50 protein-coding genes, 1 tRNA gene and 3 pseudogenes (2 of these 54 cut by a window edge) are annotated in these 55,401 nt (G+C 71.3%); 28 read left to right on the forward strand and 26 right to left on the reverse strand.

What is annotated here, in order from left to right; translation table 11 throughout:
• On the reverse strand, positions 1–1,858 hold the 5' portion of the coding sequence (locus tag QM788_RS00280; protein ID WP_415659492.1) for an NADP-dependent malic enzyme. 440 nt of this gene lie to the left of the window's left edge; only the first 1,858 of its 2,298 coding nucleotides appear in the window; the start codon lies at positions 1,856–1,858; its stop codon lies off the left edge, out of view.
• A 62-nt stretch (positions 1,859–1,920) separates the two neighbouring features.
• On the opposite strand from QM788_RS00280, the gene thiL reads away from it, so the two are divergent.
• Genes thiL through QM788_RS00295 form a run of 3 tightly spaced genes read left to right on the forward strand, consistent with a single transcriptional unit; the run spans position 1,921 to position 3,884 of the window.
• The gene (thiL, locus tag QM788_RS00285) at positions 1,921–2,859 is read left to right on the forward strand and encodes a thiamine-phosphate kinase (RefSeq protein ID WP_415659493.1); all 939 of its coding nucleotides are present in this window, start codon (positions 1,921–1,923) and stop codon (positions 2,857–2,859) included.
• Positions 2,856–3,383 (forward strand): phosphatidylglycerophosphatase A, encoded by a 528-nt coding sequence (locus QM788_RS00290; RefSeq protein ID WP_415659494.1) that lies wholly within the window; start codon positions 2,856–2,858, stop codon positions 3,381–3,383. Before thiL ends, QM788_RS00290 begins: the two co-directional genes overlap by 4 nt.
• A 3-nt stretch (positions 3,384–3,386) precedes the next feature.
• Positions 3,387–3,884 carry a CinA family protein gene (locus QM788_RS00295; RefSeq protein WP_415659495.1) on the forward strand — a complete coding sequence of 166 codons (498 nt, stop codon included), beginning with the start codon at positions 3,387–3,389 and terminating at the stop codon, positions 3,882–3,884.
• Here QM788_RS00295 and holA read toward each other — a convergent pair.
• The 7 genes from holA to QM788_RS00330 form a co-directional block, all read right to left on the reverse strand.
• Positions 3,881–4,954: a DNA polymerase III subunit delta gene (gene holA, locus QM788_RS00300; protein WP_415659496.1), complete on the reverse strand. Its 1,074-nt coding sequence runs from the start codon at positions 4,952–4,954 to the stop codon at positions 3,881–3,883. The genes QM788_RS00295 and holA overlap by 4 nt on opposite strands.
• The gene (lptE, locus tag QM788_RS00305; protein ID WP_415659497.1) at positions 4,954–5,517 is read right to left on the reverse strand and encodes an LPS assembly lipoprotein LptE; all 564 of its coding nucleotides are present in this window, start codon (positions 5,515–5,517) and stop codon (positions 4,954–4,956) included. Before lptE ends, holA begins: the two co-directional genes overlap by 1 nt.
• A 5-nt stretch (positions 5,518–5,522) precedes the next feature.
• Complete coding sequence (gene leuS, locus QM788_RS00310; RefSeq protein WP_415659498.1) at positions 5,523–8,153, reverse strand: leucine--tRNA ligase; 2,631 nt, start codon at positions 8,151–8,153, stop codon at positions 5,523–5,525.
• A 22-nt stretch (positions 8,154–8,175) separates the two neighbouring features.
• Positions 8,176–8,559 carry an ExbD/TolR family protein gene (locus tag QM788_RS00315; RefSeq protein WP_415659499.1) on the reverse strand — a complete coding sequence of 128 codons (384 nt, stop codon included), beginning with the start codon at positions 8,557–8,559 and terminating at the stop codon, positions 8,176–8,178.
• A 123-nt stretch (positions 8,560–8,682) separates the two neighbouring features.
• Positions 8,683–9,327 carry a MotA/TolQ/ExbB proton channel family protein gene (locus QM788_RS00320; RefSeq protein WP_415659500.1) on the reverse strand — a complete coding sequence of 215 codons (645 nt, stop codon included), beginning with the start codon at positions 9,325–9,327 and terminating at the stop codon, positions 8,683–8,685.
• A 1-nt stretch (position 9,328) separates the two neighbouring features.
• Positions 9,329–10,081 (reverse strand): 4-hydroxy-tetrahydrodipicolinate reductase, encoded by a 753-nt coding sequence (gene dapB / locus QM788_RS00325; RefSeq protein ID WP_415660288.1) that lies wholly within the window; start codon positions 10,079–10,081, stop codon positions 9,329–9,331.
• Positions 10,081–10,656, reverse strand: coding sequence for an outer membrane protein assembly factor BamE (locus QM788_RS00330; protein WP_415659501.1), 576 nt, complete (start codon positions 10,654–10,656; stop codon positions 10,081–10,083). The genes dapB and QM788_RS00330 overlap by 1 nt, the downstream gene beginning before the upstream one ends.
• Positions 10,657–10,763: 107 nt before the next feature.
• Between QM788_RS00330 and fur the strand changes: the two genes are divergently transcribed.
• Entirely contained in the window at positions 10,764–11,204 is a 441-nt protein-coding gene (fur, locus tag QM788_RS00335; protein WP_415659502.1) for a ferric iron uptake transcriptional regulator, read from the forward strand.
• Here fur and QM788_RS00340 read toward each other — a convergent pair whose 3' ends face one another.
• The 4 genes from QM788_RS00340 to hpf form a co-directional block, all read right to left on the reverse strand.
• Positions 11,205–12,626: a nicotinate phosphoribosyltransferase gene (locus tag QM788_RS00340; RefSeq protein ID WP_415659503.1), complete on the reverse strand. Its 1,422-nt coding sequence runs from the start codon at positions 12,624–12,626 to the stop codon at positions 11,205–11,207.
• Positions 12,623–13,579, reverse strand: coding sequence for an HPr(Ser) kinase/phosphatase (gene hprK / locus QM788_RS00345; RefSeq protein WP_415659504.1), 957 nt, complete (start codon positions 13,577–13,579; stop codon positions 12,623–12,625). Before hprK ends, QM788_RS00340 begins: the two co-directional genes overlap by 4 nt.
• Positions 13,580–13,607: 28 nt before the next feature.
• A complete protein-coding gene (ptsN, locus tag QM788_RS00350) occupies positions 13,608–14,078 on the reverse strand; it encodes a PTS IIA-like nitrogen regulatory protein PtsN (RefSeq protein ID WP_415659505.1) in 471 nt (156 codons plus the stop codon).
• Positions 14,079–14,340: 262 nt separating this feature from the next.
• Positions 14,341–14,682, reverse strand: a complete 342-nt coding sequence (hpf, locus tag QM788_RS00355) for a ribosome hibernation-promoting factor, HPF/YfiA family (protein WP_348009756.1) — start codon at positions 14,680–14,682, stop codon at positions 14,341–14,343.
• A gap of 405 nt (positions 14,683–15,087) precedes the next feature.
• On the opposite strand from hpf, the gene corA reads away from it, so the two are divergent.
• Together corA and QM788_RS00365 are read left to right on the forward strand one after the other, a co-directional pair.
• Positions 15,088–16,077, forward strand: coding sequence for a magnesium/cobalt transporter CorA (corA, locus tag QM788_RS00360; RefSeq protein WP_415659506.1), 990 nt, complete (start codon positions 15,088–15,090; stop codon positions 16,075–16,077).
• Positions 16,078–16,213: 136 nt separating this feature from the next.
• Positions 16,214–17,083, forward strand: coding sequence for a ferritin-like domain-containing protein (locus tag QM788_RS00365; protein ID WP_415659507.1), 870 nt, complete (start codon positions 16,214–16,216; stop codon positions 17,081–17,083).
• A gap of 6 nt (positions 17,084–17,089) precedes the next feature.
• Here QM788_RS00365 and QM788_RS00370 read toward each other — a convergent pair whose 3' ends face one another.
• The 4 genes from QM788_RS00370 to QM788_RS00385 all read right to left on the reverse strand — a co-directional run bounded on the left by QM788_RS00370 (position 17,090) and on the right by QM788_RS00385 (position 20,922).
• Positions 17,090–17,635 (reverse strand): LemA family protein, encoded by a 546-nt coding sequence (locus QM788_RS00370; protein ID WP_415659508.1) that lies wholly within the window; start codon positions 17,633–17,635, stop codon positions 17,090–17,092.
• Complete coding sequence (gene queC / locus QM788_RS00375; RefSeq protein ID WP_415659509.1) at positions 17,632–18,345, reverse strand: 7-cyano-7-deazaguanine synthase QueC; 714 nt, start codon at positions 18,343–18,345, stop codon at positions 17,632–17,634. The genes QM788_RS00370 and queC overlap by 4 nt, the downstream gene beginning before the upstream one ends.
• 102 nt (positions 18,346–18,447) lie before the next feature.
• Positions 18,448–19,707 carry a glutamate-5-semialdehyde dehydrogenase gene (locus QM788_RS00380; RefSeq protein ID WP_415660289.1) on the reverse strand — a complete coding sequence of 420 codons (1,260 nt, stop codon included), beginning with the start codon at positions 19,705–19,707 and terminating at the stop codon, positions 18,448–18,450.
• A 33-nt stretch (positions 19,708–19,740) separates the two neighbouring features.
• Positions 19,741–20,922, reverse strand: coding sequence for an FAD-dependent monooxygenase (locus QM788_RS00385; RefSeq protein ID WP_415659510.1), 1,182 nt, complete (start codon positions 20,920–20,922; stop codon positions 19,741–19,743).
• 74 nt (positions 20,923–20,996) lie between these two features.
• On the opposite strand from QM788_RS00385, the gene QM788_RS00390 reads away from it, so the two are divergent.
• From QM788_RS00390 to QM788_RS00400, 3 genes are all read left to right on the forward strand, one after another.
• Positions 20,997–21,977, forward strand: coding sequence for a potassium channel beta subunit family protein (locus QM788_RS00390; RefSeq protein WP_415659511.1), 981 nt, complete (start codon positions 20,997–20,999; stop codon positions 21,975–21,977).
• A 62-nt stretch (positions 21,978–22,039) separates the two neighbouring features.
• On the forward strand, positions 22,040–25,165 hold the full coding sequence (locus QM788_RS00395) for a diguanylate cyclase (RefSeq protein WP_415659512.1): 3,126 nt from the start codon (positions 22,040–22,042) through the stop codon (positions 25,163–25,165).
• Between the two features lie 34 nt (positions 25,166–25,199).
• Positions 25,200–28,319 (forward strand): two-component regulator propeller domain-containing protein, encoded by a 3,120-nt coding sequence (locus QM788_RS00400; protein WP_415659513.1) that lies wholly within the window; start codon positions 25,200–25,202, stop codon positions 28,317–28,319.
• A gap of 9 nt (positions 28,320–28,328) precedes the next feature.
• On the opposite strand, the gene QM788_RS00405 is transcribed toward QM788_RS00400, so the two are convergent.
• Positions 28,329–28,940: a hemerythrin domain-containing protein gene (locus QM788_RS00405; RefSeq protein ID WP_415659514.1), complete on the reverse strand. Its 612-nt coding sequence runs from the start codon at positions 28,938–28,940 to the stop codon at positions 28,329–28,331.
• Between the two features lie 141 nt (positions 28,941–29,081).
• On the opposite strand from QM788_RS00405, the gene tkt reads away from it, so the two are divergent.
• Entirely contained in the window at positions 29,082–31,067 is a 1,986-nt protein-coding gene (gene tkt / locus QM788_RS00410) for a transketolase (protein ID WP_415659515.1), read from the forward strand.
• A gap of 77 nt (positions 31,068–31,144) precedes the next feature.
• Positions 31,145–32,143, forward strand: coding sequence for a type I glyceraldehyde-3-phosphate dehydrogenase (gap, locus tag QM788_RS00415; RefSeq protein ID WP_415659516.1), 999 nt, complete (start codon positions 31,145–31,147; stop codon positions 32,141–32,143).
• A 58-nt stretch (positions 32,144–32,201) separates the two neighbouring features.
• Here the strand turns inward: gap and QM788_RS00420 are convergent, their stop codons facing one another.
• On the reverse strand, positions 32,202–33,569 hold the full coding sequence (locus tag QM788_RS00420; protein ID WP_415659517.1) for a cation:proton antiporter: 1,368 nt from the start codon (positions 33,567–33,569) through the stop codon (positions 32,202–32,204).
• 200 nt (positions 33,570–33,769) lie between these two features.
• Here QM788_RS00420 and QM788_RS00425 point away from each other — a divergent pair, with 200 nt between their 5' ends.
• Entirely contained in the window at positions 33,770–34,144 is a 375-nt protein-coding gene (locus QM788_RS00425; RefSeq protein ID WP_415659518.1) for an antitoxin Xre/MbcA/ParS toxin-binding domain-containing protein, read from the forward strand.
• Position 34,145: 1 nt separating this feature from the next.
• Positions 34,146–34,868, forward strand: a complete 723-nt coding sequence (locus QM788_RS00430) for an RES family NAD+ phosphorylase (protein WP_415659519.1) — start codon at positions 34,146–34,148, stop codon at positions 34,866–34,868.
• Positions 34,869–34,907: 39 nt separating this feature from the next.
• On the opposite strand, the gene QM788_RS00435 is transcribed toward QM788_RS00430, so the two are convergent.
• Positions 34,908–35,516 carry an OmpA family protein gene (locus tag QM788_RS00435; protein ID WP_415659520.1) on the reverse strand — a complete coding sequence of 203 codons (609 nt, stop codon included), beginning with the start codon at positions 35,514–35,516 and terminating at the stop codon, positions 34,908–34,910.
• A 199-nt stretch (positions 35,517–35,715) separates the two neighbouring features.
• Here QM788_RS00435 and QM788_RS00440 point away from each other — a divergent pair, with 199 nt between their 5' ends.
• From QM788_RS00440 to QM788_RS00450, 3 genes are read left to right on the forward strand one after another with little or no spacing between them, the layout of a single operon-like run.
• Positions 35,716–35,970: a GntR family transcriptional regulator gene (locus QM788_RS00440; protein WP_415660290.1), complete on the forward strand. Its 255-nt coding sequence runs from the start codon at positions 35,716–35,718 to the stop codon at positions 35,968–35,970.
• The gene (locus tag QM788_RS00445; protein ID WP_415659521.1) at positions 35,967–36,836 is read left to right on the forward strand and encodes an ABC transporter ATP-binding protein; all 870 of its coding nucleotides are present in this window, start codon (positions 35,967–35,969) and stop codon (positions 36,834–36,836) included. The genes QM788_RS00440 and QM788_RS00445 overlap by 4 nt, the downstream gene beginning before the upstream one ends.
• A 10-nt stretch (positions 36,837–36,846) precedes the next feature.
• Positions 36,847–37,713 carry a hypothetical protein gene (locus tag QM788_RS00450; protein ID WP_415659522.1) on the forward strand — a complete coding sequence of 289 codons (867 nt, stop codon included), beginning with the start codon at positions 36,847–36,849 and terminating at the stop codon, positions 37,711–37,713.
• Between the two features lie 7 nt (positions 37,714–37,720).
• Here QM788_RS00450 and folE read toward each other — a convergent pair whose 3' ends face one another.
• A complete protein-coding gene (folE, locus tag QM788_RS00455; RefSeq protein WP_415659523.1) occupies positions 37,721–38,422 on the reverse strand; it encodes a GTP cyclohydrolase I in 702 nt (233 codons plus the stop codon).
• Between the two features lie 42 nt (positions 38,423–38,464).
• On the opposite strand from folE, the gene rsmB reads away from it, so the two are divergent.
• The 8 genes from rsmB to QM788_RS00495 all read left to right on the forward strand — a co-directional run bounded on the left by rsmB (position 38,465) and on the right by QM788_RS00495 (position 46,143).
• A complete protein-coding gene (gene rsmB, locus QM788_RS00460; RefSeq protein ID WP_415659524.1) occupies positions 38,465–39,805 on the forward strand; it encodes a 16S rRNA (cytosine(967)-C(5))-methyltransferase RsmB in 1,341 nt (446 codons plus the stop codon).
• 1 nt (position 39,806) lies between these two features.
• On the forward strand, positions 39,807–40,370 hold the full coding sequence (locus QM788_RS00465) for a DUF4390 domain-containing protein (protein WP_415659525.1): 564 nt from the start codon (positions 39,807–39,809) through the stop codon (positions 40,368–40,370).
• Positions 40,367–42,634 (forward strand): ATP-binding protein, encoded by a 2,268-nt coding sequence (locus QM788_RS00470; RefSeq protein WP_415659526.1) that lies wholly within the window; start codon positions 40,367–40,369, stop codon positions 42,632–42,634. Before QM788_RS00465 ends, QM788_RS00470 begins: the two co-directional genes overlap by 4 nt.
• Before the next feature lie 6 nt (positions 42,635–42,640).
• Positions 42,641–43,354 (forward strand): response regulator, encoded by a 714-nt coding sequence (locus QM788_RS00475; protein ID WP_415659527.1) that lies wholly within the window; start codon positions 42,641–42,643, stop codon positions 43,352–43,354.
• A gap of 73 nt (positions 43,355–43,427) precedes the next feature.
• A tRNA-Phe gene (locus QM788_RS00480) sits at positions 43,428–43,503 on the forward strand.
• A 296-nt stretch (positions 43,504–43,799) separates the two neighbouring features.
• On the forward strand, positions 43,800–44,804 hold the full coding sequence (locus QM788_RS00485; protein ID WP_415659528.1) for a transglutaminase family protein: 1,005 nt from the start codon (positions 43,800–43,802) through the stop codon (positions 44,802–44,804).
• Positions 44,801–45,742 carry an RHS repeat-associated core domain-containing protein gene (locus QM788_RS00490; RefSeq protein ID WP_415659529.1) on the forward strand — a complete coding sequence of 314 codons (942 nt, stop codon included), beginning with the start codon at positions 44,801–44,803 and terminating at the stop codon, positions 45,740–45,742. The genes QM788_RS00485 and QM788_RS00490 overlap by 4 nt, the downstream gene beginning before the upstream one ends.
• Positions 45,739–46,143 (forward strand): hypothetical protein, encoded by a 405-nt coding sequence (locus QM788_RS00495; RefSeq protein ID WP_415659530.1) that lies wholly within the window; start codon positions 45,739–45,741, stop codon positions 46,141–46,143. Before QM788_RS00490 ends, QM788_RS00495 begins: the two co-directional genes overlap by 4 nt.
• 516 nt (positions 46,144–46,659) lie before the next feature.
• On the opposite strand, the pseudogene tnpC (QM788_RS00500) reads toward QM788_RS00495, so the two are convergent.
• The 3 genes and pseudogenes from tnpC (QM788_RS00500) to istA form a co-directional block, all read right to left on the reverse strand.
• Positions 46,660–47,244 (reverse strand): annotated as a pseudogene (gene tnpC / locus QM788_RS00500) (IS66 family transposase); the annotation flags it as partial.
• A gap of 85 nt (positions 47,245–47,329) precedes the next feature.
• The gene (istB, locus tag QM788_RS00505; RefSeq protein ID WP_415659531.1) at positions 47,330–48,118 is read right to left on the reverse strand and encodes an IS21-like element helper ATPase IstB; all 789 of its coding nucleotides are present in this window, start codon (positions 48,116–48,118) and stop codon (positions 47,330–47,332) included.
• Between the two features lie 18 nt (positions 48,119–48,136).
• Positions 48,137–49,675, reverse strand: a complete 1,539-nt coding sequence (gene istA, locus QM788_RS00510) for an IS21 family transposase (protein ID WP_415660291.1) — start codon at positions 49,673–49,675, stop codon at positions 48,137–48,139.
• Positions 49,676–49,907: 232 nt separating this feature from the next.
• Between istA and tnpC (QM788_RS00515) the strand changes: the two are divergent.
• The 4 genes and pseudogenes from tnpC (QM788_RS00515) to QM788_RS00530 all read left to right on the forward strand — a co-directional run.
• Positions 49,908–51,110: pseudogene (gene tnpC / locus QM788_RS00515) on the forward strand (IS66 family transposase); the annotation flags it as partial.
• A 121-nt stretch (positions 51,111–51,231) separates the two neighbouring features.
• Complete coding sequence (locus tag QM788_RS00520; protein WP_415659532.1) at positions 51,232–51,609, forward strand: hypothetical protein; 378 nt, start codon at positions 51,232–51,234, stop codon at positions 51,607–51,609.
• Between the two features lie 85 nt (positions 51,610–51,694).
• Positions 51,695–51,883, forward strand: a complete 189-nt coding sequence (locus QM788_RS00525) for a hypothetical protein (RefSeq protein WP_415659533.1) — start codon at positions 51,695–51,697, stop codon at positions 51,881–51,883.
• A gap of 80 nt (positions 51,884–51,963) precedes the next feature.
• On the forward strand, positions 51,964–52,110 hold the full coding sequence (locus QM788_RS00530) for a hypothetical protein (RefSeq protein WP_415659534.1): 147 nt from the start codon (positions 51,964–51,966) through the stop codon (positions 52,108–52,110).
• A gap of 21 nt (positions 52,111–52,131) precedes the next feature.
• On the opposite strand, the pseudogene QM788_RS00535 reads toward QM788_RS00530, so the two are convergent.
• The 3 genes and pseudogenes from QM788_RS00535 to QM788_RS00545 all read right to left on the reverse strand — a co-directional run.
• Positions 52,132–53,288 (reverse strand): annotated as a pseudogene (locus QM788_RS00535) (ISAs1 family transposase).
• Positions 53,289–53,408: 120 nt separating this feature from the next.
• A complete protein-coding gene (locus QM788_RS00540) occupies positions 53,409–54,563 on the reverse strand; it encodes an MFS transporter (RefSeq protein ID WP_415659535.1) in 1,155 nt (384 codons plus the stop codon).
• Between the two features lie 47 nt (positions 54,564–54,610).
• Positions 54,611–55,401: the 3' portion of an efflux transporter outer membrane subunit gene (locus QM788_RS00545; RefSeq protein WP_415659536.1), read on the reverse strand. It continues 601 nt past the right edge of the window; only the last 791 of its 1,392 coding nucleotides appear in the window; its start codon lies off the right edge, out of view; it ends in the stop codon at positions 54,611–54,613.

Below are 55,401 nucleotides of genomic sequence, written 5' to 3' on the forward strand. Positions count from 1 at the left end.
TGGTGATCTCGGCGAGCTGCTCGGCGCTGGGGTCGTAGTTGACGTGGGTGTCCACCAGCATGACCTGGCGACCCGGCAGGATCAGGCCGTTCATGCAGGCATAGGTCTTCACCCCGGCGCGCTTGCCGATGACCTGGTCGATGTAGGCCAGGTGCGTGGCCGTGGTGCCCCAGGTGCCGCACAGCATGCCGTCGACCTCGCCCTTGTGCAGCAGCATGGCGCTGATCAGGGTGAGCCGGCGGCGCATCTCGATCTTGGCCAGCTGCTGGGTGACGCCCTTGCGCTCGGTCATGCGCAGGTAGGTCTGCCAGTAGTCGCGGTAGCGGTCGTCGTGCTCGACGTTGACGACGTCGTAGTCGCGCCCCTGCTGCAGCCGCAGGCCGAAGCGCTCGGCGCGCTCGGCGATGACGGCCGGGCGGCCCACCAGCGTCGGGCGGGCCAGGCCCTCGTCGACGACGACCTGCGCGGCGCGCAGCACGCGCTCTTCCTCGCCCTCCGCGTAGGCGACGCGCTTGTTGGGCGCCCGCTTGGCGGCGGTGAAGATGGGCTTCATCGTGTTGCCCGACGCGTAGACGAAGCTCTGCAGCTTCTCGCGGTAGGCGTCCCAGTCCTGGATGGGGCGGGCGGCGACGCCGGAGTCCATCGCCGCCTTGGCGACGGCCGGGGCGATGCGCATCATCAGCCGCGGGTCGAAGGGCTTGGGGATCAGGTACTCGGGGCCGAAGCTCAGCGTCGCGCCCACGTAGGCGGCGGCCACCACCTCGCTCTGCTCGGCCTGCGCCAGCTCGGCGATGGCGTGGACGGCGGCGATCTCCATCTCGACGTTGATGGTCGTTGCCCCCGAGTCCAGCGCGCCGCGGAAGATGTAGGGGAAGCACAGGACGTTGTTGACCTGGTTGGGGTAGTCCGTGCGGCCGGTGGCCATGATGGCGTCGCCGCGCACGGCCTGCACCTCTTCCGGCAGGATCTCGGGCGTCGGGTTGGCCAGCGCGAAGATCAGCGGCTGCGGCGCCATGGTGGCCGCCATGTCGGCCTTCAGCACGCCGCCGGCGGACAGGCCCAGGAACACGTCGGCGCCCTGGATGACCTCGCGCAGCGTGCGTGCCTCGGTCTTCTGCGCGAACCAGGCCTTGTCCGGGTCCATCAGCTCGGTGCGGCCCTCGTAGACCACGCCGGCCAGGTCGGTCACGAAGATGTTCTCGCGCGGCAGGCCCAGCTTGACGAGCAGGTTCAGGCAGGCGATGGCCGCCGCGCCCGCGCCGGAGGTGACCAACTTGACCTGCTGGATGTCCTTGCCGACGACCTTCAGGCCGTTCAGGAAGGCCGCGCCGACGACGATGGCGGTGCCGTGCTGGTCGTCGTGGAAGACCGGGATCTTCATGCGCTCGCGTAAGCGGCGCTCGACGTAGAAGCAGTCCGGCGCCTTGATGTCTTCCAGGTTGATGCCGCCGAAGGTCGGCTCCAGCGCGGCGATGCAGTCAACGAGCTTGTCGAGGTCGTTCTCGGCCACTTCGAGGTCGAAGACGTCGATGCCGGCGAACTTCTTGAACAGCACGCCCTTGCCTTCCATCACCGGCTTGGACGCCAGCGGGCCGATGTTGCCCAGGCCCAGCACGGCCGTGCCGTTGGAGACCACGGCGACCAGGTTGCCGCGCGAGGTGTAGCGGAAGGCGTTGGCCGGGTCGGCCACGATTTCCTCGCAGGCCGCGGCCACGCCGGGCGAGTAGGCCAGCGCCAGGTCGCGCTGGTTGACGAGGGACTTGGTCGCCGCGATGGCGATCTTGCCGGGTGTCGGGAACTCGTGGTACTCGAGGGCGGCCTGGCGGAGCTGGGCGCGTTTTTCTTCTGGGCTGGGCATGGCGGGGCGAGCGAGGGCCGGCGGGGGTGGAATCATGCCACCGCGCCGCGACAATCGCGCCCATGGGCGAGTTCGATCTGATCCGGCGCTATTTCCAGCGCCCCGCGGGGGATGGCGTCGAGGTGGGCGTGGGCGACGACTGCGCGGTGCTCGCGCCGACGCCGGGTGCGCGCTGGCTGGTGTCCAGCGACATGCTGGTCGAGGGCCGGCACTTCCTGTCCACCGTGGACCCGGCGCGGCTGGGCCACAAGGCGCTGGCCGTCAACCTCAGCGACCTGGCCGCCTGCGGCGCCACGCCGCGTGGCTTCACGCTGGCGCTGGCGCTACCGCGCGTGGACGAGGCCTGGCTGGCCGGCTTCTCGCGCGGGTTGCTGGCGCTGGCGGACGCGCACGGCTGCCCGCTGGTCGGCGGCGACACCACGCAGGGCCCGCTGAACCTCTGCATCACCGTGTTCGGCGAAGCGCCCGCAGGCCAGGCGCTGCTGCGCGGCGGTGCGCGGGCGGGCGACGAGGTCTGGGTGTCCGGCACGCTGGGCGACGCGCGGCTGGCGCTGGAGGTGTTCCGCGGCACGGCGGCGCTGGCCGGCGACGGCTTCGAGGCGGTGCGCGCGGCGATGGAGCGGCCCGCGCCGCGCGTGGCGCTGGGCCAGGCGCTGCGCGGCATCGCGACATCGGCCATCGACGTGTCCGACGGCCTGCTGGGCGACCTGGGCCACATCCTCGCGGCGTCGCGCGTCGGCGCGCGCATCGACGCGGATGCGCTGCCGCGCAGCGCCGTGCTGGCCGCGCAGCCGCTGGCGCTGCAGCGCCAGTGCGGGCTGGCCGGCGGCGACGACTACGAGCTGGTGTTCACCGCGCCGCCCGGCGCACGGCTGCCGGACGTGGGCGTGGCGCTGACGCGCATCGGCACCCTCGAGGCCGAGCCGGGCCTGCGCGTCGTCGATGCGCGGGGCGCGGCCCTCGAGCACGGCCTGCGATCCTTCGACCACTTCAGGGCATGAGCGGCGCCCCCATCCGGCCGACGATGGCCTTCATGCTGCGCCACCCGGCGCGCTGGATCGCGCTGGGCTTCGGCAGCGGCCTGGCGCCCAAGGCGCCGGGCACGGTGGGCACGCTGTGGGCCTGGGCGGCGTTCGCCGTGCTCGCGCCGTGGATGGACGACGCGCGCTGGGCGCTGCTGATCGGCGCCGGCACCCTGCTGGGCTGGTGGGCCTGCACGCGCTGTGCCCAGCACCTGAACGTGCCCGACCCCGGCGCCATCGTCTGGGACGAGGTGCTGGCCTTCTGGCTGGTGCTGTGGCTGATCGCGCCGGCCGGCTTCATGGGCCAGCTGGTCGCGTTCGCGCTGTTCCGCTTCTTCGACGCGGCCAAGCCCGGGCCGGTGGGCTGGGCCGACCGGCTGTTCAAGAGCGAACGCGGCGCGCCCATCGGCTGGCGGCAGGGCCTGGGCATCCTGGTGGATGACTTCGTCGCGGCCGGCTGTACGCTCGCCGTCATCGCGCTGTGGCGCGTGCTGCTGGGGTGAGCCATGTTTGCCGACGACCACGAATTGATCGACCGCATCGCCGTCGCGCTGATCCAGCGCCGTGAGCGCATCGGCACGGCGGAGAGCTGCACCGGCGGCCTGATCGCGGCGGCCTGCACCAGCCTGGCCGGCTCCAGCGCGTGGTTCGAGCGCGGCGTCGTCAGCTACAGCAACGAGGCCAAGGCCGAGCTGCTGGGCGTGCCCAAGGGCCTGATCGCGCTGCACGGCGCCGTCAGCGCCGAGGTGGCCGAGCACATGGCGCGCGGGCTGCTGGCGCATGCGCCCATCGACTGGGCGCTGTCCGTCACCGGCGTGGCCGGCCCGTCGGGCGGCAGCGAGGCCAAGCCGGTGGGCACGGTCTGGCTGGCGCTGGTGCATGCGGGGCGGCCGGCGCGGGTCTGGCGCGAGCACTTCGGCGGCGACCGCCACGCGGTGCGCGCGCAGACGGTGACGGCCGGGCTGACGGCGCTGTGCGAGGCGCTGGAAGACCGGGACAGCTAGCAGCGGGCCGTGAGCGCGGCCCCGGGCTGGCCGGTGGCGGCTGCGGCCAGCAGCAGCGCCAGGCGGCGCAGCGCGGCCCAGGGGTCGCTGGGCCAGTCCGGATGGCGCAGGCCCTTGACGAGGCCGTCGCACACCTGCGCGGCCTGCACCAGCGCGCCGGCCGTGGCCGCGTCCAGCCGCGGTGCGATGCGCTCGAACAGCCGTTCCTTGGCGCCCCAGACGCGCGCCTCGCGCAGCGCCAGCGGCAGCGGCCGGCCGGCGTCCAGCGCGGCGCGCACGCGGGCCAGCGCGCGGGCGTCCTCGGCCAGCGTCCAGTGCACCAGCACGGCGGCCTCGCCCTCGGCCTCCAGGCCGTCGAGCATGCGCAGCAAACGAGCCACGTTGCCGGACAGCACGGCCTCGCTGAGCTTGAACACGTCGAAGCGCGCCACGTCCAGCACGGCGGCCTCGATCTGCGCCAGTGTCAGCGCGCCCGGCGGGTGCAGCAGCGCGAGCTTCTGCAGCTCCTGGTGGGCGGCGAGCAGATTGCCCTCGACGCGGTCGGCGAAGAAGGCCAGCGCGCGCTGCCCGTCCTCGCCCTCGGGCACCGACTGCCCCTGGGCCTTGAGCCGCTGCGCTAGCCAGGCCGGCAGCGCGCGGCGCTCGACGGGCTCGACGCGCACGGACACGCCGGCGCCGTCCAGCGCCGTGAACCAGGCGCTGTTGAGCTGGGTCTTGTCCAGCCGCGGCAGCGTCACGAGGGTCAGCACGTCGTCCGGCGCGGCCTCGGCATAACGCTGCAGCGCCTCGGAGCCGTCCTTGCCGGGCTTGCCGCCGGGGATGCGGATCTCGATGAACTGGCGCTCGGCGAACAGGCTCATCGCCTGCGCGGCGGCGAGCACCGGCGCCCAGTCGAAATAGGCGCCGGCGACGGTGAAGATCTGCCGCTCGCCGAAGCCCTGCGCGCGCGCGGCGGCGCGGACCTGGTCGGCCGCCTCCTGCGCCAGCAGCGGCTCGTCGCCGTGGACGGTGTAGAGGCGGGCCAGGCCCTTGCCCAGGTGGGCGGCCAGGCCTTCCGCGCGCAGCTGCATCAGCCGGGCGCCCTGACGGTGACGGCGGCCAGCCGGCGCATGACCTGCGCGATGGCGTCGGACTGCATCGCGTTGTAGAGGCTGGCGGCCTCCTGCTCCTTGGCCAGCGCCGTGGTCTCGGTGTAGTTCATGTCGCGCGCTAGGCGCAGCTCGACCTTGGGCGCCAGCAGCTCGCCGTCCGCCGTGCGGATCAGGTAATCGAAGCCCAGCCGCAACTGCCATTCGCGCACCTGGCCCACGCTGGTGGAGGCCACCACCGTGCGGTCGCGGTGCTCGTGCAGCGCCTCCAGCACGACCTGCGCGCGCGCCGGGTCGTCCACCAGCTGCACCGGCGTGCGCCGGATCTGGCGCTTCAGGCCGGCCGCCAGCGGCGACTCGGGCGCAAAGCCGGTCAGCGCCAGCGTCTTGAACGCCAGCTCGGGCTCGCGGCGCAGCTCGAAGCCGCAGCCGGCGAGGGCGGCCAGGCCGAGGAGCGCGGCGCGGCGTCCGACACCGCCGGGCCGCCCGAAGGTGCCGGACGTTCCGTCGGGGAGCAGCGGGCGTGAGCGAGCGTGGGGGCCCATGGGCTTCAGACGACCACGTTGACGAGGCGACCCGGCACGATGACGACCTTCTTCGGTGCCTTGCCTTCGGCGAACTTGGCGAACTCCTCGGTCGCCAGCGCCGCCGCCTCGATGGCGACCTTGTCGGCGCCGGCCGGCACCTTGACCGCGCCGCGCAGCTTGCCGTTGACCTGCAGCATCAGCTCGATCTCGTCCTGCACCAGCGCGGCCTCGTCCACCGTGGGCCAGGGCGCGTCGAGCAGGTCGCCGAGTTCGGCCGCGAAGCCGAGGTCCTGCCAGAGCTGGTGCGCGATGTGCGGCGTGGCCGGGTAGAGCACGCGCAGCAGCACCGAGAAGCCGTCACGGATCGCCGCCGCCTGGCCTTCGGCCTTGAAGCCTTCCAGCGCGTTGAGCAGCTTCATCGCACCGGAGACGACGGTGTTGTACTGCATGCGCTCGTAGTCGTAGCTGACCTGCTTGAGCACGTTGTGCACCTCGCGGCGCAGCGCCTTGCCGTCGGCGTTCAGCGCGGCGAAGTCGCTGCCGCCTGCCTTGATGGCCTCGGCATTGCGCGCGCCGAAGTTCCACACGCGCTTCAGGAAGCGGTGCGCGCCCTCGACGGCCGCGTCGTTCCACTCCAGCGTCTGCTCGGGCGGCGACGCGAACATGACGAACAGCCGCGCGGTGTCGGCGCCGTACTGGTCGATCAGCGCCTGCGGGTCCACGCCGTTGTTCTTGGACTTGGACATCGTCGTCATCTCGTATTCGAGCGGCGTGCCGTCCTTCTTCAGCTTGGCACCGGCGATGCCGCCGCGCTCGTCGTGGATGACCTCGACCTCGTGGTCCCAGTAGTAGTCCTTGCCGCCGCCCTCGGGCTTGTGGAAGAACGCGCCCTTCAAGACCATGCCCTGGGTCAGCAGCTTCTCGAAGGGCTCGCTGACCGTCACCAGCTTCAGGTCGCGCATGACCTTGGTCCAGAAGCGCGCGTACAGCAGGTGCAGGATGGCGTGCTCGATGCCGCCGATGTACTGGTTCATCGGCATCCAGTACTGCGTGCCCTCGGCGACCATGGCCTGGTCGTTCTTGGGGTCGCAGTAGCGCATGAAGTACCAGGACGAATCGACGAAGGTGTCCATCGTGTCCGTCTCGCGCTTGGCCGGCTTGCCGCACTTGGGGCAGCCGACGTTCAGGAAGTCGGCGCGCTTGTTCAGCGGGTTGCCGCTGCCGTCGGGGATGCAGTCCTCGGGCAGCACGACGGGCAGGTCTTGCTCGGGCACCGGCACGACGCCGCAATCGTCGCAATGGATGATCGGGATCGGCGTGCCCCAGTAGCGCTGGCGGCTGATGCCCCAGTCGCGCAAGCGCCAGGTGGTCTTCTTCTCGCCCAGTTGCTTGCCGGCGAGCAGTTCGGCCACCTTGTCCACGGCGGCCTTGTGCGGCAGGCCGTCCAGCACGCCGGAGTTCACGCAGACGGCGCGCGCCTTGTCGCCGTACCACTCGGCCCAGGCGTCGGTGGAGAAGCGCTCGCCCTCGGCGGCCACCACCTGCTTGATCTCGATGCCGTACTTCTTGGCAAACGCGAAGTCGCGCTCGTCGTGCGCCGGCACGCCCATCACGGCGCCGTCGCCATAGCTCATCAGCACGTAGTTGCCGACCCAGACCTCGACCTGCGCGCCCGTCAGCGGGTGCGTGACGAACAGGCCCGTGGCCACGCCCTTCTTCTCCTGCGTCGCGAGTTCGGCCTCGGTCGTGCCGCCGGCCTTGCATTCCTCGATGAAGGCGGCGACCTTCGCATCGCCGGCCGCCGCGTGCGTCGCCAGCGGGTGCTCGGGCGCGACGGCGCAGAAGGTCACGCCCATGATGGTGTCGGCGCGCGTCGTGAACACCCACAGCAGGCCGCCTTCGCCACCGATCGAATGCGGGAACGCGAAGCGCACGCCCTGGCTCTTGCCGATCCAGTTCTCCTGCATCAGCCGCACGCGCTCGGGCCAGCCGCTCAGGTAGTCCGGGTCGTCGGGGTTGGCGACGGCCGACAGCAGTTCCTCGGCGTACTGCGTGATCTTCAGGTAATAGCCGGGGATCTCGCGCTTCTCGACCAGCGCGCCGGAGCGCCAGCCGCGGCCGTCGATGACCTGCTCGTTGGCGAGCACGGTCTGGTCCACCGGGTCCCAGTTGACGACCTGGGTGCGGCGCTCGGCGATGCCGGCCTCCAGCATCTTCAGGAACAGCCACTGGTTCCACTTGTAGTAGCTGGGCTGGCAGGTGGCGACCTCGCGGCTCCAGTCGATCGCCAGGCCCATCGCCTGCATCTGGCCCTTCATGTGGGCGATGTTGGAGTAGGTCCACTGCGCGGGCGGCAGCTTGCCCTTCATCGCGGCGTTCTCGGCCGGCAGGCCGAAGGCGTCCCAGCCCATCGGCATCAGGACGTTGTAGCCCTTCATGCGCAGCTGGCGGGCCAGCATGTCGTTGATCGTGTAGTTGCGCACATGGCCCATGTGCAGCTTGCCCGAGGGGTAGGGCAGCATGGAGCAGGCGTAGAAATGCGGCTTGCCCGGGGCTTCAGTGACGCGGTAGGCGTCGCGCTCGGTCCAGTAGGCGCGGGCGGCGGCCTCGATCTCGTTGGGGTTGTAGCTGGGCGCTTCGGTCTTGGCGTTCATGCGCCAAATTATCAGCGCAGCGTCAGGGCGCGGACGCGGCGGCCTGGGCGACGAAGGCGACGCGGTTGAGCCCGGCGGCCTGCACCCAGCCGATCAGCTCGGCGACCTGGCCGTAGGGCACGGCACGGTCGGCGCGCAACTGCACTTCCAGCTGCGCATTCGCGCGGCCGAGTTCGGCGATGCGCGCCTGGAAGGCTTGCGCGTCCAGCTCGTCGTCGCCGAGGTGCAGCTTGCCGTCCGGCGTGATCGCGACGGCGATGAAGCTCGGCGCGTCGCTCGGCGTCGCGGCCTCGCTCTTGGGCAGGTCCAGGCGCAGCGAGGCGGTCATCAGCGGCGCGGTGATCATGAAGATGACCAGCAGCACCAGCATCACGTCGATCAGCGGCGTCATGTTGATGTCGCTCATCGGCCGAGCGGCATCGGGGCGCTCAAGGCGGCCGAAGGCCATCAGCGCCGCCCGGCCGCCCGAAGGCGCTGATGTGCCCCCTCGGGGGGCCGCGAACGCAGTGAGCCTGGGGGCTTCATGGCTTCAGTCGTGGTCCAGCAACTCGCGCAGGTCGTGCGCGAAACCTTCCAGATCGGCCTCGCAGGCCGCGACCAGCTTGCCGAACACGTTGTAGGCCAGCACGGCGGGGATCGCGACCGCGAGGCCGGCGGCCGTCATGACCAGCGCCTCGCCGACCGGGCCGGAGATCTTCTCGATGGTGAGGTTGCCGGCCGCCGAGATGCCGACCAGCGCGTGGTAGATGCCCCAGACGGTGCCGAACAGCCCGACGAAGGGCGCGGTCGCGCCGATGGAGGCGAGCAGCACCTGGCCGAACTGCAGCTTCGCGAGCACCGCGTGCAGCGCGTCGCGCAGCCGGCGCGTCAGGCGGGACTCGCGCCGGCCGGCGGCGTCCAGCGTCGCGCCGCGCGTCTCGGCCGTGGCGGCGTCGAGCAGCGGCAGCAGCAGCGCCTCGGTGTCGAAGGCTTGCAGCGCATCGCGGCCCTCGGCGACGCCGGCCGCCGACCAGAACGCCGGCACCGCGCGCACGAGGCCGCGGCGCGCGCGGCGCAGCAGCCAGGTCTTCCACAGGATCAGCGCCCAGGCGCTGACGGACATGGCCAGCAGCAGCAGCGCGACGGCGCAGCCGATCAGATCGCTCTGGCTCCAGAAATCACTGAAGCCGCCCATCTCAGTGGAACCCCAGCACGTCGTTCATGCCGTAGAGGCCGACACGCGTGCCGGCCAGGAAGCGCGCCGCACGCAGGCTGCCCTGGGCGTAGATCGCGCGGCTGCTGGCCTTGTGGCTGATCTCGATGCGCTCGCCGGTGCCGGCGAACAGCACGGTGTGGTCGCCGATGATGTCGCCGCCGCGCACGGTCGCGAAGCCGATGGTGGACGGGTCGCGCACGCCGGTGACGCCCTCGCGGCCGTAGACGGCGCATTGCTTCAGGTCGCGGCCCAGCGCGTCGGCGACGACCCGGCCCATCTGCAGCGCGGTGCCGCTGGGCGCATCGACCTTGTTGCGGTGGTGGGCCTCGACGATCTCGATGTCGAAGCCCTCGCTCATCGCCCGCGCCGCCAGGTCCAGCAGCTTCAGCACGACGTTGACGCCGACGCTCATGTTCGGCGCGAAGACGATGGCCGTGCGTTCGGCGAACCGCGCGATCTCGGCCTGCTGCGCCGCGTCGAAGCCGGTCGTGCCGACGACGGCCTTGACGCCCAGCTCGGCGCACGCGGCCAGGTGGGCCAGCGTCGCCTCGGGGCGGGTGAAGTCGATCAGCACGTCGGCGCCGCCCAAGCCGGCGCGCACGTCGTCGCCCTTGTCCAGCGCGGCATGCAGCGTGCAGTCGTCGGCGGCCGCGACGGCCTCGAGGAGCATGCGGCCCATGCGCCCGGAGGCGCCGGTGACGGCGACCTTCAAGGGCGCGGCGGCGGCCTGCATCACGAGCCGGCGCCCGTCTTGGCGGGTGCGTCCAGCGGCGGGTACACGCGGCCCGGGGCCGGCCCCTCCGCAGCGGCGGTCGGCGCGGCATCCTCGGCGCGCTTGGGTGGCGGCAGCGCGCCTCGCTCGGCCTCGCTGAGCTCCAGCTTGGGCTGCTTGCTGCCGGGCTTGAAAGTGTTGATGGCGGCGACGAAGTCGTTCTCGGCCGGCAGGTCGTCCGGCACGGTCAGCGTCTTGAGCACCTCGCCGTCGAACTCGGCCACCACCAGGCGCTGCTGCGCCGGGGCGCCCTGGCGGCGGATGGTGAAGACGTAGTCCCAGCGCGACTCGTGGAACACGTCGGTCAGCAGCGGCGAGCCCAGCAGGTCGCGCACCTGCGCCTTGGGCATGCCGGGCTTGACGCGGGCGACCATCTCCTTGGTCAGCACATTGCCCTGGACGACCTCGACGCGGTAGGGCGTCAGCACGCCCAGCACCTTGTCGCCCGACACCTCGGGCAGCCGCGCCCAGGTGGGCAGGTAGGAGCAGCCGCCAAGCAGCGCGAGCAGCGGGAGAGAGGCAAGCAGGGGACGCATGGGCGGCGGGACGGAGTGCGGAGAAGTGCCCGCCGAAGGGAGGCCCCGGCTGGCTATGATGGCGCGGATTCTAACGGGGCCCCTTCCCGGCCCCGGCCCCACGCGCCATGCCCTCTTCCGTCAAAGACCAGACCAGCGACATCAAGAACAGCGGCCTCAAGGCGACGCTGCCGCGCATCAAGATCCTGGAGATCTTCCAGCGCTCGGCGCAGCGCCACATGACGGCCGAGGATGTCTACAAGGCGCTGCTCGGCGAGGGCGCCGACATCGGCCTGGCCACGGTCTACCGCGTGCTGCAGCAGTTCGAGCAGGCCGGCCTGCTGAGCCGCAACCATTTCGAGACCGGCAAGGCGGTCTACGAGCTCAACGAGGGGCACCACCACGACCATCTGGTGTGCCTGAACTGCGGCAAGGTCGAGGAGTTCTACGACGCCGACATCGAGGCCCGCCAGCACGCCATCGCCGGCGAGCGCGGCTTCCGGCTGCAGGAGCACTCGCTGGCGCTGTACGCCACCTGCGTGAAGGCGGACTGCCCGAGCAAGGCCTGATCAGCCCCCGGCGGCCCGGGCGCGGATCGCGGCGAAGCTGTCGTCGACCAGCAGCCGGCCGTCCTCAAAGACGGTGCGCAGCAGCTCCGTCGCGCCTTCGGCCAGCGCCTGCTGGTGCCCGGGCGAGCCGATGCGCACCGTGGCGAAGGCATCGCCCTGGCGCAGCAGCGTCAGCCGGCCGGCCTTGCTGCGCTTGGCCGGGTCCGTCACCGGGGCCTTGAAGACGTCGCGCCACCGGCCCTGCACCTCGGCGGCCGAGGCCTTCATCGCGAAGCCCAGCGAGTCGCGGTGGACCTGCTGCAGCAGCGCGCCGCCCTGGCCGAAGGCGACGTTGTCGGCCGAGTAGCCGGCGCCGGTCAGCGCGGCCAGGATGTGGGCGATGGCCTCGCGCGTGATGCCGTCGCCCTGGATGACGCGCACATGGCGCAGCAGCTTGAAGCCCTTGGCGTTCAGGTCGCTGCCGAAGGCCGCGTCCAGCGCGCGCACGGTGCGCAGCACGACGGTGGTCGGGTCGCCGCTGTCCGGGCGGATGACGACGGTGGCGCCGCTGGCGATGACCTCGTCGCGCAGCGCGCCGCCCCACAGCCGGGTGACGGCGGCGTCGAGGTCATAGGAGTCCGACACCACGGCCAGCACCGCGCCGGGCCGGCCGAACTGCCGCAGCATGTTGCGGTAGGCGGCCAGCTCGCCGTCGCGGCCCCAGCTGGTGATGGTGCTGTGCTCGGCCGCCGGGATGGAGAGGCCGGCCATGGGCTCGCCGTAGTAGGCGCGGGCGCCGAGCAGCGCCGTCATCGTGTCCGTGCCCTGGAAGTTCACGAGGTGGGCCATGCCGCCCAGCATGGCCGATTCCAGCGACGACACGCCGCGAGCGCCGAAGTCGTGCAGCTTGAACGGCAGGCCGGCCGGGTCGCCGGTGCGCGCCAGCGCGTCGGCGATGAGGCGGCGCGTGGCATGGCTGTGCGTGGCCACCGTCGTCGGGTACCAGACGCGCAGCAGCGCGGTCTCCAGATAGCTCGTCAGCCACCAGCAGGCCGGGTCGGTGTTCTCGATGGTGAGCAGCGCATGGCCGACCGGCACGACCATGCCCTCGGGCACCGCGCGGATGCGCACCGGCAGCCGGCCGCCGTGCGCGTCGACGACGTGCCGCCAGCCGTCGCGGTTGAACGGCACGCCGTGGGCGGTGCAGACCTCCTCGCCCAGCGCGACGTCGTCCGCCGTCACGGGCCGGGTGAAGTACTCCTTCAGCAGCGCCTGCAGGCCGAAGAACACCGTGTACGGCAGCGTGCCGCCGCGCGCCTCGATGTAGCTGAAGACGGTGGTGGTGCCCGGCGGGTACTGCAGCCAGTGGCTGGCCTTGTAGCTGTCCGTGTTCAGGACGAGCAGGCGGGCGATGTCGGCGAGGCGGTTCGGCGAGGCGTTCAATCGAGGGTGCCGTTGTCGATGGCGCGCTGGTGGCGCTCGACGAATTCCTTGTACGTGTCGATGCCGCGCAGTTGCAGGATGGTGTTGCGCACGGCCGCCTCCACCAGCACGGCGAGGTTGCGGCCGGCGTCCACGGCGATGACGACCTTGCGCACCGGCAGGCCCAGCACGTCCTCGTGCAGCGGCTCGTAGGGCAGGCGCTCGAAGTCGCGTTCCATCGTCTCCTTGCGCACCAGGTGGACGATGAGCTTGAGCCGCATCTTGCGGCGCACGGCGGTCTCGCCAAAGATGGCCTTGATGTCCAGCAGGCCGATGCCGCGCACCTCCAGCAGGTTCATCAGCAGCTCGGGGCAGCGGCCCTCGATGGCGGTCTGGGCGATGCGGAAGAAGTCCACCGCGTCGTCGGCGACGAGGCCGTGGCCGCGCGAGATCAGCTCCAGGCCCAGCTCGCTCTTGCCGAGGCCGGATTCGCCGGTCAGCAGCACGCCCAGGCCCAGGATGTCCATGAACACGCCGTGGCGCGTCGTGCGGTTGGCGAACAGCTGCGACAGGTAGCCGCGCACCAGGTCGATGACGTGGCCGGCGGACTCGGCGGTGCGGAACAGCGGGATCTCGGCGCGGTCGCACATCGCCACCAGCCGCGGCGGCGGGACGGAGTCGTCGGCCATGATGAGCACCGGCGGCTCCAGCGTGACGATGCGCGAGATGCGGCGGTCCTGGACCTCGGGGCTGGCCTGGCTCAGGTAGGCCACCTCGCGGCGGCCGACGATCTGCACCCGGTAGGGGTGGATGTAGTTCAGGTAGCCCACCAGGTCGGCGGCGCTCTGCGCGTCGCGCACGGCGGCTTCGTCGAAGCGGCGCTCCGGGTGGGCGTGGCCCGCCACCCATTCCCAGCGCAGGGCTTCGCGGTGCTCCTCGAAGAGCCGCTCGGCGCTGATCGAGGTCGGCTTCATCGGGCCCCCCGGCCGGCGAGGCTGCGCATCAGGCGACGGACTTCAGCGGCTCCCAGGCCGCGATCAGCTTGTGCAGCGTCGCGGCGTCGGGGTCGGTCTTGAGCTGTTCGCGCAGCTCGCGGTCGGACAGCATCTCGGCGATCTCGGACAGGATCTCCAGGTGCCGCTGCGTGGCCGCTTCGGGCACCAGCAGGAAGATCAGCAGGCCGACGGGCTCGTCGTCCGGCGCGTCGAAGCCGATGGGCTGGGCCAGGCGCAGCACGGCGGCCAGCGGGTTCTTCAGCCCCTTGACGCGGCCGTGCGGGATGGCCACGCCGTGGCCCAGGCCCGTGGAGCCCAGGCGCTCGCGCGCGAACAGGTTGTCGGTGACCAAGGCCCGGGCCATCTGGTGATGGTTTTCGAACAGCAGGCCGGCGTGCTCGAAGGCGCGCTTCTTGCTGGACGCCTCCACGTTCACCAACACGTTGTCGGCGGGCAGGATGGCGGCGAGACGGTTCATGGGCGGGGGCCGGGCCGTGGGGCGCTCGCTGGAGGAGAGCGCGGCCGCTGCCGGCGGTGGGTCAGTCAGAGCCGCGAATTATGGAACTGCGGGGCCGCTTTGCGGGGGCTGCGTGAGCCTGCGGGCACTGAAATAGCGCGCCGCGCCCCGCCCGAATGCGGGTTTTTGCGGCACCGCAGCAACAGCGCATGCCGGGCATTGCGCATCGCAAAAACAAAGGCGGCCCGCAGGCCGCCTCGTTCTCGGGATGACCCGGCCGCGCTCAGCGGGCGGGCACTTCCAGCCGCTTGGCGGAAGCGTGGTGGTGATCCTGCACCTTGTCCTTGTGGCGGCAGACCTGGCGGTCCAGCTTGTCCATCAGCTGGTCGATGGCGGCGTACAGGTCTTCATGGGACTGTTCGACAAAGATGTCGCGGCCCTTCACGTGCAGCGTGACCTCGGCACGTTGGCGGCGATCCTTCTCCTTTTGCTTCTCCACGGTCAGCAGGACGTTGATGTCAACGACCTGGTCGAAGTGGCGGGTGACGCGGTCCAGCTTGGTGAGCACGTACTCGCGCAGGGCCGGCGTGACTTCGAGGTGATGGCCACTGATCGTCAGATTCATAGAGCCTCCTTTCAGAGGATGGTCAGGGAAAACGGAACCGGAAAACAGGGGGGAAAGGTGAGGGGGAGGGGCGTGTCTACAAGTAGCGGAGGTGGGTGGGAGTGGGGAAATCGACGAGCCCAGTTTGCGCGCGAAGGCGCGGCCTGACAAGGGGACGGTGGTGACGGTTTGTGGTCGGGATGGTCACGTTTTTGTGGCTTCTTTCACGCCGGTTGCCGGTGCAATAATCCTTGGCTATCCCCCGCATGGAGCCCTTCTTGGACAGCGATCACCCTCGGTGACCGTCCACGCCCGCCGCCCGCGCCCATCCTGGCCGCGCCCGCCCGGAGTGAGACGGTCGACCCGCCCCGCCACCCCGGACGGCGCCCCGCCGTCGTCCTGCGCCAGCGCCGCTGGAGACGATGCATGCTGAATGTGTTCACGCTGGACAACGGCCGCCTGAAGGGCGGGCTGTTCCAGGAAGAAATCGAGACCGCCGAGGACCTGGCGCAGTCGCGCCCGGTGTGGGTGGACCTGGAGCGCCCGAGCGCCGAGGAGAAGGGCTGGATCCGCGACCGCTTCGGGCTGACCATCCCCGAGGACATCATCGACGAGGACCTGGAGGAGTCGGCGCGCTTCTACGAGGAGGACAACGGCGAGCTGCACATCCGCTCCGACTTCCTCATCGAAGGCGACGACGCGCCCGACGGCCGGCCGGCGCGCAATGTGCGCGTGGCCTTCATCCTGTTCGACAACGTGCTGTTCTCGATCCACGGCGAGGACCTGCCGGTGTTCCGCCTGCTGCGGCTGCGGGCGCGCCGCATCCCGGCGCTGATCGAGGACGCCAAGGACGTGCTGCTCAAGCTCTACGACGCCGACGCCGAGTACTCGGCCGACGTGCTGGAGGGCATCTACGACAAGCTGGAGGCGGTCAGCGCCCGGGTGCTGAAGAGCAACGTCACCGACGCCGAGGCCGGCGAGGTGCTGGCGGCGATCGCGCGCGAGGAGGACTTGAACGGCCGCATCCGCCGCAACGTGATGGACACGCGCCGCGCGCTCAGCTTCATGATGCGCAGCCGGATGCTCAACGCCGAGCAGTTCGAGGAGTCGCGCCAGATCCTGCGCGACATCGACTCGCTGGACTCGCACACCGCCTTCCTGTTCGACAAGATCAACTTCCTGATGGACGCCACGGTCGGCTTCATCAACATCAACCAGAACAAGATCATCAAGATCTTCTCGGTGGCCAGCGTGGCGCTGCTGCCGCCGACGCTGATCGCGTCCATCTACGGCATGAACTTCAGGCACATGCCGGAGTTGGAGCAGCCCTGGGGCTACCCGTTCGCGCTGGCGCTGATGCTGCTGTCGGTGGCGGCGCCGTTCATCTTCTTCCGCCGCAAGGGCTGGCTGAAATAGCGCGGCCGGCCAGATTCCGCTGACGGGTCGATGACGGCGGCGGCCCGGGGGCTGCATTCGCGGGGGCGCCGCCGGGGGAGGGTGGCAAGGGCCCGACCATGACTTTTAGAATGCCGCCCCTAAACGAGGATCCGACATGCTTTACCCCGAACTGTTCAAGCAACTCGAGGCCGTGCGCTGGAACATGGACCGCGACATCCCTTGGGACAAGTTCGACGCCGCGAAGCTGAGCGACGAGCAGGCCCAGACCATCAAGATGAACGCGATCACCGAGTGGTCGGCGCTGCCGGCCACCGAGATGTTCCTGCGCGACAACCGCGAGGACAGCGATTTCTCGGCGTTCATGAGCGTGTGGTTCTTCGAGGAGCAGAAGCACAGCCTGGTGCTGATGGAATACCTGCGGCGCTTCCGCCCCGACCTCGTGCCCACCGAGGCCGAGCTGCACGAGGTGCGCTTCGACTTCGACCCCGCGCCGGCGCTGGAGACGCTGATGCTGCACTTCTGCGGCGAGATCCGGCTGAACCACTGGTACCGCCGCGCCGCCGAGTGGCACACGGAGCCGGTCATCAAGGCCATCTACGAGACGCTGTCGCGCGACGAGGCCCGCCACGGCGGCGCCTACCTGCGCTACATGAAGCGCGCCATGGCCAAGTTCGGCGACGAGGCCCGCGCTGCGTTCGCCAAGGTGGGCGTGCTGATGGCCAGCGCCCGCCGCACCGCCCAGGCGCTGCACCCGACCAACCTGCACGTCAACGCCAAGCTGTTCCCGCGCGACACCATCCAGAGCCGCCTGCCCGACCCCGAGTGGCTGGAGCGCTGGCTGGACACGCAGATCCAGTTCGACGCCGTGTGGGAGAACAAGGTCGTCGAGCGCATCCTGCACAACATGAGCCTGCTGATGGACCGCAGCTTCGCCACCGTGCAGGAGCTCAACCGCTTCCGCAAGGAAATGGCCGCCCGCATCGTGCAGCCGGCCGACGGCCTGGCGGCGGCCAAGCCGGCCTGACCTCGCTCAGAGCGAGCGCGCCTCGCCGAAGCCGTACAGGTTCGCCAGCACCCGCGTCGGGAACTGGTGCAGCGCCTCGTTGTACTGCGCGACGGCCTGGTTGAAGACCTGGCGCGAGAACGCCCGCTGGCGCTCGACCAGTTTCAGCTCGCTGACCAGCTCGTCCACCGCCGGCTCGCTGCGCAGTTCGGCCTGGTGGTCCAGCAGCGACAGCAGCCGGGTCAGCGCCGCGGCGTGCAGCGCGCCGGCCACGGCCAGGCCGCCCACCGGGTCCGGCGACCAGGGCTTGGCCCGGGAGGCCTGCGCCGCCGTCTGCGACTCGGCCTGCGCGCTGGCCAGCGCGTCGAACGTGGCCTGCTCGCTGGGCAGGCGGGGCGCGATCAGCGCCAGCAGCTTGTCGCAGACCTCGCTGCGCGCCCTCAGGTGGACGTCGAACTGCGCGAAGGCCTCGCCGATGGCGTTGCGCAGCGCCATCAGCCGGTTGTAGGCGCCCACGCCCCAGAAGAACAGCAGCGCCGCCCCGGCGAGGCCCAGCATGCCCCAGGGCGTCATGCCGCACCCGCTCCCGCCCGGTAGGCGGCGAAGCCCCTGGCCCGCAGCGCGCAGGCCGGGCAGTGGCCGCAGCCATGCCCCCACGGCTGCGGCGCGCCGCGCTCGCCGAGGTAGCAGGTGTGGGTGTGCTCGACGATGAGCCGCACCAGCGCCTCCCCGCCCAGCTGCGCGGCCAGCCGCCAGGTGGCGGCCTTGTCGATGAACATCAGCGGCGTCTCCAGCGTCATCGGCGCGTCCAGGCCCAGGCTGAGCGCCACCTGCAGCGCCTTCATCGTGTTGTCGCGGCAGTCCGGGTAGCCGGAGAAGTCCGTCTCGCACATGCCGCCCACCAGCACGCTGGCGCCGCGCCGGTAGGCCAGCGTCGCGGCGAAGGTCAGGAACAGCAGGTTGCGCCCGGGCACGAAGGTGTTGGGCAGGCCGTTGGCCTGCAGCTCGATGGCGCGCTCGCTGGTGAGGGCCGTGTCGCTGATCTGGCCGAGCACGGCCAGGTCCAGCAGGTGGTCGGCACCCAGGCGGCCGGCCCAGTGCGGGAACTGGCGCACGATCTCGGCGCGCACCGTGGTGCGGCAGTCCAGCTCGACGCGGTGGCGCTGGCCGTAGTCGAAGGCCAGCGTCTCCACCTCGGCGAAACGGTCCAGCGCCCAGGCCAGGCAGGTGGTGGAGTCCTGGCCGCCGGAGAAGAGAACCAGCGCTTTGCGGGAGTCGGTCATGGGCGGGATGCTAACGGGCCACCGTGCCGGGGCCGCGGCTGACGAGCCAGGTCCGCGCCGTGGGGGGGGGATGCCAGCGGTGCTCGCCGCTGGCGACGAGGCTCAGCCCCGCACCTCGCCCTGCCCCAGCACCACCCACTTCATCGACGTCAGCCCCTCCAGCCCCACCGGGCCGCGGGCGTGGAACTTGTCGGTGGAAATGCCGATCTCGGCGCCCAGGCCGTACTCGAAGCCGTCGGCGAAGCGGGTGCTCGCGTTGACCATCACGCTGGCCGAGTCCACCTCGCGCAGGAAGCGCATCGCGTTGGCGTGGTGCGTGGTCAGGATCGCGTCGGTGTGGTGCGAGCCGTGGCGGTTGATGTGCGCGATCGCCTCGTCCAGCGAGGCCACGACCTTGATGCTGATGACCGGGGCGAGGTATTCGGTGCCCCAGTCTTCCTCGCTCGCCGGCACGGCCTGCGGGAGCAGCGCGCAGCTGCGGCCGCAGCCGCGCATCTCGACGCCCTTGGCCGCGAACACCTCGGCGATGCGCGGCAGGAAGGCGCGCGCCTGGGCCGCATGCACGAGCAGCGATTCGGTCGCGTTGCAGGGGCTGTATTTCTGCGTCTTGGCGTTGTCCACGACGCGCACGGCGAGGTCGAGGTCGACGAACTCGTCCACGTAGCTGTGGCAGTTGCCGTCCAGGTGCTTGATGACGGGCACGCGGGCCTCGGCCGCGATGCGCTCGATCAGTCCCTTGCCGCCGCGCGGGATGATGACGTCCACCCACTGCGGCGACGCGATCAGCAGGCCGACGGCGGCGCGGTCCGTCGTGTTGACGAGCTGCACGGCCGCGCGCGGCAGGCCGGCGTCCTCCAGCGCCGCGGCCACCAGCGCGGCGAGCGCGAGGTTGGAGTGCAGCGCCTCGGAGCCGCCGCGCAGGATGCAGGCGTTGCCGCTCTTGATGGCCAGCGAGGCGGCCTCGATGGTCACGTTGGGCCGGCTCTCGTAGACCATGCCGAACACGCCCAGCGGCACGCGCATCTGGCCGACGCTGATGCCGCTCGGGCGCCGCTTCACGCCGGTGATCTCGCCGACCGGGTCGGGCATCGCGGCGATCTGCTCGCAGCCTTCGGCGACGGTCGCCAGCGTCTGCGCGTCGAGCTTGAGGCGGTCGCGCAGCGGGCCGCTCAGCGCGGTGGCGCCGGCCAGGTCGCGGGCGTTGGCGTCGGCGAGCGCCGGGCCGGCGTCGCGCAGCCGGCGGGCCAGCGCCAGCAGCGCGGCGTTCTTGGCGGCCGTGGAGGCGGCTGCCATCTGCGTGGCGGCGGCGCGGGCGGCGCGGCCGAGGTCATCCATGTAGGCGGGCAGGCTCATGGCGGCGATTGTCCCCGCCCCCATGCGCCGAGCCTTCGCCCTTCAGCCACCGAACATCATGCGGCGGGCGAGCGCGGCCTTCAGCGGCCCGGCCAGCTCCAGCCCCGCGAGCGCGAGGCCACGCGCGGCCGGCAGGCCCGGCAGCCGCCAGGCGAAGCTGCGGGCGAGGAAGTCGGTGGCGGCGATCATGGGCCAGCGGTCGGGCGCGCGCTGGCGGTCGATGCGGGCCAGCGCGGCGTCCAGGTCCCGCCCCGTCTCGGCCGCGTCGCGCAGCGCGTCCACCAGCGCCTGCGCGTCGCGCAGGCCGAGGTTCAGGCCCTGGCCGGCCACCGGGTGCAGCGTCTGCGCCGCGTTGCCGATGCGCAGCGTGCGGCCCTGCAGCAGCCGCGTCTCGGCGTTCAGGCCGAGCGGGAAGCGCTTCAGCGCCGAGATGCCGGTCAGCCGCCCGGCCACGGCGGGCAGTTGCTGCTGGATGACGACCAGGCGCTGCGCGTCGCTCAGCGCGCCGATGTCGTCCTCGGCGTCCGGCAGGCACCACACCAGCGCGGCGCGCGGGCCGTCGGCGTCGTCCGGCAGCGGCAGCAGCGCCAGCGGGCCGTTGCGCGTGAAGCGCTCGATGGCCGTGCCCTGCAGGCCCGGCGCGGCCAGCCGCACGCTGCCGACCCAGGCGTGCTGGCGGTAGTCGTGGGCGATGGCCTTGCGCGCCTGCTCGGCGAACACCCCGCCCTCGGCGACGACGGCCAGGTCGAAGCGTTCGGCCAGGTGGGCGTCGCCGCTGTCCAGCTCCACGCCGCCGGGCTGGGCGCGCAGCGCGTGGACGGCGGTGCCGAAGCGCGTGAACAGCCGCTGCGGCGCGCGCGCGGCCACGTCCAGCCAGCGCCGCTGCATCGGCGCCACCAGCGCGCCGTAGGGCAGCACGGCGCCGAGCTGCGGCACGCCCAGGTCGGCCGCGCGCATCCACACCTCGCCGGCCACCGGCGCGGGCGGCGCCTGGCTGACGTGCACGGCCCGGATGGCCTGCGCCGCCTCCGGCCGCCAGGCCTGCAGGCGCTGCAGCAGGTGCACGCTGCCGAGGTTGAGCGCCAGCGTGCGCGCGTCGGCGCCGACGTCGCGGTCCAGCGGGCGGGTGTCGAACAGGTGGATGTGGGCCCGCGGCAGGCGCTCGGCGGCCAGCAGGGCGAGCGCCAGGCCCGCAGGCCCGGCACCGATGACGGCGAGGTTCATGGCCGAGACGATACCCGCCTGCGCGCCGCGCGCTTTAAGCTGCCGCCTTTTCCGACTTCCGCAGGACAGCCCCCATGCAATACCGCCGCCTCGGCCGCGCCGGCCTCCAGGTCTCCGAACTCTCGCTCGGCTCCTGGGTCACCTACCACACCCAGGTCGACACCCGGGCCGCCACCGAGATGCTGGCCGCCGCGTTCGACGCCGGCATCAACTTCTTCGACAACGCCGAGGGCTACGCCAACGGCGAGAGCGAGGTCGTCATGGGCCAGGCCTTCAAGGCGCTGGGCTGGAACCGGCTGGACTACGTGGTCTCCAGCAAGTTCTTCTGGGGCCTGCAGCGCGACGGCGTCACCACCAACCGCAAGAACACGCTGAACCGCAAATACCTGATGCAGGCCGTGGACGGGTCGCTCAAGCGCATGCAGCTGGAGCACCTGGACCTGATCTACTGTCACCGCGCCGACCCGCACACGCCGATCGAGGAAACCGTCTGGGCGATGAGCGACATCATCCGCCAGGGCAAGGCGCTGTACTGGGGCACCAGCGAGTGGAGCGCCGCCGACATCCGCGCCGCCTGGGAGATCGCCGAGCGCCACCACCTGCACAAGCCGGTCGTCGAGCAGCCGCAGTACCATCTGTTCCACCGCCGCAAGGTCGAGCAGGAATACGCCCGGCTGTACGAGGAGATCGGCCTGGGCCTGACCACCTGGAGCCCGCTGGCCTCCGGCCTGCTGACCGGCAAGTACCGCGCCGGCATCCCCGCCGGCAGCCGCGGCGCGCTGGAGGACATGGCCTGGCTGCGCGAGCAGCTGCAGCACAAGGCCAGGAACGACGCCGTCGGCCAGCTGGCCGACATCGCCGCCGAGCTGGGCTGCAGCACGGCGCAGCTGGCCATCGCCTGGGTCAACCGCAACCCGCGGGTGTCCACCGTCATCCTGGGCGCCAGCCGCGTCGCGCAGCTGCAGGACAACCTCGGCGCGCTGGCCGTCACGCCCAAGCTGACGCCGGAGGTCGTGGCGCGCATCGACGCGATCACGCTGCCGCTGGCGGACTGACGCGGGTTTGTGAGGGCAAGCCCCGGCCGGCGGCGTGCCCGGGCGGGTTGAGAATGCCGCGCATGAGGGAGACCATCGCCAGAGGCTGCGCGGCCCTGCTGATCGCCGTGGGCCTGGCCGCGGCGGCGCAGGCCCAGACCGCCACGCCGCGCTTCGAGCCGGTGGGCGAGGCGGACTCGCTGCGCGACCGCGCCGTCTCCGCGCTGGCGCTGGACGCGCACGGCTTCCTGTGGGTGGGCATGCCGGACGGCCTGCGGCGCTTCGACGGCTACCGCTTCCGCCGCTACCCGTTGCGCGACCCCGACCCGAACGCCGCCGTCGACCAGTTCGTGCGCAGCCTGGTCGCCGACCCGCGCGGCGGCCTGTGGGTGGCCGCCGGCAACAGCGGCCTGGCCTGGCTGGACACCGCCTCCGGCCACTGGACGCGCTGGGCCCGCGCCGAGGGTGCGCCCGTCGACGAGCGCGCGCCGGCCTCCAACGCCGTGCGGGCGCTCGCGCTGGAGCCCGACGGCAGCCTCTGGCTGGGCACGCAGGGCGGCCTGTCGCGGCTGGACGCGCGGCGCCGCGGCTTCACCCACCTGCGCGGCACCGCCTCCGGCCTGCCGGACGACCGCATCGCCGCGCTGCTGCGCGACCGCCGCGGCACGCTGTGGATCGGCACCTGGCAGGGCCTGGCCCGCAAGCGCGCCGGCAGCGACCGCATCGAGCCCGTCGCGCCGGACCTCGGGCGTGCGCAGGTCACGCTGCTGGCCGAGACGCGCGACGGCCGCGTGCTCGTCGGCACCGGCCAGGGCGAGCTGCGCATGCTGGCCGCCGAGGACGGCCGCGCGCTGCCCTTCGCCGCGCATGCCGGCGCCAGCCCGGGCACCTGGCCGGTGCTGTCCATGGTGCAGGCCGGCGACGACGAACTCTGGCTGGGCGGCCGCAAGGGCATCGAGCGCCGCCGCGCCAGCGACGGCGCCCTCATCGAACGCCTGCCGCCCGAGGGCAGCAGCCCCGCGCCGCTGCCGCGCAGCGAGGTGCGCGCGCTGCTGCGCGACCCGGCCGGCCTGGTCTGGGCCGGCAGCTACGGCTCCGGCCTGATGCGCCACGTGCCGCCGCTGCCCGGCCTGACGGTCGTGCAGAACGACGGCGAGCGCTGGCGCCGCTTCGGCGACCTGGACGTGCGCAGCGTGCTGCAACTGGCCGACGGCCGCATCTGGCTGGGCACGCAGGCCGCGGGCGTCATGGTGCTGGACGCGGCGCTGCGGCCGGTCGGCGAAATCCTGAGCGCCGCCGGCCGGCGCGACCCGCTGGGCCGCATCGCCGCGATGGCGCAGACGCGCGCGGGCGTCTGGCTGGCCGCCGAGACCGAGCTGATGCGCTTCGACACCCATGGCCGCTGGCAGCAGACGCTGGACCTCGGCCGCGCCAGCACCCGCTGCCTGCACGCCACGCCCGGCGGCACGCTGTGGATCGGCACCAGCGACGGCCTGTGGCGGCTCGCGCCCGGGGCCGGCGCGCCGCAGCCGGTGGCGCTCGCGGGCGGCCCGCGCAGCCGCGGCGAGATCAACGCGCTGCAGCCGCTGCCCGACGGCAGCCTGTGGGCCGGCGGCGCCGCCGGGCTGATGCGCGTCGCCAGCCCCGACGCCGCCCAGCCCGTGGCCGAGGCGCTGGCCGCCGCCGGCCTGGTCGGCCGCACCGTGGTCGGCCTGGGCCTGGACGGCGACGGCCGCCTGTGGGTGGACACCAGCGCCGGCCTGCACCGGCTGGCCTCGGCGGCGGGGGCCGGCGGCCTGCGCTTCGAGGGCTTCCCGGCCGCCAACGGCGAGGACGTCGTCGGCGTGTTCGGCGCCAATCTGCTGACCGACGCGCAGGGCCGCGTCTGGACGCAGCGCGGCTACTTCGATCCGCGCACCGGCCAGCGCCTGGAGCTCAGCGCCGCCGACGGCGCCGACATCGGCACCGGCTGGTTCCGCGCCTACACGCGGCTGGCGGATGGGCGCTTCCTGTTCGGCGGCGCGCGCGGCCTGCTGGTGCTGCAGCCCGAGCGCGTCGCGCCCTGGACCTACCAGCCCCCGGTCGTCGCCACCGAGCTGCGCATCGCCAACACCGCCTGGCCGGTGCCGGCCGACGGCCAGCCGCTGGTGCTGCCGCCCGGCGAGCGCAACTTCAGCATCGGCTTCGCGGCGCTGGACTTCAGCCTCCCCACCGCGCTGCGCTACCGCTACCGCCTCGAAGGCCTGGACGCCGACTGGCAGGACGCCGCCGCCACCGGCCGCCGCGCCGCCTACACCAACCTCGACCCCGGCCGCTACGTCATGCGCGTGCAGGGCAGCAACCGCCAGGGCGACTGGAGCCCGCGCGAGCTGCGGCTGGAGGTGCAGGTGCCGGCCGCGTGGTGGCAGACGCGCTGGCTGCAGGCGCTGGCGGCGCTGGCCGCGGCCGGCCTGCTGCTGGCCGGCGTGCGGCTGCGCACGCGGCTGCTGCTGCAGCGCCAGCGCCTGCTGGAGGCGCGCGTGGCCGAGGCCACGGCGGCGCTGAACGCCAAGTCCGCCGAGCTGGAGGACGCCAGCCTCACCGACCCGCTGACCGGCCTGCGCAACCGCCGCTTCCTGGAGCGGCAGATGCCCGGCGACACCGCCCTCGCCGCGAGCCGCCCGGAGGGCGACAGCGGGCTGCTGTTCTTCCTGATCGACGTGGACCACTTCAAGCGCGTCAACGACGAGCACGGCCACATGGCCGGCGACGCGGTGCTGATGCAGATGCGCGGCCGGCTGGCGCAGGTGTTCCGGGCGTCCGACCACCTGGTGCGCTGGGGCGGCGAGGAGTTCCTCGTCGTCGCCCGCGAGACGCCGCGCCCGTGCGCCGCCGAGCTGGCCGAGCGCGCCCGCCAGGCCATCGCGGCCCAGCCCTTCGAGCTGGACGACGGCACGCGGCTGGCGCTGAGCTGCTCGGTCGGCTTCATCGCCTTCCCGCTGTGCGCGGAGCTGCCGCACGCGCTGGACTGGCGTGCCGCCGTGGACCTGGCCGACGCGGCGCTCTACGAGGCCAAGCGGCGCGGCCGCGATGCCTGGGTCGGCCTGCTCGCCGCCCGCGCCGCCGATGAGGCCGGGCTGCGCGAGGACACGCGGCTGGCGCTGGACGACTGGGCCGCCAGCGGCCGGCTGCAGATGGTGAGCGGCCCTGCGCGGCGCGGCCCCGCCTGAGCGGCGGGCCCCCACCGGCAGGCAGAATTCCCGGATGACATCCCTGACGAGGTGGGGCGCAGCGCTGCTGGCCGCCGTGGCGCTGTGCGGCGCCGCGCGGGCGGTGGTGCCGCGCTTCGAGCCCGTCGGCGAGCCCGGCGCGGTGCGGGACAACGTGGTGTCCGCGCTGGCCATCGACGCCCGCGGCCTGCTGTGGGCCGGCTCGCCGGAGGGCCTGCTGCGCTTCGACGGCTACGCCTTCCGCCGCTACCGGCTGGCGGTGCCGGATGGCCGGCTGCTGCCCGAGCAGTTCGTGCGCGCCATGCTGCCCGACCCGCGCGGCTGGATGTGGGTGGCCGCCGGCAACAGCGGCCTGGTGCGGCTGGACCTGGCCAGCGGCCGCTGGGCCCGCTGGGCGCGTGACGGCGCCTCGGCCGACGACGCCGCCCCCGCCGCCAACACCGTGCGCACGCTCGCGCTGGCGCGGGACGGCACGCTGTGGCTGGGCGGCAGCGGCGGGCTGGACCGCTTCGACGTGCGGACCCAGCGCTTCACCCACCACCGCGGCCGCGACGACGGCCTGCCCGACCCGCGCGTGCAGTCGCTGCTGGTGGACCGCCAGGGCACGCTGTGGATCGGCACCTGGCGCGGCCTGGCGCGCAAGCCGGCCGACGGCCCGATCGAGACGCTGGACGTGGGCCTGTCGGACCAGCTCGTCACGCTGCTGGCCGAGACGCTGGACGGCCGCGTCATCGCCGGCACCGCGCAGGGCCAGTTGCGCGCGCTGTCGCCCGGCGGCGCGCGGCTGCCGTTCAGCCCCGGCGCGCACGCGGGCGCCAGCTCGGGCACGTCGCCCGTCATGGCGATGGCGCAGCCGGACGGCGACGAGCTCTGGTTCGGCGACGCGTCGGGCCTGTCGCGCCGCCGCGCGGCCGACGGCGCGCTGATCGAGCGCCTGCCCGCCAACGGCGCGGGCGCCGGCACCGCGCCGCGCAGCGACGTGCGCGCGCTGCTGCGCGACGCCTCCGGCACGCTGTGGGCCGGCAGCTACGGCGGCGGCCTGATGCGCCACGTGCCGCCGCTGCCGGGGCTGTCGATGGTGCGCGACGCCGTCGCCGGTGGCGACGCCGGGCTGGACGTGCGCAGCATCCTGCAGCTGCGCAGCGGCGAGGTCTGGCTGGGCACGCTGTCCGGCGGCATCGAGCGGCGCGACCGCCAGCTGCGCCCGGTCGGCCGCATCCGGCCAGGCCCCGGCGGCCTGCCGCCCGGCCGCGTCAACGCGCTGGGGCAGAGCCGCGACGGCTCCGTCTGGGTGGCCGTGGACACGCAGCTGCTGCGCTTCGACGCGCAGGGCCGCTGGCGGGAGACGCTGCGCAGCGGCAATGCGGTGCCGCGGCGCTTCCACGCCGCCGACGACGGCGCGCTGTGGATCGCCACGCTGGACGGCGTGATGCGCTGGACGCCGGCGCACCCGGCGATGCGTCCGGTCGCGACCGCCGGCCTGGTGGGTGGCACCGGCGAGGTGAACGCCTTCGCCAGCCTGCCGGACGGCAGCCTGTGGGCCGGCGGCGCGGCGGGCCTGTTCCGCATCGCCCGGCCCGGAGCTGCGGAGCCGGTGGCCGAGTGGGTGGAGGCCACCGGCTTGACCGGCCAGACCGTGCTCGGCATGGCCGTGGACCCGGGCGGCCGGCTCTGGGTGGACACCGGCACCGGGCTGCACCGGCTGGTGCACAGCGACGGCCGGCGGGCGCGCTTCGAGGCGGTGGCCGCGTCCGGCGAGGGCGGCTCGTTCGGCGCCAACCTGCTGTTCGACCGGCGGGGGCGCATCTGGTCGCAGCGCAATGTGTTCGACCCGCGCAGCGGCGAGCGCCGCGAGCTGGGCGCGGCCGACGGCGCCGACCTGGGCACCGGCTGGTTCCGCGCCTATGCGCAGCTGGACGACGGCCGCCTGCTGTTCGGCGGCGCGCACGGGCTGCTGGTCATCGAGCCCGAGCGCTTCGCGCCCTGGACCTACCAGCCGCCGCTGGTGGCCGTGGAGCTGCGCGTGGACGGCCAGGCGCGGCCGCTGCCGCCGGATCACGGCACCGTGACGCTGGCGCCCGGCGAACGCGCGTTCAGCCTGGCGTTCGCGTCGCTGGACTACAGCCAGCCCGGCCGCAACCGCTACCGCTACCGGCTCGCCGGGCTGGACCCCGGCTGGGTGGACGGCACGCTGAGCCGCTCGGCCACCTATACCAACCTCGCGCCCGGCCAGTACCGGCTGCAGGTGCAGGGCAGCAACCGCGACGGCGCCTGGACGCCGCACGAGCTGCAGCTCACCGTGGACGTGCGCGCCGCCTGGTGGCAGACCCGCTGGGCGCTGGCGCTGGCCGTCGTGGCGGCCTGCCTGGGCGTGGCCGGCATCGTCGCGATGCGCACGCGGCTGCTGCTGCGCCATCGCCGCGTGCTGGAGGCGCGCGTGCGCGAGCGCACCGAGGCGCTGGAGGCGGCCAAGGCGGCGCTGACGGCCAAGTCCGCCGAGCTGGAGGAGGCCAGCCTCACCGACCCGCTGACCGGGCTGCGCAACCGCCGCTTCCTGGACCGCCGGATGCCGGCCGACGCGGCGCTGGCGCAGCGCCGCCACGAGCCGTCGCCCGGGGCTGCCGGCAGCGGGCAGGACCTGCTGTTCTTCCTGATCGACATCGACCACTTCAAGCGCATCAACGACGCCCACGGCCACATGGCCGGCGACGCGGTGCTGGCGCAGATGCGCGGCCGGCTGGAGGCGGTGTTCGGCGCGTCCGACCACCTGGTGCGCTGGGGCGGCGAGGAGTTCCTGGTCGTGTCGCGCGGCACGCCGCGGGCGCGCGCGGCGGAGCTGGCCGAGAGCGCCCGCGCGGCCGTCTCGGCGCGGCCCTTCGTGCTGGAGGACGGCACGCGGCTGGCGCAGACCTGCTCGGTGGGCTTCTGCGCCTACCCGCTGTGCCCGGCGCTGCCGCGCGCGCTGGACTGGCGCACCGCGATCGACCTGGCCGACGCCGCGCTGTACGAGGCCAAGGAGGCCGGCCGCGACGCCTGGGTGGGCCTGGTGAGCGCGCAGGCCGGCGGCGAGGCGGAGCTGCTGCGCGACGTGCGCCGCCCGCTGGAGCGCTGGGCGGCCGACGGGCGGCTGCAGGTGCTGCGTTCGGCGCGGTAGCGGGGCAGGTCAGCCGGGCAGCGCCGGCCCCCAGCCCAGCGGCGCGGGCAGCGCGGCCAGGATGCGCTGGCGCAGCGCCGCGTAGGCCGCGTCCACCGGCTGGCCGGCGCGCGGCGCGAGCGGGTCCTGGTGGCTGCCGAAGGCCTCGTCCAGCGCCGCCCAGTCGTCGGCGCTGAACAGCTGCGCGGCGCGCGGCAGCACCTCGGTCTCCTCGCGCTTCATGTGGTTCAGGTAGCGCGCCGAGTACACGCGCAGCTGCTGCTCGAACTTCTCGCGCCGCGCCTCGCCCATCTGCTCCCAGGCCAGCAGGCTGTGCTGCAGCTCGCGGATGGCGCGCTCGCCCTGGGCGTGGTCGGCGTCCAGGTCGTCCAGCGTCGCGCGCATGTCCGGCGCCAGCGCGCGCAGCCGCGGGAACAGCAGGTCGCTTTCCTTCTGGTGGTGCAGGCGCTCGGGGAACTCGTCCACGTAGAACAGCATGGCCCGCAGCGCGGCGAAGTCGGGCGGCACGTGGGCGCGGCGCTGGGCGTCGAGCAGCAGCGGCAGCGTGCGCAGCATGGCGGCGAGGGCGTCGTGCTCGGCGCGGATCACGCGCACGGCCAGGGGCATGGGGGTGGCAGGCATGGGCGCAAGCGTGGCGCGTGGGCGCGGGTCCCGCCTTGCGTTGGATCAAGCCGGGCGCGGGCACCCCCGTAAAATCCCGCGCTTCGCCCACCGCCCAAGGAAAGCCCCGGCATGACTGCAACGACCGCCTCCCCCACTCTCATGGCCAACGCGATCCGCGCTCTTGCGATGGACGCGGTGCAGGCGGCCAACTCCGGCCACCCGGGCGCGCCCATGGGCATGGCCGAGATCGGCGTGGCGCTGTGGGCGCGCCACCTGAGGCACAACCCCGCCAACCCGCACTGGGCCGACCGCGACCGCTTCGTGCTGTCCAACGGCCACGGCTCGATGCTGATCTACGCGCTGCTGCACCTGACGGGCTACGACCTGCCCGTCGCGGAGCTGAAGGCCTTCCGCCAGCTGCACAGCAAGACGCCGGGCCACCCCGAGGTGGGCATCACCCCGGGCGTCGAGACGACCACCGGCCCGCTGGGCCAGGGCATCACCAACGCGGTGGGCCTGGCGCTGGCCGAGAAGCTGCTGGCGCGCGACTTCAACCGCGACGGCCACGCCATCGTCGACCACCACACCTATGTCTTCCTCGGCGACGGCTGCCTGATGGAGGGCATCAGCCACGAGGCCGCGTCGCTGGCCGCCGCCTGGAAGCTGAACAAGCTGATCGCGGTCTACGACGACAACGGCATCTCCATCGACGGCCAGGTCGCGCCCTGGTTCGGCGACGACACGGCCAAGCGCTTCGCCGCCTACGGCTGGAACGTCGTCGGCCCGGTGGACGGCCATGACGTGGACGCCGTGGACGCCGCCATCGCCCGGGCCAAGAAGAGCCAGGACAAGCCCACGCTCGTCATCGCCCGGACCCGCATCGGCCAGGGCTCGCCCAACCGCGCCAACACCGCCAAGGCGCACGGCGAGCCGCTGGGCGCCGAGGAAATCAAGCTGACCCGCGAGGCGCTGGGCTGGAGCAGCGAGCCCTTCGTGATCCCGGCCGAGGTCTACGCCGCCTGGGACGCCAAGGCCGCCGGCGCGCAGGCCGAAGCACAGTGGGACGCGCGCTTCGACGCCTACGCCGAAGCCCACCCCGAACTGGCCGCCGAGTTCCAGCGCCGCATGGCCGGCGTGCTGCCCGCCGACTTCGCGCAGGTCGCCGTGGACGCCGTCGTCAAGGCCCATGCCGAGGCGCAGACCGTCGCCAGCCGCAAGGCCAGCCAGCTGGCGCTCGAAGCCTTCACGGCCAAGCTGCCCGAGCTGCTGGGCGGCAGCGCCGACCTGACCGGCTCCAACCTGACCAACACCAGCTCGACGCCCAACCTGCGCTTCGCCGCCGACGGCAAGCCCAACGACGGCCGCCACATCAACTACGGCGTGCGCGAGTTCGGCATGGCCGCGGTGATGAACGGCATCGCGCTGCACGGCGGCTTCATCCCCTACGGCGGCACCTTCCTGACCTTCAGCGACTACAGCCGCAACGCCATCCGCATGGCCGCGCTGATGAAGCAGCGCGTCATCCACGTGATGACGCACGACTCCATCGGCCTCGGCGAGGACGGCCCGACGCACCAGTCCGTCGAGCACGTCGCCAGCCTGCGCCTGATCCCCGGCCTGGACGTCTGGCGCCCGGCCGACACGACCGAGACGGTGGTCGCCTGGACCATGGCGCTCGGCAACGCGCAGCGCCCCAGCCTGCTGGCGCTGTCGCGCCAGAACCTGGCCTACACGCCCAAGGCCAACGTCGATGAAATCGCCCGCGGCGCCTACGTGCTGGCCGAGCCCGCCAAGGGCAAGGCCAAGGCGGTCATCATCGCCACCGGCTCCGAGGTGCAGCTCGCCATCGCCGCGCAGCAGCTGCTGGCCGACGAGGGCGTCAAGGTGCGCGTCGTCTCGATGCCCAGCACCAACGTCTTCGACCGCCAGGACAAGGCCTACAAGAAGCAGGTGCTGCCCAAGGGCCTGCCGCGCGTCGCCGTCGAGATGGGCGTCAGCGACTTCTGGTGGAAGTACGGCGTGGACGCCGTCGTCGGCATCGACACGTTTGGCGAATCGGCCCCGGCCGGCGTGCTGTTCAAGCACTTCGGCTTCACGCCGGAGAACGTGGCGGCGACCGTCAAGGCCGTGCTGAAACGCAAATGAATCCGCGGGGCGGGGCGCTTCGCTGAGAATCGCCGCCGCCTGACGACGAAAGATTTCTTTTCTCTGGAGACTTTCCCATGACCATCAAGATCGGTATCAACGGCTTCGGCCGCATCGGGCGCATGGTGTTCCGCGCCGCCATCGCCAACTTCAAGGACATCGAGGTCGTCGCGATCAACGACCTGCTGGAGCCCGACTACCTGGCCTACATGCTCAAGTACGACAGCGTGCACGGCAAGTTCGACGGCGAGGTCGCGGTGGACGGCAACACGCTGGTCGTCAACGGCAAGAAGATCCGCCTGACCGCGGTGAAGGACCCGTCCGAGCTGAAGTGGGCCGAGGCCGGCGCCGACATCGTCATCGAGGCCACGGGCATCTTCCTGGACAAGGCCGGTGGCGAGAAGCACCTGGCCGCGGGCGCGAAGAAGGTGATCTTCTCGGCCCCGTCCAAGGACGAGACGCCGATGTTCGTGTTCGGCGTCAACCACGCCAAGTACGCGGGCGAGGCCATCATCTCCAACGCCTCCTGCACCACCAACTGCCTGGCGCCGCTGGCCAAGGTGCTGAACGACAAGTGGGGCATCAAGCGCGGCCTGATGACCACCGTGCACGCCGCCACCGCGACGCAGAAGACCGTGGACGGCCCGAGCAACAAGGACTGGCGCGGCGGCCGCGGCATCCTGGAGAACATCATCCCCAGCAGCACCGGCGCGGCCAAGGCCGTCGGCAAGGTCATCCCCGAGCTGAACAAGAAGCTCACCGGCATGAGCTTCCGCGTGCCGACCAGCGACGTGTCGGTGGTGGACCTGACCGTCGAACTGCTGAAGGACGCGACGTATGACGAGATCTGCGCCGAGTTCAAGGCCCAGAGCGAAGGCGCGCTGAAGGGCGTGCTGGGCTACACGGAGGACAAGGTGGTGGCCACCGACTTCCGCGGCGACCCGCGCACCTCCATCTTCGACGCCGACGCAGGCATCGCGCTGGACGGCACCTTCGTCAAGCTGGTGTCCTGGTACGACAACGAGTGGGGCTACTCGAACAAGTGCCTGGAGATGGTGCGCGTCGTCGCCGGGTGATGTGAGCCCTCGGCCCGCAGCTTGAGGACAGGACGGGGTGCCATCGGCACCCCGTTTTTCATGCGCTGGCGGCGGGGTGGGGAGCGGCGCCGAGTTCGCCGGATTCGCGCGCCTGCCTGCCGTAGACGAACTCGAACAGCGGCGTGGCCATCATCGTCGTCACCACGGCCATCAGCACCAGCATGGAGAACAGCGCCGGGCCGATGATGCCCTTCTGCAGGCCGATGTTGATGATGATGAGCTCCATCAGGCCGCGCGAGTTCATCAGCGCGCCGATGCCCAAGGCGGTGCGGTTGTCCTCGCCGGCCACGCGCGCGGCCAGGTAGCAGGCGCCGAACTTGGCCAGCACCGAGGCCGCCAGGATGCCCAGCGCGATCAGCAGCAGGCCGGCGGAGTTGATCATGTCCAGCCGCGTGTTCAGCCCCGAGTAGGTGAAGAACATCGGCAGCAGCAGCACGACGGCCAGCGGCTCGACCTTTTTCTTCAGCTCGGCGGCGAACAGCCCGCGCGGCATGACGGCGCCGAGGATGAAGCCGCCGAAGATGGCGTGGATGCCCACCGCGTCCATCACGAAGGCCGACAGGCAGAACAGCGCCATCGTCACGCCCAGCACCGTGGTGCTCATGTGGCCCTCGCGCTCGACGATGCGGCCCAGCGGCGCCAGCAGCCGGCGGCCGAACAGCATGATGAACGCCGCGTAGAGCACGCCGCCGCCGATCGCCAGCACCGCCACGCCCGGGCCGGCGCCGAAGGCCGCCAGCACCAGCGCCAGCACGCACCAGGACACCGCGTCGTCGAAGGCGCCGGCCGTCAGCGACAGCGTGCCCAGCGAAGTGTCGGCCAGGCCGCGCTCGTTGATGATGCGCGCCAGCATGGGGAAGGCCGTCAGCGCGATGCAGGCGCCCATGAACAGCGTCGCGTTGGCCGGCGAGATGCCCTCGGCGAACAGCCCGGGCACGCCCACCAGCGCCGGCGTGATCAGGAAGGCGATCAGGAACGGCGCCGTGATGCCCGCGAGCGACACGCCGATGGCGCTGCGCGCCTTGGTGGCGAAGTGGTCCAGCCGCAGCGTGGTGCCGACGAGGAACATGTACAGCCCGACGCCCAGCTGCGCGCCGCAGTACAGCACGTTCTTCATCTCCTTCGGGAAGATGGCGGCCTGCACGTCCGGCGCCAGCAGGCCCAGCAGCGACGGGCCCAGCAGCACGCCCGCGATCATCTCGCCCACCACCTGCGGCTGCCCCAGGAAGCGGCGCCCCGCCCAGCCCACCACGCGGCAGGCCAGCAGGATCACCGCGAGCTGCAGGAAGAAGCGGACGCTGAAGTCCGTGGGCGAATAGGTCTGCGCCGCGGCGGGCACGGCCGGGCCGTGCTTGGCGAACACGTCGGCCAGCACGGCCCAGGCGTTGAAGTCGTCGAGGTTCATGGGGTTTCCGGGGAGCCGCAGGCGCACCGCTGAAAGCGCTGCCAGCGCGGGTGACGCACTGTGCCAGCACGGTGCCGGCCGTCCATCGGGGTGTACCCAATGGACGGCGGCTGTCGGGGGAGAAGGTTTCCAGTCCGCCGGTGCCATTGAAACATTTCACTTCATGGCAAAATAATTTCCATAGAAATTCTGGAGCGGGCATGCAGGCCAGTCCGGTCATCGAGGTGGAGCGCACGATGGTGCTCGGCAAGGCCCTGCAGCGGGCGGCCGAATGCCTGGGCCTCAACGGCCGCACCCTGGCGCGGACGGTGGGCTTCAGCGAGCCCACCGTGTCGCGCATCCTGCGCGGCGAGCGCGGGATCGCCCCGGACTCCAAGGAAGGCCAGCTCAGCCTGATGCTGATCCGCGTGTTCCGTTCGCTGGACGCCCTGGTCGGCGGCGACGACGCCAAGCGCCGCGCCTGGATGGGCAGCCACAACACCGCGCTCGGCGGCGTGCCCGCCGCGCTCGTCGTCACGCCGGAAGGGCTTGCCCGGCTGCTGGCCTACCTGGACGGCATGCGCGCGCCGATCTGACATGGCGTCCGCCGCACAGGAGCCGTTCGCTTGGCGCCCGGCCTGGTTCCTGGACTGCGCGCGGGACGGGATGACGGCCTGGCGCGGCGTGGAGAGCCAGTCGCAGGTCGCCACCTGGCGGCTGGTCGACTCGGGAGCGGAGCATGACACGCTGGAGGCGATGCTGGAGGCCTCCAAGCCGCCGCTGCCCGACGGCTGCGAAGGCCTGCACTACCTGTGTTTCACCCCGTTCCGCTACACCTCCCCGTATCCCTCGCGCTTCCGGCGGCCGGGCGAGGCCGGGGTCTGGTACGGCGCGGCATCGGTGGCGACGGTCTGCGCGGAGCTGGCCTACTGGCGGCACCGCTTCATCCTGGATTCCGCCGGCCTGGCCCGGGACGGCAACGGGCTGCTCACCCGGCATACGCTGTTCCAGGCCCGGATCGACGGACGCGCGCTGGACCTGACCGCCGCCCCCTGGAGCGCCGGGCATGCCGCCTGGACCCACGGCGCCGACTACCGCGCCACCCAGGCCGTGGCCGCAGACGCCCGCGCCCACGGCGTCGAGTGGATCCGCTACGAGTCGGTGCGCCACCCCGGCACGCACTGCGCCGCCGTGCTGGCTCCCCGGGCGCTGGCCGGCGGGCACCCGTTCGACCTGCAGGAGTGGGTGTGCCACGCCACGCGCTCCCGGGTGATCCTGAACCCGCTGGCCGGCGGCACGCGGCACAGCTGGGATTTCTAGCGGGCGCGGCGGCGGCCGGCCCGCGTCAACACTGCCGGCTCAGCGCATCACGATCAACTGGACCCGCCGGTTCGTGCTGCGGCCCTCGCGGGTGCTGTTGTCGGCCAGCGGCGCGGAGGGGCCGTAGCTGATCGTGGCCATGCGCGCCAGCGGGATGCCGGCGCGGGCCAGGTGCAGGCGCACGGCCTCGGCGCGCTTCAGGCCCAGTTGCTGGTTCAGCGCGTCGCTGCCGGTGGCGTCGGTGTGGCCCTGGATTTCGATGAACACCGGCTGGTTGTCGGCCTTGAGCTTGGCGGCGAGCTGATCGAGCTCCTGGCCGGCCTGCTCGGTGAGCTGGGCGCGGCCCGAGCTGAACTTGATCTTGTCGTCGCTCAGCAGCACGGTCATCAGCAGGCTGGGCGCGGGCAGCTTCTTGGCGGCCTCCGCGCGTGCCGCAGCCTCCTGCTGCAGGGCCAGGATGCGCGCCTCGCTGCCTTGCAGCCGGCCGTCCAGGGCCTTGAGGCCGTCGTCATGCGCCTGCACGCGGGCGCCGAGGCCGTCGACGCTGGTCTGCACCGGGGCGACGGTCTCCCGGACGAAATCCTGGGTGGCACAAGCGCTCAGCAACACGGCGCTGCTGGCGACGATCAGGGTTGAAAGTCTGGACATCGGTGGACTCGTTGAGGAAGAAGGAGGCGCGACTCTAGGCAGACCCTCCGCGGCAAACGTACCGAGCTGTGAGCAATCACGGCGCCGTTAACCAGGCGGCACAAAGTCTTACCGTTGCGCGCCGATCCGGCGGCCCGGCAGCCGGCAGCGGTGGCGGCGCCGTGGCCCACCGTCAACTCATCCCCCGGAAGGCGAGGCCCTGCCCTCGGTGCGCGCGCTCGCCAGCCAGTACCTCATCAACCCGCTGACCGTCACGCGGGCGCTGCAGGCGCTCAGCGACCACGGCCTCATCGAGAGCCGTCGCGGGCTGGGCATGTTCGTCATGGCGGGCGCGCGCCAGCGCCTGCTGCAGCAGGAGCGCGAGCGCTTCCTGCGGCGCGACTGGCCGGTGCTGCGCGCCCGGCTCAAGCGGCTGGGGCTGACGGCCAAGGACCTGAACTGGGAGTCGACATGAACCTCATCGACGTGAAGAACGCCACGCTGCGCTACGGCAGCAAGACCGCCCTGCGCGACGTGTCCGTCACCGTGCCGCCGGGCCGCGTGGTGGGCCTGCTGGGCCACAACGGCGCCGGCAAGACCTCGCCGATGAAGGCGCTGGTGGGCCTGCTGCCGGTGCAGGGCGAGGTGTCCGTGCTGGGCCTGGCGCCGGCCCGCGACCGCCAGCAGCTGCTGGCGCAGCTGAGCTACATCCCCGACGTGGCCGTGCTGCCGCGCTGGGCGACGGTGCGCGAGCTGATCACGCTGACGGCCCGGCTGCAGCCGAAATTCTCGGCCGAGCGGGCACGGGCGCTGCTGCGGCGCACCAGCGTCGGCGAGGGCGACAAGGTCAAGCGCCTGTCCAAGGGCATGGTGGCGCAGACCCACCTGGCGCTGGTCGCCGCCATCGACGCCAGGCTGATGATCCTGGACGAGCCGACGCTGGGCCTGGACGTGGCGTCGCGCAAGGGCTTCTACGAGATGCTGATCGACGAGTGGTGCGACGGCGAGCGCAGCGTGCTGATCTCCACGCACCAGGTCGAGGAGGTGGAGACGCTGCTGTCCGACGTGGTCATGCTGGACGAGGGGCGCGTCGCGCTGGCGATCAGCCTGGAGGACATCGACCGCCGCTTCGTCGCGCTCAGCCACGACCCGGCCGCCGCCGACGCGATGGCCGCCGCCCACCCGCTGCTGCGCTACCGCGAGCAGGGCCGCACCACGGCGCTGTTCGACGGCGCGCCGCCCGAGCACGTGGCGAGCCTGGGCCAGCGCGTGCGGCCCAGCCTGGTGGACCTCTTCATGGCGCTGACCCGCAACCCGGCCCTGAACCAGAAGCAAGCCTGAAGGAACTGCCATGCACACCCACCTCCCCACCCTGCTGCTGCGCGAATGGATGCAGCACAAGCGCGGCTGGCTGATCGCCGCGTTCGCGCCGCCGCTGCTGTTCCTGGCGCTGCTGCCGTTCGGCCGGGTCTCGGGCCTGCCGCAGGAGCACCCCGAGCTGCTCGCGCTGGCCACGCTGCTGGTCGCCGCCGTCTCGGGCTATGGCATCTGCCTGCTGGTGGCGCTGTTCCAGCTGCCCGGCCTGGCGCGGCGCGACGTGCAGGACCGCTCCATCGAGTTCTGGCTGTCGCTGCCGGGGCGGCCGAGCGAGAGCGTGGCGGCCACGGTGCTGGCGCACGCCTGGCTGGCGCCGCTGGGCGGCGCCGTGGCGGGCGCGCTGCTCGGCCTGCCCATCGCCCTCGGCGTGCTGGCCGCCCAGGGCGGCGCCGGCATGGCGGCGTCGGTGCCGTGGGGCCAGGTCGCCGCTGCGGCGGTGCCGCTGCTGCTGCGCGGCCTGGTGGGCACGCTGCTGATGCTGCTGTGGCTGCTGCCCGCCATCCTCACGCTGATGGCCGCGTCCGCCTGGCTCAAGCGGCTGGGCGTGCCGCTGGTGCTGGTGGGCGGCGGCGTCGCGGTGGCGGTGCTGGACACCGCCTACGGCATCAGCGGGCCGCGCCAGGCGCTGCAGGGGCTGGGCGAGCACATCAACCGCACGCTGGTGCATGACGCCCCGGCCCTGGCCGAGGCGCTGAAGACCGGCGCCAGCCTGTGGCAGTGGCTGCTGCACGACCTGGGCGGCGCACTCGCCGGCCTGGCCTCGCTGGCGTTCGCCGGCTGGCTGGCCGTGGCGGCCGCGGGCTTCGCGCTGGTGGTGGCCAGGCGGGCGCGCGGCGGCTGACGGCGCGTCAGCCCGGCGACTTCTTCGGCATCAGCGCCAGGAACTCGCGGCGCAGGTTGGCGTCGGTCAGGAAGGCGCCGCGCATGACGCTGTTGGTCATCGCCGACTGGCTGTCCTTCACGCCGCGCCAGTGCATGCAGAAGTGGTCGGCCTCCATGACGACGGCCAGCCCGTCGGGCTTCACGCGGGCCTCCAGCTCGTTGGCCAGCATGATGACGGCCTCCTCCTGGATCTGCGGGCGGTTCATCACCCACTCGGCCAGCCGCGCGTACTTGGACAGGCCGATCAGGTTGGAGTGCTCGTTGGGCATGATGCCGATCCACAGCCGGCCGAGGATGGGGCACAGGTGGTGCGAGCAAGCGCTGCGCACGGTGACGGGGCCGACGATCATCAGCTCGTTGAGCCGGCCGACGTTGGGGAACTCGGTGACCGCGGGCGCCGGCACGTAGCGGCCGGCGAACACCTCGCGCACGAACATCTTGGCCACGCGCTTGGCCGTCTCCTGGGTGTTGTGGTCGCTGTCGGTGTCGATCACCAGGCTCCTCAGCACCTCCTGCATCCGGGCCTGCACCTCGGCCTGCAGCGCGTCCAGCTCGCCGGGTTCGACGAAGGCGGCGATGTTGTCGTTGGCGTGGTGGCGGCAGCCGGCCGACACGAGGCGGTAGCGGATGCGCTCGGAAACGGGGGCGTCTTGGGCGGGGGCGTTCATGGGGTGGATTGTCCGGGCAATGCGGACTTCTACACTGAAGCCATGTCCCCAAGCCCCCAACCCGCCGGCCCCGGCGCACCGCTGCACCGGCTGCTGGCCCAGGCGGCCGACGCGGTGCAGGGCGTGCGCGAGGGCCGCTCCCTCACCGACCTGCTGGCCCGCGTGCCCGCCGACCTGCGCCCCGGCACGCAGGCGCTGGCCTTCACGGCGCTGCGCCGCCTGGGCGGCGCAGAGGCCGTGCGCCGGCAGCTCGCGCCCAAGGCGCCGCCGCCGCGCGTCGACGCGCTGCTGCTGGTCGCGCTCGCGCTGCTGTGGCCCGAGCCGGAACCCGGCTCGGCGCCGATGTACGCCGACCACACGCTGGTCGACCAGGCCGTCCGCGCCGCCAAGGCGCGCGCGCCCGCCAGCGCCGCCTTCGTCAACGCCGTGCTGCGCCGCTTCGTGCGCGAGCGCGCCGCACGCGTGGCCGCCGCCCGCCACAGCCCGCAGGGCGCCTTCAACCACCCGGCCTGGTGGATCGAGGCGCTGCGTGCCGACTGGCCCGAGCACTGGCAGGCCCTGCTCGCCGCCAACAACCGCCCGCCGCCGATGACGCTGCGCGTCAACGCGCGGCACGGCACGGCGGCCGGCTACGTCGAGCGCCTGGCCGCGCTGGGCCTGGGCGCGCGCGCGTTCGGCCCGGCCGCGCCGCAGGCCGTGGTGCTGGACCGGCCGGCGCCGGTGGCGGCGCTGCCCGGGTTCGCGCAGGGGCAGGTGTCCGTGCAGGACGCCGCCGCGCAGCTGGCCGCGCCGCTGCTGCTCGGCCCCGGCCTGCGGCCCGGCGCCCGCGTGCTCGACGCCTGCGCCGCGCCCGGCGGCAAGACGGCCCACCTGCTGGAGCTGCAGCCCGACCTGCAGCTCACCGCGCTGGACGCCGACGCGCAGCGCCTGGCCCGCGTGCGGGAGACGCTGGACCGCCTCGGCCAGCAGGCCGTGCTGCAGGCCGCCGACGCGCGCCAGACCGCCGCCTGGTGGGACGGCCGGCCCTTCGACGCCATCCTGCTCGACGCACCCTGCAGCGCCTCCGGCATCGTGCGCCGCCACCCGGACGTGCGCTGGCTGCGCCGGCCCGAGGACATCGACGCGCTGGCCCGCGTCCAGGCCGAGCTGCTGGAGGCGCTGTGGCCGCTGCTCGCGCCGGGCGGCCGGCTGGTGTACGCCACCTGCTCCGTCTTCCGCGCCGAAGGCCAGGCCCGGCTAGACGCATTTTTGCAACGCCATCCCGAGGCGAAGGCCCACACCCTGCCCGGGATCACCGGGCACCTGCTGCCCCTGGCCGACAATGCCAGCCCGGACCGGCCGTCCCTGGACGGCTTCTTCTACGCCCTGCTGACCCGCCCCTGATTTGTCCGCCCGCACCGTCATCGCCGCCTGTTTTGCCGCGCTGCTGCTCGTCCTGCTGCCGGGCGGGGCGCGGGCCGAGGGCGTGGAGCTGGCGCAGCTGGCCGCGCGGCGCACCGACGACGGGCTGGAGCTGAGCTTCACCACGCGCTTCGAACTCGGCCGGCCGGCCGAAGATGCGCTGCACAAGGGCGTGCCGCTGTACTTCGTGGCCGAGGCCACCGTGCTGCGCAACCGCTGGTACTGGCGCGACGCCCGAGCGGCCCACGCCGAGCGCAGCTGGCGGCTGGCCTGGCAGCCGCTGACCCGGCAGTACCGCGTCTCCACCGGCGGCCTGCACCAGAGCTTCGCCACGCTGGACGAGGCCCTCACCGTGCTGCGCGGCCAGAGCGGCTGGCGCATCGCCGAGCCCCGGGACATCGAGGACGGCGGCAGCTACTACCTGGAATTCAGCTACCGGCTCGACGTCAGCCAGCTGCCGCGGCCCATGCAGATCGGCCTGCAGGCGGGCTTCGCGCTCGGCATCGAGACGACGCGCAGCTTCACGCCTGATTTCGGCCTGAAATGAGCCGCACCGCTCGCTGGGGCTGGATCCTCACGCTGGTGACGCTGACCGGCGTGGCCGGCGTGCTGGCCTTCGTGCTGACCGTCGGCACCACGTCCGAGCGCGGCTTCTTCGAGCGGCACTACCACTGGCTGTTCTGGGTCAACGTCGCCGTCGCCGCAGTGCTCACGATGGTCATCCTGACGGCCGCCGTGCGCCTGGTGCTGCGCGTGCGGCGCGGCCGCTTCGGCAGCCGGCTGCTGTTCAAGCTCGCGGCCATCTTCGCGCTGGTGGGCGTGGTGCCGGGGCTGATGATCTACGCGGTGTCCTACCAGTTCGTGAACCGCAGCATCGAGACCTGGTTCGACGTGCGGCTGGCCAGCGCGCTGGAGGCCGGCCTCAACCTCGGCCGCGGCACGCTGGACGCGATGGTGGCCGACCTCGGCAACCGCACCCGCGACGCCGCCGACCAGCTCGCCGACGGCAGCACGCCGCAGCCGCTCGCACTGGAGCGCCTGCGCGACAAGCTCGGCGCCCGCCTGGTGGCCATCGTCGGCGGCAACGGCCAGATCCTGCTGGAAAGCGGCGGCGACACGCGCCAGCTCACGCCCGACCGGCCCGGCAGCACCATGCTGCGCCTGGCCCGCTCCGGCGCGCCGCAGAGCCAGCTCGAAGGCCTGGAGGACGAAGCCGCCGCGCTGCAGGGCGACGCCCGCATCCGCGCGCTGGCGCTGCTGCCCAGCGCCGAGCTGCGCCTGGGCCTGGGCGAGCGCTACCTGATGGTGGTGCAGCCCGTGCCGGCCAGCATGCTCAGCAACGCGCTGGCCGTGCAAGCGGCCAACAGCGAGTACCAGCAGCGCTCGCTGGAACGCGTCGGCCTGCGCCGCATGTACCTGGGCACGCTGACGCTGGTGCTGATCCTGGCCGTGTTCGCCGCGCTGCTGCTTGCCGTCACGCTCGGCAACCAGCTCGCGCGCCCGCTGCTGATGCTGGCCGACGGCGTGCGCCAGGTCGCGCAGGGCGACCTCTCGGTGCGCCCGGCGCTCGCGTCGCGCGACGAACTCGGTGGCCTGACGCGCTCCTTCGCCGACATGACCGGCCAGCTCGCCGACGCGCGCGCCCAGGTGTCGCGCACCGTGGCCGAGCTGGACGCCGCCCGCACCCACCTGCAGACCATCCTCGACAACCTCACCGCCGGCGTGCTCGTGTTCGACGCCGGCGGCCGCATCGAGACCGTGAACCCCGGCGCCACGCGCATCCTGCGGCTGCCGCTGTCCGCCTACGTCGGTCGCCCGCTGGCCGACGTGCCGGGCCTGGCGGCGTTCGCCGCGTCGCTGCACCAGCGCTTCGACCAGCACCTCGGCCCCGAGCGCGAGCTGTGGCAGGAATCGTTCGAGCTGCAGCTCGACCCCAAGCAGGATCCGCTGACGCTGCTCGTGCGCGGCGCGCCGCTGCCGCAGGCCAACCGCCTCGTCGTGTTCGACGACATCTCCGAGGTCGTCTCCGCGCAGCGCTCCGCCGCGTGGAGCGAAGTCGCGCGCCGGCTGGCCCACGAGATCAAGAACCCGCTGACGCCCATCCAGCTCTCCGCCGAACGCCTGCAGCACAAGCTCGAGGCCAGGCTCGAAGGCGCCGACCAGGCCATGCTCGTGCGCTCCGTGGCCACCATCGTCAACCAGGTGCAGGCGATGAAGCAGCTCGTCAACGAGTTCCGCGACTACGCCCGGCTGCCCTCCGCCCAGCTGCACCCGCTGGACCTGAACGGCCTCGTCCACGAGGTGCTCAGCCTCTACGCCGAGGCGCAGGAGCGCGGCCGCCTCACCGCCGAGCTGGCGTCCGCGCTGCCGCACATCAAGGGCGACGCCAGCCAGCTGCGCCAGGTCATCCACAACCTCGTGCAGAACGCGCTGGACGCGGTGCATGACCAGGCCGGCGGCCACGTCACCGTCTGCTCCACGCTGTCGCTCACCGAGTCCGGCGCGCCGCGCTCCGTGCGCCTGCACGTCATCGACAACGGCCCGGGCTTCGCCGACAACGTGCTCAAGCGCGCCTTCGAACCCTATGTGACGACCAAGACCAAGGGCACCGGCCTGGGCCTGGCCGTCGTCAAGAAGATCGCCGACGAACACGGCGCGCGCATCTCGCTGCGCAACCTGCATGCCGCGCCAGATGCGGGTTCTCCCCCCGCGGACGGGCATGACGGCCCCGTGACCGGCGCACAAGTTTCGCTATCATTTTCGAATCTGGCCCCCGCCACCGAGCCCGGTGCGCACGGCGCCAGCACCTAAGGATTCATGGCCACCATTCTTGTTGTCGACGACGAACTGGGCATCCGCGCCCTGTTGTCCGAAATCCTCAGCGACGAGGGGCACACCATCGAGCTGGCCGAGAACGCCGCGCAGGCGCGCGCCACGCGCGAACGCATGCGCCCCGATCTCGTGCTGCTCGACATCTGGATGCCCGACGTCGACGGCGTCACGCTGCTCAAGGAGTGGGGCGGCGCCGGCCTGCTGACCATGCCCGTCATCATGATGAGCGGCCACGGCACCATCGACACCGCGGTGGAGGCCACCAAGTTCGGCGCCACCGCCTTCCTCGAAAAGCCCATCACGCTGCAGAAGCTGCTGCGCGCCGTCGAGCAGGCGCTGGTCAAGGCCGCGCCGCGGCCCGCGCCGGCGCCCCTGATGGGCCTGCCCAGCTACGCCCGGCCCGACCCCATCGGCCAGGCGCCGTCCGGCCTGCCGGGCCACGGCGCGGCGGGCCTGGCCGGCCACCTGCCGGGCGGCGGCAACGCGCCGGCATCCGAGCAGAGCTTCGAGCTCGACCGCCCGCTGCGCGAGGCGCGCGACGCCTTCGAGAAGAGCTACTTCGAGTTCCACCTCGCCAAAGAGAACGGCTCCATGACCCGCGTGGCCGAGAAGACCGGCCTGGAGCGCACCCACCTGTACCGCAAGCTCAAGCAGCTGGGCGTGGACCTCAGCCGCAACAAGCGCGGCAGCGCAGGCTGATCGGCGCCGCGGCTTGTGCTACAGTCGCGGACTTCGCTGAACGGCCCCGCGCCGCAGCAGCGCAAGACCCGAAGGCCTGGTAGCTCAGTTGGTAGAGCAGCGGATTGAAAATCCGCGTGTCGGTGGTTCGATTCCGCCCCAGGCCACCAAGAATCTCTCAGAAGCCCATCCATCGTGATGGGCTTTTGCGTTTCCGGGGTGTGCCGCATTGGCGTAGGGTGGTTCGGTGTGGGTTCGGCGGTAGAGGGCGTTCGGTGTGGGACTGACTGCAATGGGTTGGCAACGAACGAGTCGCCACCCCATTCCCCCGCCGAGTGCCGACGCGCAGAGGCCTGAAGCAGAATGAGGTGATCCCCACGATTTCCCCAGTGCATGTGATGCGCAGTTGGGGTGCAATCCGCACACCGAATCGCGATGGGCCGGGATCACCCGAGGAAACACACACATGGGAAGGCTGGGAAGGGCTCTTTGCATCATCTGCACCTGGTGCGCGGGAGCGTTAGTCCCGATGTCGTGCGCCTGGGCCGCGCCCGAGCTCTCACCATTGCGTGCGCAGTTCGAGCTTGCCGACGATCACATTGACTACGGCGAAACCAAGCTGCTGGTTGATCGCGTCATCGCCCCTGAGACAGACACCGATTCGGTACGTCGTCAGCTTGATCAGTGGGAACTTGCAATTCGCGGCATGCTGCCCGCTCATCCCACGCCGCGCCAGATTCTCGATACCCTGCTGAAGACGCTCTATCTGGCTGGCCCCTGGAACCAAGGCCGTCCCTTCAGCTATGACCTCTCGGATCCCCTGGGCAGGAATCCGAAGAACAAGTTGCTGGCGACCTACCTGGCAAACCGCAAGGGCAATTGCGTCTCGATGCCGATCCTTGTCGCCATCCTCGGTCAGCGATTGCACTTGCCGGTGACATTCGCCACGGCACCCAGCCACGTCTTGGTGAAATTCGGAGACAAGCAGCAAGGAATTTGGTTGAACGTTGAAGCCACCGCCGGCGGCTTCAAGTCCGACAGCAGCTACGAGCGCGAAACCAACATCTCGGCGAGCGCAATCAAGAACGGGATTTACCTGCGACCACTCACGCCGCACGAGGGCGTGGGCGTCATCGCAGCAACGCTGATGGAGCATTACGCGGCCCAAAAGAACGGCGATGCCCTGATGGCTGTGGCCGACCTCGCGCTGAAGGCCAACCCGAGAGATGCGGTGGCCATGGTCTGGAAGGCCAACGCCTACCATCTCCAAACAGAGCAGCGCATCACGTCCAGGTATCCGAACGCCTCGGACATGCCTCCAGCTTTGCGTGAAACCTACCATCGCTTGACCCGAGAGAATCTGGCTTGGTTCGCCAAGGCCGAAGCGCTCGGGTGGACACAGGAAACGCCCGAGCAAGAAGCCGACTATCTTCAATCCATCGAGCGCGAGCAAGCGCGGAGAAGCCCATGATGCGCAGGTCTGTTTCAATACTGCTTTCCGTCGCCCTGTGGGTGTTTGCGCTCGATGCGTCGGCACTGCTCGTACCCGTGAGCCCACTGACGTCGGACACACACAAGGGCGAAAACTTCCATCGCTACGACGGAACGCTCCCCGGTGCCACAACCGACAAGGAGCGATGGTCAGTTGTCGAAGATCGCCGGGTTGTGGCGCGGAATGCCGAAGCGGCGGCCCCAATGCCAACTGCGCCTGCCGATGAACTCGACCGGCACACGCGCAGGAGGCCCGCCAATGCGGGCTACATGCAGCAGCGGTATTACGTTCCGATTGCCGGCAGGTTCCTCAGCGTGGACCCGGTAGTCACCGATGCCAACACCGGCAAGGGCTTCGGGCTGTACACCTACGTTGAGAACAATCCGTACTCGAAGGTGGATCCTGACGGCAAGGATGCCGTGGTTCTCTATGGCGGTGGGATCAGCTCGAATCCGTTTGGGCACATTGCAATCGCGGTGACCGGGAAAGGTGTGTATAGCCCTGGAACGGGGACTGCGCCTGGCTCAAGCACGAGTGCGTATGTATCCAAACAAGCCGAATATCGCGATACGGGTGTGATCGTTCTGAAAACAACCCCTGCTCAGGATGCTGCGATAGTCAAGTCTATGGAGTCGGCATCCGAGCGCCCAATGCCGAGCACACAAGACGGTGCGGCTGCCATGCTGAATGACAATTGCGCCACACGTGTTGGTGACGCGCTGCAAAGCGCTGGCGTCATATCTTCGGCGACTGTGGCCGGCATGACGCAATTCACCGGTATTCACTTCCCGAAGGATGTCTTGAAATCCACCCTAGCCGATAACCCGTCCGCGTCATCGACAACTGTTGGCAAGGGGCAAAAGCCGCCTGAGGACTTGAAGAAGTTCGATCCGCCAAAGAAGACGGATGAGAAATGAGAGCGTTGAAGTTGACTTTGCTGGCCGCTGTAATTCTTGCGGTTGCCATTGGTGCATTGAAGTTGGGCGCCACATACTGGACTACGGTCCGCGATGACCTTGATGAAAAGGCAGAGTGGTCGATCTTGCAGGCGGCGTATCAGACAAACAAGAACAAGAAGTCAGACGCTTGCTCGCCAATCCACTATGTGTACAAGGACTCAAAAGCGATTGGATTCTGGTCGTCGCAAGGTTGGGTTTGGATCTTGGTTCCTTCTCATGCAGGTGGCGGCATAAAAGTGCTGCCCGAGGGGGTGGAATTCTACTTGCCTAGAGCTGGGATTGAGGCCGCCATTGCAGACGTTAGCGATCCCGGTGTAGTTAAGTACATCCGTGACAACTCGGTCCCTGGTTGCCCTTAAAGTCGTTCGGTTGGCGTGACCCGCCCGTGGTCAGCCTGCGATGTAAAACCTCTTCGCAACTACGGTGCGGCCCGGCGGAGCACCTTGAGTGGCCTGCTTGGGTTGAGGCAAAAACCACCCCGCAAGGACAACGCTGCACAGCCAGCACCGTCGCCCGTCTCCTCGGTCGCGGCATCTCAGAACGGCGCATCGCGCGCCGGGTGCGTGAGGGCAGAGCGGTGGCGCAGGGCGATCTGTTGCAATAACGTGGTGTGGCCGTTCTTCAACGGCAGGGAGCGCTGCGAGTCGCGCCTGTCCTGCGACGCCACACAGATCGAGCACTCACCGGCCATCGGCGAGGCTGGCGAACACTGGTACTCGACCGGAGCACGAGAGACTTGACTGCAGTGTGTATCAGGATGACGCCAGCATAGCGGTGAATTGCCGGGACTTCTCTCTCCGCGCTGTCTTCGGCAGCTCGTTCAACGAAAGCGTAAGCAGCCAGGGAACACATGTTGACCAACGCAGAGCGTTCGGTCAGATGGCCGGTGCCCAGTGATGAGGCAGCAACTCGTCGATGTCGCAGGCACGTTGCGTCGGTAGTCGCTGCAGGATGTCCGTCAGGTATGCATACGGGTCATGCCCGTTGAGCTTGGCTGACTGGATCAAGCTCATGATGGCCGCGGCGCGCTGCCCAGCCAGCAGCGTCCCGGCGAACAACCAATTCTTGCGTCCCGTGGCCCAGGGACGGATTTGCTGTTCGTCATGGTTGTTGTCGATGGGCAGCGCCGGATCGTGCAGGTAGCGCGTGAGCGCCGCCCAGCGGTTGAGGCTGTAGTCGATGGCCTTGGCCGTGGCGGTGCCGTCCGTGATCTTGCCGCGCTGCGCGAAGAGCCAGTCGTGCAGCGCCTTGGCGATGGGCGCCGCGCGTGTTCGGCGCTCTTGCAGCCGCTGCTGCGAGGTGAGCAGCTTGACCTCGCGCTCGATCCCGTACAACTGGCCGATGAGGTCGATGGCCGCCGCCGCGATGGTGCTCTTGTTGGCCTCGTGCAGTTCGACGAACTTGCGCCGTGCATGGGCCATGCAGCCGGCCTCCGTCACGCCCAGCGCGAAGCTGGCCTTGTTGTCACCGACCGCCGTAATGGAGCCACCGATGTCCGCCGTATTGGAGCCAGCAACAGGTGGGTAAAACGGGGGTCCCGAGGGGTTAGGCCAGGGTGGATTTTGAGGGCTTTTGCGGTGCCGGTTTGGTGGCCGCCGCGATCTGTTTGGGCGCGCGGTACGACTGCCCGTCCAGCACCAGGCAGTAGGCGTTGTGGCGCAGCCGGTCGAGGCTGGCGCTGGCCAGCAGCCGGTTGGCTGGGAAAGCCTGGTCCCACTCGGTGAAGTCCAGGTTGCTGGTCACGATGGTGGCGGCCTGCTCGTAGCGCTCGGCGATCAGGTCGTGCAGGTCCTCATCGGCCGGCGCACGCAGCGGCTTCAGGCCGAAGTCGTCAATGATGAGCAGCGGCACACGGGCCAAGGTCGCCAGCTTGCGTTCATAGCTGCCGGTCGCCCTGGCCGCGTTCAGGCTCTGCGTCAGGCTGGCGCAGGTGGTGAAGACCACGTCCACGCCCTGGCGCACCGCGCAGTGGCCCAGCGCCTGGGCCAGGTGGCTCTTGCCGGTGCCGCAGGGCCCCACGATGAGCACGGGGGCCTTCTCCTGCAGGTAGCGTCCAGTGGCCAGGTCGTGCACGAGCGCGCGGTTGAGCTGCGGCAGCCGCTCGAAGTCGAACTGCTCCAGTGTCTTGGTGGTGCGGAACTGCGCGCGGCGCAGCCGCGTGCTGAACTTCTTCTGCTCGCGCCGCGCGACCTCATCGCTGATGAGCAGGGCCAGGAAGTCGGTGTAGGCCAGCTTGGCCTCGATGGCCTGGCGGTTGCGCGCCTCCAGGGAGTCAAAGATGCCGGACAGGCGCAGCTGCTTCAACTGCGGGGCGAGTTCGGGGGCGGGGTTCATGGGTCTTCTCCTTCGGGGTCAGTGCAGCAGCTCTTGCTGCGGGTGGGCGATGAGGTCGGCGAACAGCTCGGTGGCAGGCCGGGTGAAGCGGGTGCGGCCGTACTGCGCCGGCGTGGCCGCAGGCACGTCGGCGCGCTGGTCGGCGCCGCTCGCCAGGATGGTCTTGACGGTGCGGTAGTGGGGCGAGCCATGCGCCATGGCCCGTGCGCAGGCCGCCTCCAGCCGGGCGGCGCCGTAGGGCTTGAGCAGGGCCAGCACGCCTTGCGCGGCGCGCAGCCGCTCCAGAACGCGGTCGCTGAGCAGGTTCTCGATCAAGGCGGCGCAGGATGCGCCGATGTGCTCGGCCTGGGTGACGCACCACGCCCGGTCGCGACCGAAGAAGGCCTGCGCCTCGGGCGGCAGGTGCCCGCGCACGCTCACGCGCTGGCCGGGCTTGAGTCCTCGCGGATGGGTGGCGACGTGGCGGTAGTCTTCGAACAGCGCGACCGCCGCATCGGTGGCGCGCAGCCACAAGGTCTTGCCCACCAGCGTGAACGGTGCGGAGTACAGCACTCGCTCGAACTGCACATGGCAGTCGCGGTGCACGCTCACGCGGTGCCAGGTGCCCAGGTCGGGCGCAGGGGTGGGCAACGCCTGCAGCAGCGGTGCCTCCAGCGCGAACAAGCTCAGCGGAGTGCGCCGGGTGGTGCCGTGGCAGCGCCTGCCTGCCTCCTCAAGCACCCAGGCACGGGCCTGCGCGTTGAGGTCGGCCAGGTCGCGGAAGGTGCGCAGCGGCAGGAAGTTGCCCTTGAGGTACTTCACGCCGGACTCGACGATGCCCTTCTTCTGCGGATCGTGCGGTGGGCAGGGGTCGATCTTGAAGCCGTAGCCTTCGGCACATTCGGCGTAGGCGCGCTGCACGGTGGGGTCCTGGGCGCAGGCGCGGGTGATGGCGCACTTGGCGTTGTCGATGATGACGCGCTGGGGCACGCCGGCGAACCACTCGAAGGCGCGGCGGTGGCAACCCAGCCAGGTGGCCACGGTCTGGTCCCAGACGAACTCGACGTACTGGTGGCGGCTGCTGGCCAGCGTCATCACGAAGGCCCAGGTGCGCCGGGGCTGGCCGTCGGGGTGGATGAGCGTGGGGCCGGCGCCAAAGTCCACTTGGGCAGCCTCGCCGGGCTCGAAGTCCAGTCGGCAGGTGGTCTCAGGCGGCAACTGGCGGCGAACATCGGCCACCAGGCGGCGCACGGCCGAATAGCTGCCGGTGAAGCCGTGCTGGCGCTTGAGTGCGCCGTGGATGGCGGTGCCCGAGACGCCTTGCTCGAGCCAGGACGCGATGGCGCCGCGATGTGGCTCCAGCGTGGAGATGGTGCTGCTGGCCTTGCGCGGGCAGCCTAATGCCGCGGCGATGGTCTCATCGTCGGGCAGGGGCTGGGCGGTGTCCAGCCAACCGCGCTCGGTGGCCAAGCTGCGCCACTGCGCCGCCTTGGGCCGGCCCATGACGCGGGCCGCAGCGATGTCGCGGTCGGAGTCGCCTTGCCGCATGCGCAGCAGGGCCTGTCGATAGTGATGCATCTCGAATCTCCTGCGCGCCATCCCTGGCCCTCCGGGCAAATGGCCCGAAGGGTAGAGATGGCGTCGCGGTGTTCGAGACACCCGTCAACCCAGTGCCGACTGGCTCCTATATGCCGATCCGGCACTGGCTCCATGACGCCGATCACGCGCTGGCTCCAATATGCCGGTCAGCCGCTGGCTCCTACATGCCGATCACGCACTGGCTCCTATACGGCGGTCGGTGACACATGAGGTGCACCACGAGCCAGCCTGCACCACGTGCAATTGCGGCTGCGCGATGAGGCGCATCGGTGAGGACGTCAGCGAAAAGCTGGACTACACCCCCGGCGTCTTCACGGTCGAGCGCCACGTCCGCGGCAAGTGGGTCTGCGCCGAGTGCGAGACCCTGGTGCAGACGCCCATGGACCCGCACATCATCGACAAGGGCATCCCGACGACACGGCTGCTCGCCCAGGTGCTGGTGGCCAAATACCTTGACCACCTCCCGCTGTACCGCCAAGAAGCGATCTTCGAGCGCGCCGGCATGGCCATCGCACGCTCAACACTCGCGCAGTGGGTCGGCGAGTGCGGCGTGCAACTGCAACCCCTCGTGGACGCGCTGACGGCAGAGCTGTTGAAGGCCCCCGTGCTGCACGCCGACGAGACACCCGTCCCGATGCTCAAGCCTGGCAAGGGCAAGACACACCGGGCCTACATGTGGAGCTGGTGCACGACACAGTTCCACGACGTCAGAGCTGTGGTCTTCAACTTCGCGGAGACCCGCGGTGGCCAGAACGCGCGGGACTTCCTGCAGCTGGGCACCGACACCGGCTGGAGCGGCAGCCTGGTCGTCGACGACTTCAGTGGGTACAAGCAGTGCTTCGACATGGGCGTGACCGAAGTGGGCTGCATGGCCCACGCCCGACGCAAGTTCCATGAGCTCTGGGCCAACCACCAGAGCAAGGTCGGCGAGCAGGCGCTGAAGTTCTTCCAAGCGCTGTACGACATTGAGCGGGACGCAGCAGACCTGGGCGCTGATGATCGACGAGCGCTGCGACTTGAGAGAGCCAAGCCCGTCGCCGATGCGCTCAGGCAGTGGCTCGATGAGCACCGGCAGAAGGTGCCGGACGGATCGGCGACCGCCAAGGCCCTGGACTACAGCCGACGACGCTGGGAAGCGCTAACGCGCTACCTGGACGACGGGCGCTTGCCCATAGACAACAATTGGGTAGAAAACCAAATCCGCCCAATTGCTCTCGGAAGAGCGAATTGGCTCTTCGCCGGCAGCCTGCGCGCTGGCAAGCGGGCTGCGGCCATCATGAGCTTGCTGCACTCGGCGCGCATCAACGGGCACGATCCCTACGCGTACATCAGTGACGTGCTCGCACGGCTGCCAATGCAGCCCGCCAGTCGGATCGACGAGCTACTGCCGCACCGCTGGTCGCCACAGGGCTGAACTCAAGCCACCGCCAGGCAAGCCGATTCCCATCCCCGGTGTCAGGGGCTGGGAATCTGCGCCGTTCCCCAGACTGCAATCGTCAAGGTGTGTTCGGCGGACGCCTACAGATGTGGCGGCCGTGCGCGCATTCTTGGTGGCCGGCCCAGATGCCGAACTGTTGGGGCTCATCAATGCGCGCACGGCCGAGCTTGCTGAGTACACCGAGGAAATCGGCGAGCTGGTCACCTTCATCGTGGTCCAGGCGGGCGATGCCGTTGAGCAGCTCGATGCGGCTCTCGGGTTCGGCATCCTGAGCAATCGCTTCGACCTGACCCCGTTCGGCACCCCGGGCTTCGCGCCCTCGTGGGACGGCCTGGTTGAGCACGCCGAGTGGTTTGAGCTGACCTATGTGCTCAGCGATGACAGCGCCGGCACTGTCGTCTATGTGCCGAAGACCGCAGCGCCGGAGCTGCTTGAAATGTGCACCCGATATGCAGCCGGGGAGGTCCGGCCGTGAGTCTCTATCCACACCCCTTCGACGTTCCCATCTGCGGCCACCTTCGGGTGGCTTTTCTTTTGTCCATTCATGACCGGGAGGACCGATGAACAGCAGCAATCCCACCGTCGTCGCCTTGGTGGCCCAGCTCAACGCCGATCTGCGCGAAGCCTGGGAGGAGCGCGCCGCAATCATGGAATTCGACGGCGGCATTACCCGTGAGCTGGCCGAGTGCTTGGCACTGCTGGAGCTGATCCGACAGCGGCCGGCCGACGTCTTCAAGTGCCTTGGCTGAAGGCGCTGCGGGAATTTCAGCACCTTATATGGAAGGCCAACAACGGCCTCCACAAACCATCACAACGAAAGGTATCAACCATGACTGAAATCGAGATCGAAGTGCCCGAAGTCGATCCCATCAAGCCCATCCACGAAGGCGAAAGCCTGTCCATTTCGGGCCGGTCCACGCTTACCTTCGTCATTGGCCGCCACGAAGAAGCCGGCACCCTCAGGGCGATTGCATGAGCGCTCAAGCTGATTTCCGTGCTAAGGCGAGCCGGCGCTGACGGCTACGGCAGGCTGGGCCTGCAGGCCCAGCAAGGTCTGCAGGTGGGTGGTGCTCCAGGCGGCCAAGTGGCGCTTGGACTTGCGGCTGCCCTTGAGGGGCTTGTTCTGGTTGATCAGGCCCAGCGCCATGCGCCGCACAATGGCCAGGTTCTCGGCACCATCATCGACGCGCACGCGGCTGTCGTCCTCGCCGAACAGCACGTCCAGCACCCAGTGGCACTGGTTCTCGATCGACCAGTGCGCGCGGATGCGCTGGTTGAACCCGGCCGCGTCCAGTTGCTCGGGGCTCAGGCTGCTGATGTAGTAGCGCCATTCGGTGCTGGCCTGGCCCTTGTGGACGCCGCTGGTGGGTTCGCGCTGCGCGCACACCATCACCGCGCTGCGCAGCCCCGGCCAGGCATCCGTCAGCGCGGGGTCCAGCGTGTGGGTCGCGCTGACCAGGCAGCGTCGGGTCTCGATGCGGCCGTGCCCCTTGTCAACGGTGGTGTCCTGCAGCAGCCGCCCCTGGCGCAAGCCTTCGGCCTCGTGACTGAACAGCGCCTCCACCGCCTGCGCCAGGTTCGGCGGGTTGTTCTTCACCGCGATGATGTAGTCGGCCCCGCACGCCATCAGCCTGGCCACCACCTCGCGCTGGCAGCCCATCGCGTCGATCGTCACCGTGGCCCCGCGCACGTCCAGCAGTTCCAGCAATTGCGGGATCGCCTTGATCTCGTTGCGCTTGTCGGCCGTGCGGATCTGGCCCAGCGTGACGCCGGATGCGCTGTCCCAGGCCGACACCAGGTGCGCCATCGCCCCATCCGCGTCGTGCGAGCCGCGCACGCTCTTGCCGTCGATGTGGATCGCCTGCGACTGCAGGTCCGGGCACAGCCGGCTCATCCAGGCGATGAAGCAGGCCTCGAAGCGCTTGGCATCGAGCAGCGCGAACACCCGGCTGAAGGTGTCGTGCGAGGCCATGCCGCTGTCAAAGGGCAGGAACCGCCGCAGCCAGTCCAGCTTTTCTTCGCCCACAGCGCCACGCTGCCCCAGTCGTCCGCGCCGCGGGTCACCACACACAGTGCCGTCAGCAGCAACTCGTCCAGCGGATAGGCGCAACTCGCCCTGCGGCGTGGGTCTTCCAGGGCTTCGAAGGCCTGCATCAGTGGGGGCTTCGGTCGGGTGGGCTCATTGGCTTCGGCTTGCTCTGTTCTTCTCACGTCGCAATGGCGTTGTCTTTGTCGGGAGCCTATAGCAGACCTCCCCTGCTGTTTGTGTCCAACTCAGGCCCCGCGCAGCGCCCGCCGCGCCGCCAGCGCCATGAACACCGCGAACGCCACGACCACCAGCAGTCCGGTGGCCAGCGACGCGTGCTCGGCGATCAGGCCGATCAGCGGCGGGCCGGCCATCATGCCCAGGTAGCCCGCGCCCGACACGGCAGCGATGCCGTGCGCGGGCGACACGCCGGGCGCCCGCGCCGCCGCGCTGAACAGCACCGGCACCACGTTGGACAGGCCCAGCCCGACCAGCGCGAAGCCGGCCAGCGCGGCGGCGGGCGACGGCAGCGCCAGCGCCAGCAGCATGCCGGCGGCGGCCAGCAGGCCGCTGGCGCGCATCAGCCGGGTGGGCGAGGTGCGCGCCCGCACGCGGTCGCCCGCGAAGCGGCCCGCGGCCATCGCGCCGCTGAAGCTCGCGTAGGCCAGCGCCGCGGTGCCGGCCGCGCTGCCGCGCTCCTGGCGCATGAACAGCACGCTCCAGTCGTACATCGCGCCCTCGGCGATCAGGCCCATGGACGCCAGCACGCCCAGCAGCAGCAGCGGGCCGCGCGGGAGGCTGAGCGGGTGGTCGGTGCCGGCGGCGTCCGGCCGCAGCGGCAGCATGAGGCGGCTGGACAGCAGCACGGTGGCGGCGCCCAGCGCCGTCGCGGCGGCCAGGTGGGCCTGCGGCGCGATGCCCGCGGCCAGGGCCGCGCTGCCCAGGCCGGCGCCGGCCATGCCGCCGAGGCTGAACATGCCGTGGAAGCCGCTCATCAGCGGCCGGTCGGCCTGGCGCTCGATCTCGCTGGCCTCGGTGTTGAGGGCCACGTCCAGCAGGCTGCCGGTGACGCCGAAGGCCAGCATCACGGCCAGCAGCGCGCCGTACACCGGCCAGGCCAGCAGGCAGGCGATGGACGCGCAGCAGGCCACGCCCATCGCCGCGGCCACGGCGCGCGGGCCGAAGCGGCCGACGATGCGGCCGGCCTGCGCCAGCGCCAGCAGCGCGCCCACGCCGCTGGCCAGCATCGCCAGCGCCAGCGCCTGCTCGCCGAGGCCGTAGCGGGCCTTCACCGTCGGCACGTGGACGCCCCAGGTGGCGAACAGCAGGCCGAGCACGAAGAACTGCGCGCGCAGCGCATGCCCCGCGGCCGCGAGCGCGCGCGGGGCGCTCAGGCCGGGCATGGCGGCGGGCGGCGGGGCGGGGGGGCTGGACCGGGGCGCGGCGCGCATCAGCCGCCGCCCAGCACCCGGTACACGGCCACCAGGTTCTGCGCGCGCAGGCTCTGCACCTGCACCAGCGCCTGCTGGGCCGTGAACAGCGAGCGCTGCGCGTCCAGCACGTCCAGCGAGCTGGCGATGCCGGCGCGGTAGCGCTCCTGGGCCAGCGACAGGCGGCGGCTCTCCGCGTCGACCAGCGCGGCCTGCGCGCTGCGCTGCTCGGCCAGCGTGGCGCGGCCGGCGAGCGCGTCGGCCACGTCGCGGAAGGCGCTCTGGATGGCGCGCTCGTACTGGGCCGTGGCCGCGTCGCGCTGGGCGCGGGCGGCGTCCAGGTTGGCGCGGTTGCGGCCGGCATCGAACAGCGGCTGGATCAGCGACGGCGCGAAGCTCCAGACCGAGTTCTTGAACAGCTGGTCGAGCTGGCTGCTGGTCGTGCCGTAGTTGCCGGTCAGCGTGATGCGCGGGAAGAAGGCGGCGCGGGCGGCGCCGATGTTGGCGTCGGCGGCGGCGAGCTGCGCCTCGGCCTGGCGGATGTCGGGCCGGCGCGCCAGCACCTCGGCGGGCAGGCCGGCGGGCAGCTCGGCCAGCGGCTCGAAGTCGGCCAGCAGCCCGGTGGGCGCGGGCAGGTCGGCCGGCGGTGCGGTGCCCAGCAGCAGCACGAGGGCGTTCTGGTCCAGCGCGCGTTGGCGCTGCACCTGGGCCAGCGCCACGCGGGCGGCCTGCAGCGCGGACTCGCCGGCGCGCAGGTCCAGCTCGCTGGCCACGCCGCCCTCGAAGCGCTGGCGGATCAGGCCCAGCGACT

This window comes from Roseateles sp., assembly GCF_047654785.1.
In the GTDB taxonomy this organism is placed as follows: domain Bacteria; phylum Pseudomonadota; class Gammaproteobacteria; order Burkholderiales; family Burkholderiaceae_C; genus Pelomonas.

Bases quoted from the DNA above. Each gene is read 5' to 3' on its own strand.
- thiL (WP_415659493.1), top strand. From the start codon at position 1,921: ATGGGCGAGTTCGATCTGATCCGGCGCTATTTCCAGCGCCCCGCGGGG.
- QM788_RS00290 (WP_415659494.1), top strand. From the start codon at position 2,856: ATGAGCGGCGCCCCCATCCGGCCGACGATGGCCTTCATGCTGCGCCAC.
- QM788_RS00295 (WP_415659495.1), top strand. From the start codon at position 3,387: ATGTTTGCCGACGACCACGAATTGATCGACCGCATCGCCGTCGCGCTG.
- holA (WP_415659496.1), bottom strand. From the start codon at position 4,954: ATGCAGCTGCGCGCGGAAGGCCTGGCCGCCCACCTGGGCAAGGGCCTG.
- lptE (WP_415659497.1), bottom strand. From the start codon at position 5,517: ATGGGCCCCCACGCTCGCTCACGCCCGCTGCTCCCCGACGGAACGTCC.
- leuS (WP_415659498.1), bottom strand. From the start codon at position 8,153: ATGAACGCCAAGACCGAAGCGCCCAGCTACAACCCCAACGAGATCGAG.
- QM788_RS00315 (WP_415659499.1), bottom strand. From the start codon at position 8,559: ATGAGCGACATCAACATGACGCCGCTGATCGACGTGATGCTGGTGCTG.
- QM788_RS00320 (WP_415659500.1), bottom strand. From the start codon at position 9,327: ATGGGCGGCTTCAGTGATTTCTGGAGCCAGAGCGATCTGATCGGCTGC.
- dapB (WP_415660288.1), bottom strand. From the start codon at position 10,081: ATGCAGGCCGCCGCCGCGCCCTTGAAGGTCGCCGTCACCGGCGCCTCC.
- QM788_RS00330 (WP_415659501.1), bottom strand. From the start codon at position 10,656: ATGCGTCCCCTGCTTGCCTCTCTCCCGCTGCTCGCGCTGCTTGGCGGC.
- fur (WP_415659502.1), top strand. From the start codon at position 10,764: ATGCCCTCTTCCGTCAAAGACCAGACCAGCGACATCAAGAACAGCGGC.
- hprK (WP_415659504.1), bottom strand. From the start codon at position 13,579: ATGAAGCCGACCTCGATCAGCGCCGAGCGGCTCTTCGAGGAGCACCGC.
- ptsN (WP_415659505.1), bottom strand. From the start codon at position 14,078: ATGAACCGTCTCGCCGCCATCCTGCCCGCCGACAACGTGTTGGTGAAC.
- hpf (WP_348009756.1), bottom strand. From the start codon at position 14,682: ATGAATCTGACGATCAGTGGCCATCACCTCGAAGTCACGCCGGCCCTG.
- corA (WP_415659506.1), top strand. From the start codon at position 15,088: ATGCTGAATGTGTTCACGCTGGACAACGGCCGCCTGAAGGGCGGGCTG.
- QM788_RS00365 (WP_415659507.1), top strand. From the start codon at position 16,214: ATGCTTTACCCCGAACTGTTCAAGCAACTCGAGGCCGTGCGCTGGAAC.
- QM788_RS00370 (WP_415659508.1), bottom strand. From the start codon at position 17,635: ATGACGCCCTGGGGCATGCTGGGCCTCGCCGGGGCGGCGCTGCTGTTC.
- queC (WP_415659509.1), bottom strand. From the start codon at position 18,345: ATGACCGACTCCCGCAAAGCGCTGGTTCTCTTCTCCGGCGGCCAGGAC.
- QM788_RS00385 (WP_415659510.1), bottom strand. From the start codon at position 20,922: ATGAACCTCGCCGTCATCGGTGCCGGGCCTGCGGGCCTGGCGCTCGCC.
- QM788_RS00390 (WP_415659511.1), top strand. From the start codon at position 20,997: ATGCAATACCGCCGCCTCGGCCGCGCCGGCCTCCAGGTCTCCGAACTC.
- QM788_RS00395 (WP_415659512.1), top strand. From the start codon at position 22,040: ATGAGGGAGACCATCGCCAGAGGCTGCGCGGCCCTGCTGATCGCCGTG.
- QM788_RS00400 (WP_415659513.1), top strand. From the start codon at position 25,200: ATGACATCCCTGACGAGGTGGGGCGCAGCGCTGCTGGCCGCCGTGGCG.
- QM788_RS00405 (WP_415659514.1), bottom strand. From the start codon at position 28,940: ATGCCTGCCACCCCCATGCCCCTGGCCGTGCGCGTGATCCGCGCCGAG.
- tkt (WP_415659515.1), top strand. From the start codon at position 29,082: ATGGCCAACGCGATCCGCGCTCTTGCGATGGACGCGGTGCAGGCGGCC.
- gap (WP_415659516.1), top strand. From the start codon at position 31,145: ATGACCATCAAGATCGGTATCAACGGCTTCGGCCGCATCGGGCGCATG.
- QM788_RS00420 (WP_415659517.1), bottom strand. From the start codon at position 33,569: ATGAACCTCGACGACTTCAACGCCTGGGCCGTGCTGGCCGACGTGTTC.
- QM788_RS00425 (WP_415659518.1), top strand. From the start codon at position 33,770: ATGCAGGCCAGTCCGGTCATCGAGGTGGAGCGCACGATGGTGCTCGGC.
- QM788_RS00430 (WP_415659519.1), top strand. From the start codon at position 34,146: ATGGCGTCCGCCGCACAGGAGCCGTTCGCTTGGCGCCCGGCCTGGTTC.
- QM788_RS00435 (WP_415659520.1), bottom strand. From the start codon at position 35,516: ATGTCCAGACTTTCAACCCTGATCGTCGCCAGCAGCGCCGTGTTGCTG.
- QM788_RS00445 (WP_415659521.1), top strand. From the start codon at position 35,967: ATGAACCTCATCGACGTGAAGAACGCCACGCTGCGCTACGGCAGCAAG.
- QM788_RS00450 (WP_415659522.1), top strand. From the start codon at position 36,847: ATGCACACCCACCTCCCCACCCTGCTGCTGCGCGAATGGATGCAGCAC.
- folE (WP_415659523.1), bottom strand. From the start codon at position 38,422: ATGAACGCCCCCGCCCAAGACGCCCCCGTTTCCGAGCGCATCCGCTAC.
- rsmB (WP_415659524.1), top strand. From the start codon at position 38,465: ATGTCCCCAAGCCCCCAACCCGCCGGCCCCGGCGCACCGCTGCACCGG.
- QM788_RS00470 (WP_415659526.1), top strand. From the start codon at position 40,367: ATGAGCCGCACCGCTCGCTGGGGCTGGATCCTCACGCTGGTGACGCTG.
- QM788_RS00475 (WP_415659527.1), top strand. From the start codon at position 42,641: ATGGCCACCATTCTTGTTGTCGACGACGAACTGGGCATCCGCGCCCTG.
- QM788_RS00485 (WP_415659528.1), top strand. From the start codon at position 43,800: ATGGGAAGGCTGGGAAGGGCTCTTTGCATCATCTGCACCTGGTGCGCG.
- QM788_RS00490 (WP_415659529.1), top strand. From the start codon at position 44,801: ATGATGCGCAGGTCTGTTTCAATACTGCTTTCCGTCGCCCTGTGGGTG.
- QM788_RS00495 (WP_415659530.1), top strand. From the start codon at position 45,739: ATGAGAGCGTTGAAGTTGACTTTGCTGGCCGCTGTAATTCTTGCGGTT.
- istB (WP_415659531.1), bottom strand. From the start codon at position 48,118: ATGAACCCCGCCCCCGAACTCGCCCCGCAGTTGAAGCAGCTGCGCCTG.
- istA (WP_415660291.1), bottom strand. From the start codon at position 49,675: ATGCATCACTATCGACAGGCCCTGCTGCGCATGCGGCAAGGCGACTCC.
- QM788_RS00525 (WP_415659533.1), top strand. From the start codon at position 51,695: ATGAACAGCAGCAATCCCACCGTCGTCGCCTTGGTGGCCCAGCTCAAC.
- QM788_RS00530 (WP_415659534.1), top strand. From the start codon at position 51,964: ATGACTGAAATCGAGATCGAAGTGCCCGAAGTCGATCCCATCAAGCCC.
- QM788_RS00540 (WP_415659535.1), bottom strand. From the start codon at position 54,563: ATGCCCGGCCTGAGCGCCCCGCGCGCGCTCGCGGCCGCGGGGCATGCG.